The organism is Saprospiraceae bacterium, from assembly GCA_016709995.1.
Lineage (GTDB): Bacteria > Bacteroidota > Bacteroidia > Chitinophagales > Saprospiraceae > JADJLQ01.
Window position 1 is genome coordinate 115343 of sequence record JADJLQ010000003.1, and the last position, 57671, is coordinate 173013.

48 protein-coding genes (2 of these 48 running past the window's edge) are annotated in these 57671 nt (G+C 41.9%); 17 read left to right on the top strand and 31 right to left on the bottom strand.

Annotated features, from left to right (window positions below):
* On the top strand, positions 1–100 hold the final stretch of the coding sequence (locus IPJ09_19690; GenBank protein MBK7373613.1) for a gliding motility-associated C-terminal domain-containing protein. 2348 nt of this gene lie to the left of the window's left edge; only the last 100 of its 2448 coding nucleotides appear in the window; its start codon lies beyond the left edge, outside the window; the stop codon is at positions 98–100.
* A gap of 142 nt (positions 101–242) precedes the next feature.
* Complete coding sequence (gene asnS, locus IPJ09_19695) at positions 243–1697, top strand: asparagine--tRNA ligase (protein ID MBK7373614.1); 1455 nt, start codon at positions 243–245, stop codon at positions 1695–1697.
* 10 nt (positions 1698–1707) lie between these two features.
* Here the strand turns inward: asnS and IPJ09_19700 are convergent, their stop codons facing one another.
* The 19 genes from IPJ09_19700 to hscA form a co-directional block, all read right to left on the bottom strand.
* Positions 1708–3429 (bottom strand): protein BatD, encoded by a 1722-nt coding sequence (locus IPJ09_19700; protein MBK7373615.1) that lies wholly within the window; start codon positions 3427–3429, stop codon positions 1708–1710.
* On the bottom strand, positions 3426–3896 hold the full coding sequence (locus IPJ09_19705; GenBank protein ID MBK7373616.1) for a BatD family protein: 471 nt from the start codon (positions 3894–3896) through the stop codon (positions 3426–3428). Before IPJ09_19705 ends, IPJ09_19700 begins: the two co-directional genes overlap by 4 nt.
* Positions 3897–3924: 28 nt before the next feature.
* Positions 3925–4674: a tetratricopeptide repeat protein gene (locus IPJ09_19710; GenBank protein MBK7373617.1), complete on the bottom strand. Its 750-nt coding sequence runs from the start codon at positions 4672–4674 to the stop codon at positions 3925–3927.
* Positions 4674–5705 carry a VWA domain-containing protein gene (locus IPJ09_19715; protein ID MBK7373618.1) on the bottom strand — a complete coding sequence of 344 codons (1032 nt, stop codon included), beginning with the start codon at positions 5703–5705 and terminating at the stop codon, positions 4674–4676. The genes IPJ09_19710 and IPJ09_19715 overlap by 1 nt, the downstream gene beginning before the upstream one ends.
* Before the next feature lies 1 nt (position 5706).
* Positions 5707–6711: a VWA domain-containing protein gene (locus IPJ09_19720; GenBank protein ID MBK7373619.1), complete on the bottom strand. Its 1005-nt coding sequence runs from the start codon at positions 6709–6711 to the stop codon at positions 5707–5709.
* Positions 6711–7631, bottom strand: a complete 921-nt coding sequence (locus tag IPJ09_19725; protein MBK7373620.1) for a hypothetical protein — start codon at positions 7629–7631, stop codon at positions 6711–6713. The genes IPJ09_19720 and IPJ09_19725 overlap by 1 nt, the downstream gene beginning before the upstream one ends.
* Positions 7628–8503, bottom strand: coding sequence for a DUF58 domain-containing protein (locus IPJ09_19730; GenBank protein MBK7373621.1), 876 nt, complete (start codon positions 8501–8503; stop codon positions 7628–7630). Before IPJ09_19730 ends, IPJ09_19725 begins: the two co-directional genes overlap by 4 nt.
* Positions 8504–8512: 9 nt before the next feature.
* Positions 8513–9802, bottom strand: coding sequence for a hypothetical protein (locus tag IPJ09_19735; GenBank protein MBK7373622.1), 1290 nt, complete (start codon positions 9800–9802; stop codon positions 8513–8515).
* Positions 9802–10800 carry an AAA family ATPase gene (locus IPJ09_19740; GenBank protein ID MBK7373623.1) on the bottom strand — a complete coding sequence of 333 codons (999 nt, stop codon included), beginning with the start codon at positions 10798–10800 and terminating at the stop codon, positions 9802–9804. Before IPJ09_19740 ends, IPJ09_19735 begins: the two co-directional genes overlap by 1 nt.
* Before the next feature lie 457 nt (positions 10801–11257).
* The gene (locus tag IPJ09_19745) at positions 11258–12406 is read right to left on the bottom strand and encodes a DJ-1/PfpI family protein (protein MBK7373624.1); all 1149 of its coding nucleotides are present in this window, start codon (positions 12404–12406) and stop codon (positions 11258–11260) included.
* A gap of 12 nt (positions 12407–12418) precedes the next feature.
* Positions 12419–12814 (bottom strand): hypothetical protein, encoded by a 396-nt coding sequence (locus tag IPJ09_19750; GenBank protein MBK7373625.1) that lies wholly within the window; start codon positions 12812–12814, stop codon positions 12419–12421.
* A gap of 61 nt (positions 12815–12875) precedes the next feature.
* On the bottom strand, positions 12876–13892 hold the full coding sequence (locus IPJ09_19755) for a cytochrome-c peroxidase (protein MBK7373626.1): 1017 nt from the start codon (positions 13890–13892) through the stop codon (positions 12876–12878).
* Between the two features lie 55 nt (positions 13893–13947).
* Positions 13948–14802, bottom strand: coding sequence for a hypothetical protein (locus IPJ09_19760; protein MBK7373627.1), 855 nt, complete (start codon positions 14800–14802; stop codon positions 13948–13950).
* Between the two features lie 16 nt (positions 14803–14818).
* Entirely contained in the window at positions 14819–15718 is a 900-nt protein-coding gene (locus IPJ09_19765) for a hypothetical protein (GenBank protein MBK7373628.1), read from the bottom strand.
* 215 nt (positions 15719–15933) lie between these two features.
* A complete protein-coding gene (locus tag IPJ09_19770) occupies positions 15934–16329 on the bottom strand; it encodes a hypothetical protein (GenBank protein MBK7373629.1) in 396 nt (131 codons plus the stop codon).
* Positions 16330–16752: 423 nt separating this feature from the next.
* Positions 16753–17028 (bottom strand): hypothetical protein, encoded by a 276-nt coding sequence (locus IPJ09_19775; GenBank protein ID MBK7373630.1) that lies wholly within the window; start codon positions 17026–17028, stop codon positions 16753–16755.
* Between the two features lie 214 nt (positions 17029–17242).
* Positions 17243–17599, bottom strand: a complete 357-nt coding sequence (locus IPJ09_19780) for a translation initiation factor (protein ID MBK7373631.1) — start codon at positions 17597–17599, stop codon at positions 17243–17245.
* Positions 17600–17828: 229 nt separating this feature from the next.
* Positions 17829–18887, bottom strand: a complete 1059-nt coding sequence (locus IPJ09_19785) for a beta-lactamase family protein (protein ID MBK7373632.1) — start codon at positions 18885–18887, stop codon at positions 17829–17831.
* Complete coding sequence (gene hscA / locus IPJ09_19790; protein MBK7373633.1) at positions 18884–20743, bottom strand: Fe-S protein assembly chaperone HscA; 1860 nt, start codon at positions 20741–20743, stop codon at positions 18884–18886. Before hscA ends, IPJ09_19785 begins: the two co-directional genes overlap by 4 nt.
* A 240-nt stretch (positions 20744–20983) precedes the next feature.
* Between hscA and IPJ09_19795 the strand changes: the two genes are divergently transcribed.
* Positions 20984–21922 carry an amidinotransferase gene (locus IPJ09_19795; protein MBK7373634.1) on the top strand — a complete coding sequence of 313 codons (939 nt, stop codon included), beginning with the start codon at positions 20984–20986 and terminating at the stop codon, positions 21920–21922.
* Positions 21923–21925: 3 nt separating this feature from the next.
* Here the strand turns inward: IPJ09_19795 and IPJ09_19800 are convergent, their stop codons facing one another.
* From IPJ09_19800 to IPJ09_19815, 4 genes are all read right to left on the bottom strand, one after another.
* On the bottom strand, positions 21926–22675 hold the full coding sequence (locus IPJ09_19800) for a hypothetical protein (protein MBK7373635.1): 750 nt from the start codon (positions 22673–22675) through the stop codon (positions 21926–21928).
* A gap of 98 nt (positions 22676–22773) precedes the next feature.
* Positions 22774–23898 carry a 3,4-dihydroxy-2-butanone-4-phosphate synthase gene (ribB, locus tag IPJ09_19805; GenBank protein ID MBK7373636.1) on the bottom strand — a complete coding sequence of 375 codons (1125 nt, stop codon included), beginning with the start codon at positions 23896–23898 and terminating at the stop codon, positions 22774–22776.
* Positions 23899–24075: 177 nt separating this feature from the next.
* The gene (locus IPJ09_19810) at positions 24076–25248 is read right to left on the bottom strand and encodes a glycosyltransferase (GenBank protein ID MBK7373637.1); all 1173 of its coding nucleotides are present in this window, start codon (positions 25246–25248) and stop codon (positions 24076–24078) included.
* Positions 25249–25251: 3 nt separating this feature from the next.
* Positions 25252–26478 (bottom strand): glycosyltransferase, encoded by a 1227-nt coding sequence (locus tag IPJ09_19815; protein MBK7373638.1) that lies wholly within the window; start codon positions 26476–26478, stop codon positions 25252–25254.
* A 247-nt stretch (positions 26479–26725) separates the two neighbouring features.
* On the opposite strand from IPJ09_19815, the gene IPJ09_19820 reads away from it, so the two are divergent.
* Positions 26726–27385, top strand: a complete 660-nt coding sequence (locus IPJ09_19820) for an ABC transporter ATP-binding protein (GenBank protein MBK7373639.1) — start codon at positions 26726–26728, stop codon at positions 27383–27385.
* A 13-nt stretch (positions 27386–27398) separates the two neighbouring features.
* Here the strand turns inward: IPJ09_19820 and IPJ09_19825 are convergent, their stop codons facing one another.
* Entirely contained in the window at positions 27399–28373 is a 975-nt protein-coding gene (locus tag IPJ09_19825) for an Omp28-related outer membrane protein (protein MBK7373640.1), read from the bottom strand.
* A gap of 303 nt (positions 28374–28676) precedes the next feature.
* Here IPJ09_19825 and IPJ09_19830 point away from each other — a divergent pair, with 303 nt between their 5' ends.
* The 13 genes from IPJ09_19830 (at position 28677) to IPJ09_19890 (ending at position 48328) form a co-directional block, all read left to right on the top strand.
* Positions 28677–29510, top strand: coding sequence for a TerC family protein (locus IPJ09_19830; protein MBK7373641.1), 834 nt, complete (start codon positions 28677–28679; stop codon positions 29508–29510).
* Between the two features lie 123 nt (positions 29511–29633).
* Positions 29634–30626: an FAD:protein FMN transferase gene (locus IPJ09_19835; GenBank protein ID MBK7373642.1), complete on the top strand. Its 993-nt coding sequence runs from the start codon at positions 29634–29636 to the stop codon at positions 30624–30626.
* Positions 30627–30671: 45 nt separating this feature from the next.
* On the top strand, positions 30672–31490 hold the full coding sequence (locus IPJ09_19840) for a 3'-5' exonuclease (GenBank protein ID MBK7373643.1): 819 nt from the start codon (positions 30672–30674) through the stop codon (positions 31488–31490).
* A 122-nt stretch (positions 31491–31612) separates the two neighbouring features.
* A complete protein-coding gene (locus IPJ09_19845; GenBank protein MBK7373644.1) occupies positions 31613–32383 on the top strand; it encodes a hypothetical protein in 771 nt (256 codons plus the stop codon).
* Between the two features lie 167 nt (positions 32384–32550).
* Entirely contained in the window at positions 32551–33504 is a 954-nt protein-coding gene (locus tag IPJ09_19850) for a cytochrome C peroxidase (GenBank protein ID MBK7373645.1), read from the top strand.
* Between the two features lie 142 nt (positions 33505–33646).
* Complete coding sequence (locus IPJ09_19855) at positions 33647–37552, top strand: hypothetical protein (protein ID MBK7373646.1); 3906 nt, start codon at positions 33647–33649, stop codon at positions 37550–37552.
* Positions 37553–38301: 749 nt separating this feature from the next.
* The gene (locus tag IPJ09_19860) at positions 38302–39381 is read left to right on the top strand and encodes an alpha/beta hydrolase (GenBank protein ID MBK7373647.1); all 1080 of its coding nucleotides are present in this window, start codon (positions 38302–38304) and stop codon (positions 39379–39381) included.
* A gap of 14 nt (positions 39382–39395) precedes the next feature.
* Positions 39396–40871 (top strand): leucyl aminopeptidase, encoded by a 1476-nt coding sequence (locus tag IPJ09_19865; GenBank protein MBK7373648.1) that lies wholly within the window; start codon positions 39396–39398, stop codon positions 40869–40871.
* An 8-nt stretch (positions 40872–40879) separates the two neighbouring features.
* Complete coding sequence (locus IPJ09_19870) at positions 40880–42097, top strand: ATPase (GenBank protein MBK7373649.1); 1218 nt, start codon at positions 40880–40882, stop codon at positions 42095–42097.
* A gap of 59 nt (positions 42098–42156) precedes the next feature.
* Positions 42157–42558 carry a hypothetical protein gene (locus tag IPJ09_19875; GenBank protein MBK7373650.1) on the top strand — a complete coding sequence of 134 codons (402 nt, stop codon included), beginning with the start codon at positions 42157–42159 and terminating at the stop codon, positions 42556–42558.
* 89 nt (positions 42559–42647) lie between these two features.
* Positions 42648–43061, top strand: a complete 414-nt coding sequence (locus IPJ09_19880) for a hypothetical protein (GenBank protein ID MBK7373651.1) — start codon at positions 42648–42650, stop codon at positions 43059–43061.
* 42 nt (positions 43062–43103) lie between these two features.
* Complete coding sequence (locus IPJ09_19885) at positions 43104–45494, top strand: glycoside hydrolase family 31 protein (protein MBK7373652.1); 2391 nt, start codon at positions 43104–43106, stop codon at positions 45492–45494.
* A 281-nt stretch (positions 45495–45775) separates the two neighbouring features.
* On the top strand, positions 45776–48328 hold the full coding sequence (locus IPJ09_19890; protein MBK7373653.1) for a T9SS type A sorting domain-containing protein: 2553 nt from the start codon (positions 45776–45778) through the stop codon (positions 48326–48328).
* 201 nt (positions 48329–48529) lie between these two features.
* Here IPJ09_19890 and IPJ09_19895 read toward each other — a convergent pair whose 3' ends face one another.
* The 7 genes from IPJ09_19895 to IPJ09_19925 form a co-directional block, all read right to left on the bottom strand.
* Positions 48530–49147 carry a MarC family protein gene (locus IPJ09_19895; protein ID MBK7373654.1) on the bottom strand — a complete coding sequence of 206 codons (618 nt, stop codon included), beginning with the start codon at positions 49145–49147 and terminating at the stop codon, positions 48530–48532.
* Between the two features lie 35 nt (positions 49148–49182).
* Positions 49183–49833, bottom strand: coding sequence for a hypothetical protein (locus IPJ09_19900; protein ID MBK7373655.1), 651 nt, complete (start codon positions 49831–49833; stop codon positions 49183–49185).
* A 177-nt stretch (positions 49834–50010) separates the two neighbouring features.
* The gene (locus tag IPJ09_19905) at positions 50011–52167 is read right to left on the bottom strand and encodes a xanthine dehydrogenase family protein molybdopterin-binding subunit (protein MBK7373656.1); all 2157 of its coding nucleotides are present in this window, start codon (positions 52165–52167) and stop codon (positions 50011–50013) included.
* A gap of 47 nt (positions 52168–52214) precedes the next feature.
* Positions 52215–52703 carry a (2Fe-2S)-binding protein gene (locus tag IPJ09_19910; protein ID MBK7373657.1) on the bottom strand — a complete coding sequence of 163 codons (489 nt, stop codon included), beginning with the start codon at positions 52701–52703 and terminating at the stop codon, positions 52215–52217.
* A 67-nt stretch (positions 52704–52770) separates the two neighbouring features.
* On the bottom strand, positions 52771–54813 hold the full coding sequence (locus tag IPJ09_19915; protein MBK7373658.1) for a M13 family metallopeptidase: 2043 nt from the start codon (positions 54811–54813) through the stop codon (positions 52771–52773).
* An 88-nt stretch (positions 54814–54901) separates the two neighbouring features.
* Positions 54902–57028, bottom strand: coding sequence for a carboxy terminal-processing peptidase (locus tag IPJ09_19920; GenBank protein ID MBK7373659.1), 2127 nt, complete (start codon positions 57026–57028; stop codon positions 54902–54904).
* A gap of 309 nt (positions 57029–57337) precedes the next feature.
* Positions 57338–57671, bottom strand: partial view of a response regulator transcription factor gene (locus IPJ09_19925; protein ID MBK7373660.1) — the 3' portion only. Its footprint extends 287 nt past the window's final position; 334 of the gene's 621 nt are visible here — the last part of the coding sequence; the start codon falls outside the window, past its right edge; the stop codon is at positions 57338–57340.

Sequence of the window (57671 nt, forward strand, 5' to 3'; positions counted from 1 at the left end):
TGCTGATGCTGCTCCGGGAGTCTATATCTATGTGGCAGAGGTCAGTTTTGCAGATAGGAGTGTGCGGGTGGTCAAAGGTGATATAACCCTGGTAAGGTAAGTTGTGTATCACTAATCTATTCTATGGCGTACCCTTTTCTTTAGGGATGATAATCCTCTGCCACCACAAGGACTTGAATGTTTTCTCACTATCTTTGCCCGCTCAAAATGGTCTATTAGAGCTATAATTATTTAAAGTTATCATGTACAATACCAGGACAAAAATAAAAACCCTTCTATCATCTGATCAGGCGCATTTTACCACCACCCTGATGGGCTGGGTGAGATCGTTTAGGAACAATCAGTTTATCGCCCTCAATGATGGAAGTACCAATAATAATCTTCAGGTGGTAGTAGAACTGGGGATGCTGGACGAAACCACACAAAAAAGAATATCTGTAGGAGCGTGTATCAAAGCGACGGGTGAGGTCATCCCTTCTATGGGTAAAGGCCAAAAATTAGAGCTCAAAGCTACTTCAATTGAAATACTTGGAGATTGTGATCCGGAGATCTTCCCCATCCAGCCTAAAAAGCACAGCCTGGAGTTTTTGAGGGAGAATGCTCATCTAAGATTCAGGACAAATACTTTTGGAGCTGTATTCAGGGTGCGGCATGCGTTGGCTTTTGCTGTACACCAGTTTTTTAACGAAAAGGGATTTGTGTACATGCATACACCGGTGATCACTGCCAGTGATGCTGAAGGTGCCGGAGAAATGTTTAAAGTCACGACCTTGCCTATGGACGGCACTGCTCCCCGCAATGAAGATGGCAGCATCAATTATAAAGAAGATTTTTTTGGACGAGGCACCAATCTTACTGTCAGTGGTCAACTCGAAGGCGAATTGGCGGCGATGGCTTTCAGCGAAATTTATACATTTGGTCCGACTTTCAGAGCTGAAAACAGCAATACTACGCGGCACCTGGCTGAGTTTTGGATGATCGAACCGGAAATGGCCTTCTATGACCTCGAAGACAATGCTAACCTGGCAGAAGAATTTATCAAATATGTCATCCAATATGTGACAGTGCACAATGCCGAGGACCTCGCTTTTCTTGCAGCTCGCCTGGAAGAGGAAGAAAAGTCTTTACCTCAAGATAAGCGGAGTCCGATGAGCTTGATGGACAAACTCCAATTTGTGATCAATAATGATTTTGAACGAGTCACTTATACTCAAGCGATCGATATTCTTAGAGAAAGCAACCATAACAAAAAGAAAAAATTCCAATACCCGATAGATCAATGGGGGGTGGATCTCCAGAGTGAGCACGAACGATACCTGGTTGAGAAACATTTTCAAAAACCGGTCATCCTCACCAATTACCCCGCAGCCATCAAAGCTTTTTATATGAGACAGGATGATGATTGTGCCCCAGATCGGCAGACTGTTTCAGCGATGGATATACTAGCACCCGGGATCGGTGAGATTGTAGGTGGTAGCCAACGCGAAGAGCGATATGACAAACTCACCCAACGCATGAAAGAAATGCATATTCCAGAGGAAGATCTTTGGTGGTATCTCGATACAAGAAGATTTGGAGCCTGTGTGCACGCAGGGTTTGGTTTGGGATTTGAGCGATTGGTTCAGTTTGTAACCGGTATGGCCAATATCAGAGATGTGATCGCTTTCCCGAGGTATCCCGGCAGTGCTGAGTTTTAATAAGCTTACATTATACAGATTCAATTACCGCCTTGGCTTTCTTTATTAACTCGAGGATTTGAGCCTTTGGCATCTGACCTGCGAAAACTGCCATCTCCACCTCTTTGAATATGAGTTTGATATCGGATTTGATGGTATCGCTGACCAATGATTGATCGATATACTTTTCCCAGTCATGTTTGTCAAGAGCTTCTTTTTGGATATTCCACTTTGTTTTAAGAAAGGATTGTAAAATTTGGTTGAGTTGATCGAGCACTGCTTTCGAATCAGAAGTGGAGGAAGAGGTTGGCAAAGTATCTAATTCAGTCAGCGCAGTGTTTTTGACTTCTTCCAGATATTTTTGCACACCATATTTTATGTCAGATTTGGAGCGCAAATAGCGGCGGGTAGCCACACCGAGCCATAGCAAATAAGGAAGTGCCAATACACCCCAATATCCTGAAGTACCGATCCAGCCCGAACCACCAGGCTTGGGATCCTTGATCAAAGGGAGGATGTCATCACCGGCTGTACCGGACGATGCAACTCCTGACCGGTTGCCGGTAGCTGTCCCTGACACGTTCACATGATAAACATCGGAGGCGATCGTCACATACTGCTGACTGTCAGTATCAAAATAAATAAAGGAAGGAATGATTGTATGAGCGCCAGGTTGAGTAGCCACCAATGGATATATCAATTCTCTCATCCCTATAAATCCGCCATTTTTATAATCTACATTTTCTTTGGTGATCTTGGGTTCATACAATTGAAAGGCTGTGGAGTCGATCTGAAGAAACGGTTTTCCGACCCGATTGAGATCACCATCACCGTCAACATACAAGGTGAGTGACACGGCATCATTGACTTTGACAGCCAGTTGATCTATCGCGGTAGCCATTCTAAACTTGCCCACTGCCCCTGAAAAATTAGAAGGTGTTGGTTGCGGTAAAGACTGAACTTGAAGCGAAACAGGATTGCTGATCAAAGTGATTCCTTCTGTCGTGGGCAGCAGGAAAAAAGAATTAGAGTTTGCCTCATCCGTGATCACACTGGCTCGCACATGCAGCGGTTCTATCTCAAAGGTGCCATTTTGTATAGGGTAGATCGATGCTGCATAAATCACCTTGGTTACATAAGTACGACCATTGATGGATTCCCTATTATCATAACTTAGCCTGGGTATATTATTCACGTGAAATCCTTTAAACTCTGGCGCATGGGATATATTGTAGTTCTCCACATTGATCGCAGTATATAGTTTGTATTCCACCAATATTTGTTGACCTACGTAGGCATGCTCAGGGGTAGCTTTAGCCATGAGGAAGATATCCTTTTTGCTGATGGCGACTTCGTCCTTGCCCTTTGTGATAGCTGGTTTTGATTTTACAGCTTTTATAGTCAGAGGGGTGGATGACAGGGTCTTGCCATTAGCCTGGATACTGGCTTTGCCAATGTGGAGATCCCCTGCTTTTTTAGGAGAGAGTGTGTAAATATAAGAAATGGCAGAGCTACGGAGCCCATTGACTATGCTGACCTGAGTAGAGGTACTTGGGCCACTGATCACCGTCCATTCTGCGAAATCAGGAGGCGTAAATCCTTTACCTTGAGCATTTTCGAGGATGAATTCTACCTGGACATATTCGTCTAAAGCTACTTCAGACCGATCTACACTTGCTCTGAAAGATTCACTTTGAGCGAATATAAAATTTTGAGAAGAAAATATTAAAAACAGGATGAACCCTATCCTCATAGTCGTTTAGATTTTCTACCACTTGCTTTGCCTTCTAGTATATTTTTGAACTGCCACGAACGATCGTCTTCGGGATCTTCTTCTATACGGTTTGGATTTTGCTTGACATAGATTTCTACTGCAGGTACATCCAGATCTCCTCCTGACCTATCCCCTGATTTAATCATGGTGGACGGTATGGTAAAAAGTCCCGCAGATAATGGCTGGATGAGGTATTTTTGTTTGTGCACGGCTTTTATTTCCCCATTGATCAAGGAGGTGTTACTCACAAAATTCTGACCGATGATTTCAGCATCTTTGAGATCAGGGGCGATGAATACTCCATCTTTGGAGTCGAAGGTATATTGAACATAAAATTGGTTGCCCAGCAATACAGTATCCCTGCTGACAGCTATGCTGACGGTCGCAGATTGACTTTGGAGCACTAAGGCGCCAAAGCTAAAAATCAGAATTAATATTTTTTTCATACTGGTCTAGGTTGTCTACAAAATTAAATCACCAATCTTTCTTTGGGGGATTATTTTTTTTGCTTTTGTTCGTCAATTTTTGCTGGACTCTTTGATCTTCGCGCTCTGTATACTGCAAGAGCTGCTCGGCTTCTTCTTTTGTCATTCCTTCGGGTTTGGGTTGTGCTTCACCGGATTGTGGCTGTTGATCTTGTTTTTGATCCTGAGGTTTGCCTGATTGTGGATCCTGGTTAGGCTGTTGTTGGTCATCTTTCTGATCTTGCTTCTTATCTTGGTTTTGCTGCTGCTGTTGTTGCTGCTGCTGTTGTTTGATCAGCTGCCTGGTGGCCAGTGTCAGGTTTTTTTTAGTATCCATATCAGCAGGCTCTAATTTTAAGGATTGTTTGAAGGCATTTACACTTTTTTCAAAATCCTTTTTTTGGTAGTAGGCATTGCCAAGGTTATACAAGGACTTAGCGTTAAGATTATTGATTTCACTTTTTTTAGCAGCTTCTTCGTAATAATTGATCGCTTCATCAGGTCTGTTTTGTTCCATGATTGCATTGCCCAGGTTATAAGTCGTCGTTTGATTTTTCTTAAGCTCAAGGGCTTTGCGATAATCTTCTTCAGCTTTATTAAAATCCTGCTTGATATATGATTGGTCCGCTTTTTTTAAAAGTCGATGATCATCCTGTGCATAGGAGCTAAAAGGGAGAACCACAAAAGCAATAATGGTCAGAGTGATTGTCGTTGTAAAAAATAATTTATAATACATCCTATTTATGTAAACCGTTTTCATCAGCCCAAAGTTTGAGGGTTACGATTAAAATATTTTTCCATCCATTTTATAGAAATCAAATATTCCAATACCAATAAGATAATGGCAGGAAATAAAAAATAGGGAAAATAGCTTTCATAATCAGAGTAGGCTCTTTCAGCGACTCTTTGTTTGGTCATATTGGCTACATCTGCCTTTATGGATTCGATGATGGCATCGCCCTGGGTTATCGAATAGTATTTGCCTTGAGTAGATTCTGCCAGTTGTGTAAGGAAGGTTGGATTGAGTTTGGTTTGAATAGGTTTGCCGGATTCATCTCTTTTGTAGTCTTCCATACCCTGGGCTCTGACAGGTATCAATCCCCCTTCGGCGGTGCCGACTCCAATGGTGTAGATCGCGATGTTTTGTTGTTTTGCCTTATTGGCAGCTTCCATCGCCTGATCATCATGGTCTTCACCATCTGTCAACAACAGGATCACTTTTTGTGCTTCTTCATTTTTGGGAAAGTTGTCCATACAGGTAGTGATGGCGTCACTGATATTGGTGCCTTGAGTTGTAATCAATGTTGGATCAGCACTACGCGCAAACATCGTGGAGGAGCCATAATCTGTCGTAAGTGGTGATTGGAGAAATGCATGACCCGCAAAAAATACCATGCCCACGCGATCGTCAGCCAGGGATCTCAGAAATGATTCGGTCCATAGTTTAGCTCGCTCCAGCCTGTTTGGTTTGATATCGGTGCAAGCCATACTGTTAGAGATATCCAGGGCGACATAAATATCTGTTGATTTGATTTCAATTTTTTCTTTTCGTATTCCCCACTGGGGGTTACTCAAAGCGATGACTATCAGCGCGAGTGCAGACAACCAAAGGATGATCCGCCGTTTATTTAATTTGTCATCAAGAGAAGGGATCAAAGATGACCATAAACCGGAGGAAGCAAATTGATTCAAAACAGAATTCCGCTGTCTCCTGAGTACATAATACAGTCCAGCCAGGCCCAGGATGATGACCAAGCCAAATAGGAAATGGGCATGTTCGAATCTAAACATATCAATCGATCACTTGCTTGATGATAAAATACTTGATGATAAAATGTAATATCAATAACAGGGCCGCCACACCGACAAAATAATGAAAGGTCTCGGTGTACTTGGTAAATTTTGTTACTTCTACTTCGGTTTTCTCCAATTTGTCTATCTCGTCATAGATTTTCTGCAATGCCTCTTCGTCTGTAGCTCTATAATATTTCCCTCCAGTCATCTCACTGACCTGGGTCATCAATTTTTCATCTATCTCCACTCTTGCCATGGCAAACACATATTGCCCATCCCCTCTTCGGGTCACCGGGGTAAGGGCTTCTCCCATGCTGCCTACTCCGATAGCATAGATCTTAATATTAAATTCTTTGGCGATCTGTGCAGCAGTCAGGGGATCTATATAACCTGTATTGTTGACACCATCAGTCAATAGGATAATGATCTTACTTTTGGAAGTACTGTTCTTTAGACGATTGATGGCAGCTGAAAGTCCCATGCCGATCGCTGTGCCATCGTCCAATTTACCGACATTGATCTCGGCCAGGAAATTTTTGAACACTTCATGATCAGTGGTCAGAGGACACCGGGTATAACTTTCTCCGGCAAAGACTGCTAAGCCCAGTCGATCATATATCCTTTTATTGACAAAGTTCTGAGCTACTTGTTTACTCACACTCAGGCGATCCGGCTGAAAATCCTGGGCCAACATTGAGCTGGACAGATCTACGGCCAAAAATATATCTATGGCATTGGCCTTGATTTTTTCTTCTTTCCAAATATGTTGAGGCCGGCTGAGTCCGATACAAAGGAGGATAAAAGATGCAGCTTGCAACCAGGGCAAAAAATAATGCAGCACATTTTTCCAGGTCGATTTAATATTAGAAGGTGTATGTCCGAAATACACAGCATTTATCGGAGTTTTGCGGTTTCTACGGTAGGCTAGGATTAAAAAGGGTAATAAAGCCAACAAAGCCAAAGCCCAGGGATATACCAATCGATATTGAGCAAATGAATCCATTAATCAGCAGTATTGGTTTCTGTGGTGAGTAATGGTTTGGTCGATTCTACCAGGTCGATAGTCCGGTCCAGAGCCAGCGCATTGACATTTTCTTCAGGGATACCTTTGGCGAATTTTACCCAATCTGCAATATTCAGGATTTCATCTATGGTACTGACATGTTCTTTCAATGACAAGGATCGGATATCTCTGAGGATCTCGTGGCTGGTGGATTCCAAAGCAGGTATACCATATCTATGTTCCAGATATTCCCGGAGGATAAAGGTCAGCTGTACATGGTATTCTTTTACCTCGCCTTTTTCCCAGAGTTTACTTTCTTTGAGTGCATATAATTTTTGCAGGGCAATTTCATGAGGTGGTATGACGACAGGTACTTCAATGACTGCTTCGATCATTTTTGATTTCTTCTTATATTGTAGGTATCGATATAGGCCATATGCAACCAGGAGGCTTAGCACTCCGATGATCCAGGCCAGGTAGTCCGTCCATTTGCTTTTTTCCTGAATGATGCCTTTGATGGGGAGCAGGCCGGTACTATCGGGTTCGATGCCTTGTATGATCAAGGGGATAGGGTACGTATATAAGGTGTCAGATCCCAGGATAGCATATAAAGAGGGGATAGTATAATCGCCTGCTTCGAATATGGAGAACCTGAGTCTTTTTTCGAGTGTACTCTGATTGTTGAGTTCTGATTTTAACCAGGGTGTCTGGGAGATAATGTCGAGGAAGGAGCAAGTATCGAGGTATTCAGTATGTAGCTCAGCCTTGTCCTGACTTGATGGGGAGACAAAAGTGAGGGTGAGATTTTGCTGATCACCGATGAGCATGGAAGTACTGTCTACCCGGGCATTAAAATTGACTTGTCCACTCACGTAGTGGGTCATCGAGAGAAAAAATATAAGAGTGCAAAAATTTCTCATATTGCCTTTGCACGTTTTTTAAAAAAAGCCATCAGCGCTTCGATATAGGATTGATCAGTACGCACCTGGATCAGGTCAGAAGCGGACTTATTAAATATTTCTTTGGTCTTCATCATATGCGATTCAAACCTTTGATGATAATCTTGCCTGATCGATTGACTGGAAGTATCGACCCAGGCTAAATCACCAGTCTCTGTATTGTACATTTGGATGAATCCCAGGTCTGGCAGATATTCTTCCTTTGGGTCGTAAAGATGGATGCCTATCAAATCATGTTTGTTGCCCAATATGCGCAAAGGAAGGTCGTACTGTTCATCCCAAAAGTCTGATAAGATAAATCCTATGCTTCGTTTTTTAATGACATTATTAAAAAATTGAAGCGAATCACCCAACCGCGTTTTTTTACCTTTTGGAGCGGCATTGATCAATTCTCTCAGGATACGAAGTATATGTTGCCTTCCTTTTTTTGGTGGAATAAAGAGCTCGATCTGATCTGAAAAAAGGATGAGACCTACTTTATCATTGTTAGAGCTGGCAGAAAAAGCAAGTACAGCACAGATCTCTGTAGCCCATTCTCTTTTTTGTTGCTGATATGTGCCAAAGTAAGATGAAGGGCTGATATCAACCATGAGCATCAGCGTGAGCTCCCGTTCTTCTTCAAAGATTTTGATAAAAGCTTCGTTGGTACGGGCCGTTACATTCCAATCGATGTTGCGCACATCATCTCCGTACTGGTAGGGTCTGACCTCACTAAAAGACATACCCCTTCCTTTGAATGTGCTATGATATTCACCAGTAAATAAATGTTTGCTGATACTACGTGTCTTGATCTCGATTTTTCTGACTTTCTTCAATAACTCGGCGGTATCCATATCGATCGCTTATAATGGAAAGTATTTGGGTGAAAGGTGGTCCTTTAGTTCTGAATAAGGTATAATAATTTGCCTGAACCCATAGATCAAATCATAGGGAGCAGAGATAGAGAGGCCTTCTTTTTTAAGAGTCAATATGCTAAAATCTGCTACAGTCAATGATTTGTAATCCAGGGAGGATCCTGTCTTTAATTTGTTCAATTCTTTATTTACCCAGGCATCTTTGAATTTGCGAAAACCACTTACATTAGTCATTAGCGTCGATTCACCAAGCAGGTCTCCTGATTTGATATCGAAAGTAAAAGGCATAGATTGGATGGATTCTTCCCAGGAGTTTTTTATATGCATAATACCGGAGACAAAATGGTCGTCGAGAAAATCAAACTGTGGCCAGATGCTCATGCGATAGACCATCCGGTCACTTTGGTCAGCCGGTTTTTCAGACAGTAAGATCCTTTTTTTCTCCTGGATGACCACTAAAAATGAATCTATCAGGTTTTTAAACCAGATCGAAGTACCTGACTTGTCTATTTTGGGATAGGTGATGTCGACGGCCATCCAATGATCTGCAAAAGATTCCTGGGATATGGCTACCTGGTTGACAAGATCTAAAGATTTGGTGTATTCGATCGTGCCCAGCTTATAATTAATATCGATTCGTTTGTCATTGACTTTCCAGGTACTTAGTTTTCCAGCGTTATGTTGTAGATAATCTACCATATTGGATTCCTGGTGAAAGCTTTCATCATCCTTAATTTCTGATGTACCGTACAGGGTCTTGTTGAGCATTTTATAATAAAACTTCTCAGCGATTTGGTCTGAAAAATCTTTGTGTATCAAGACCATACATTCATCCGGGTCTGATTTGGAGGCATAGGATCTTACCCAAAAAGTAGTGGCGGGTGCAGGACTACCTTCTTTGAGCGAGATGCTGGCATTATAGGTTCGATCCGCATTGTACCAGGTGCCTCGTACAGATTGGTCATCCATCTCCAAAGCAAACTTGCCGGTCAGGGTCGAGTTTAGATCTTGCTCATCCAATTTTAGCTTGTTGTTTTGGATGGTGCCGGAAAGTACATACTTGGTTTTATTGTCTCCAAAATAAAAATAACCTTTACAGTTTTCGCCATCAGATACCAGGTCCAGTTGAACAGGAATGGTTTCATCCCAAAATCCGGAATAGGTCTTTTCCCAGGCTACAGTTTTGTTTTTGAAAAACTGATCGGCCAGGCCGGTCTCCAGGGACTGAGTCTGACTGATGAATGGAAATAAAAAATAATACAGGAATAATATTCTCATTAGGGTACTTCTACTTTGGCTAAAATCTCTGAAATAATGTGGTCTGAGTTTTTGTTTTCTGCTTCTGCTTCATAGGTCAGTCCTATACGGTGTCGCATCACATCTTTGGCAATGTAACGCACATCGTCCGGGATGACAAATCCTCTTTTGTTAATAAAAGCTACGGCTTTTGATGCGAGGGCAAGATTGATGCTGGCGCGGGGAGAAGCACCGTATTGGATAAAATTCTGTAGTTCGTCCAATTTGTATTCAGCAGGCTGCCTGGAGGCAAATACGATATCGATAATGTATCGTTCTATTTTTTCATCCATATAAATAGTGTTCAAAACCTCTCTGGCTTTGAGGATATTTTCAGTCTGCACCACCGGAGTGATCGCCCTCAGTTTTTCGTCACCAATATTCATGCGGATGATCTGGCGCTCCTCTTCTTTGGTGGGATATCCTATAAGTACTTTGAGCATAAATCGGTCTACCTGAGCTTCAGGCAGGGGATAAGTGCCTTCCTGTTCTATGGGGTTTTGCGTAGCAAGGACCAGGAAAGGCTCTTCCAGGCGATAAGTTTCCTTGCCGATGGTGACCTGCTTCTCCTGCATGGCTTCGAGCAATGCACTTTGCACTTTGGCAGGAGCACGATTGATCTCGTCAGCGAGGATAAAATTTGCAAAAATAGGGCCTTTGCGAACCTGGAAGTCATTGATCCCCTGATTATAAATGAGTGTACCTATGATATCAGCTGGCAATAAATCTGGAGTAAACTGGATCCTTTGGAAAGATGCATTGACTGCCCCTGCAAGGCTTTTGATGGCTAAGGTTTTTGCCAGGCCTGGAAGACCCTCCAGCAGAATATGACCTTTGCAGAGCAATCCGATGAGCAAGCGCTCGATCATGATTTCCTGGCCGATGATGGTATGCTGGAGTTGTAATTTGATCTGGTCTATAAATCCGGATTCCTGCTCGATGCGGGCTGTGATCCCCTGGAGATCGATATAACTGTTCATAATCGTTTTTATATTGAGAAACGGTGCAAAAATCGTCATTTTTTGCAGTAATGGAACAATAGATTGAGATATAAAGGAGGGTTTAACCTCTTATTAAGAATTGAGCTAATTTGATGATATAGGCCATGGATCCCCAATGACCTTTGTTTTATGAGGACGAATCCTGACGCAGGTACAAGCGTTGAAGTAAGAACTCCTGCGTCATGATGCCAAATTGATAAGCTGTGTTGCTTGCATTTATCAACCAAGCAGCAGTTATTAAACGTTATTGGTTATTGCCCCGATGGTTGTATCCGATCATAAGTCAAAATTCTATTGATTAGCAGAGCGTATGTGCACCCTGGCTATCTCAGCTTTTTACAGTTCAAATTTATGTATAGGAGGTTGCTTGATTAAGGGTTATCCGATTATTTGCCTCATGGCTATCTCTATTGACTCTTCCTTATTGATGGGCCAGTCAATTTTTATCCAAGCATCTTTCTACAACTTCATGAAATCTATCATGTAAGGCGTAAATCGAATTTTTAAGCAAGACATCGGACTTCTTTGAATTCACTTGTTTCAAAATGGAAATGGATTCTTTCTCCAATAAATTGAGAGTTTCTGACATTGCAGGTTTTTGAAACTCCGTAGGTACATTTGCTTTTCTTAAAATGGTAGCAAGGTTGGCGAGTTCAGAGGCATATTTTTTAAGCGGACTCAGATCGCCTGATTCTGCAGGATGAAAAGTAGCTGACATTATTTTGTGATATGCATCCAAATCAGGCCAAGCTTCCCAGATCGTGGGTTTTGGAAGCCTTAATTTTTTTTCCGATTCAATCATCGGAAGGAGACCAGAGTCATACATCGTACGCATCATTTCTATTACCAGATCATCTGTATTGGTCACTGAACCGGCTTCTATCGGCGGCTCAGGATCATATTCCAGATCCAACATGACACCTTGTGTATACTTGTCCCCCATCAGTTCCTGCACAATACCCAGGGCCATATCCATTCCTGCAGTGACTCCTGCTGAAGTCCAGTATTTGCCATCTTTAACGTACCGCTTTTGGATAAACTTTGCTCCGTACATTTTCATGATTTCATCTGCTCGATACCAGTTGCAGGTGACCTCTTTATCTTTTAACAGGCCTGTCGCTCCGAGTATCCATCCGCCTGTGCATACACTTGTAGTAAATACTGAATTTTGATCGATCATTTTGATCCAATTGAGAAGTGCCGTGTCTTTTGTTTGTAAAAATGTTTCACTGGCTCCTCCAGGAATAACTAAAATATCCAATTTATTGACCACATCGATTGATTTATCCACTTGTATTTTTACACCACGCTGATTTTGTACAAATCCTTTTTGTTTTGCAACAAAAAATACATCTGCACCCATAAGTTCTCCCAATACATGATATGGTCCGAAAGCATCCAGCGTATTGAATCCATCGTATACATAGATACCAATGGTTTTGACCGGATATTTAGGTTGAGTCATCATAATAGCCATCATTTCATTGTGTCTTTGGGCAAGACTATCAGTTTTGGATTGAGCCGAAAAAATTCCCGGAATGATCATCCAAAGACATACCAGGCAGATTTTACATTCCCTAATCATACTTCAATTGGTTTAAGGGTTTATGGTAAAATCCACTGTCTTAATGGTAAGGTGATCATCGTGATCTTCTGCGCTGATGGTCAGTGTCACTGGTGTAGTGCTTGAAATTCCGACAGGATTCCATTTTTCATCTATATTATAAGAGGTCAGATCATGGACCTCCGGTGGGTTGGTGGGCGTGAAGAGTATACTGCCATCAGACTTTCTCGTCACGGAGATTAATAGTTCATGCAGACTTTCGTCGGTGACGCTCCCCGTGATCGAAATAGTTTGCCCGACACCAAATGATGAGCCAGCCGTAGGCGAGGTAATTGTCAGTGCAGGAGGGTTATCATCGCTTTCAGATTTGTGACACGAAAATAAAACAAAACCTATAAATAAAATGTTGAATAAAAATGATTTTTTCATATTAAAAAAATTAAGTAATTAAAAAGAATTATGGTGGTATTTACAGAACTTATTGACATAATTATAAATCCGGATTATAAATAAAATCATGATCCGTCAGAGTATTTAAAAAGTGTAATAAAGATTGTTTTTCATTGGCAGAGAGAAAAATACCGAGGTGACCAGCTTCTTTGAGTAAGGGATCCAGTGTGGGTGAGTCATGTACACCATGCTCATAATGTTCCAATACCTCCTCCAGGCTTTTAAACCTTCCGTCGTGCATATAAGGAGCGGTCACAGCGCAATTCCTCAGGGAGGGGATTCTAAACTTGCCCAGATCCTTTACTGATTCGGTGATTCTGGCCCGGCCTAAGTCCGCAAACTCCGTATCGAGTCCATTGTTGCTAAATCCCATATTAGTAAATAATTGTCCTGCATGGCACTGGGAGCATTTATTCGAAAATAATTCAAATCCAATTTTTTCATCTTCACTAAATACCTCCTTTCCCAAGATCACCTGATCATATCGAGAAGTGGCGGATATCAAGTGGAGCTGGTACTGTGAAAGTGATTTTAATAAATAGGCAGAAGTGATCGTGTCCATATCCGGAAAAGCCTGGCGAAATAATTCCGGATATTCTGCATGTCTGTTAAGTTTATTCATTACATGACTTAATGATTCGTTCATTTCTAATGGATTTTCAATGGCGTTGGGCGGTACGAAATCGAGGTGAATGATTCCCCCATCCCAAACAAATTCACTGAAAAAAGCCATGTTGGCGATAGAGGGAGCATTTCGAATACCGGCTCGCTCATCTACCCCCAGGCTCAGCCGATGTTGTGGATCAGTGAACGCTGCTTGTTTTACATGGCAATTGCTGCAGGCTACAGATCCATCGGAAGAAAGTATTGGATCATTAAAAAGTTTTCTGCCCAGTTTAAACCCTTCCTGCGTCAGTGGATTTGATTCCAGGTTGTACAGGATCGGAGGAAAATGTTCTGGTTTGGCAATTGGAAAAGGTGTAGTACTACTTTCTTCCGTAGTGCATGATACTATCCAGATGAATAGTATCATGCTTACACCGGAAATGAGCTTCATAATATTTTATTTGTTAAAAACTAGATTGATTATCGATGATTGTTTTTATGGATTCTTACTGATGGATATGATCGAAGATGAATGCAGATTCGATATTGTCAGCTATGCTCACACCATCTGAAGGTTTATGCACATTGTGATTTCCGGAAAAATCGATTTTGTTTACACCACTAAATAATTTGGATACATCAAAAAGCATGTGTACCTGAGGTGTGTTGGCATCATCTACTTTTGCATCAGTATCGAATGTCAGGTTGATTTTTTTATTATTATATACGAATGCGGAGCCTGCAATATTTTTCCATCCCCCTACATGAAAGGCCATACCGTTTTTGTTGTCGGCTGTGATGGTTTCTGCACCGGTTACGCCTCCATTGGACGCATCAGACTGACCTTCAAATTTTACGGCTATATAACCAGAATTCCAATTCCAAAACATTTTACTTGTGGCGATATCCAAAGCCCCACCTACTGCTCCATCGCTCACCCCTGCTGAATCTACACCAACAGTAAAGATCACTTTATTGTATTTTCCTGCCGGAACATTCTTCAAGGTAACTACCTGGGATGCAGGATCTTGCTCATTGATGAGATAATAACCTTTGGTGCCTGATGCAGAAACAGATACTTCATCTTTAAACGATTCTCCATTTGGTCCCTGGAGTTCAATAGCAGATACAAAATATTTAAGTAAACTGATGTTGTACTTCTGGTTCATTCCATTGGTATAGGCGTATTCTGTACTGCCGGCTGGAACCATGCTTAATTGTTTGACTACATTATTTAAGGTGGCTATGTTGTCAAATTCCAGCTCTACAGCTCCAGCATTTGCAGTGATTTCATCTTTCTTGCAAGAGAAGATAGATGTAAAAAGTAATAATCCTAAGATACTTAATTGAATAGTTTTCATTTATATTATATTTTTTTTAATTGAATAAATAACTTATTTGAAATTGAATTTTATTGGCAGCCTGCAGATCATCATTTGAATACTGCTGCACTAAAGGAATGCTTGCATAGGTGTTGAAATTGAATCTTCCTGACTGAATGCTTATTCCGAATGAAGTGTACAATCCAGCTCCTCCAGTCGTAGAATAATGGGCCAAGGATTTATGGTCTTTCTGTATAAATTCTCCTAAGAAACCTGCATAAGGGGTTAGCGAAAATGCTCCCATTTTTTTCAATTTATTCCCCAAAACGAGCTGGGCCGATGACTGATCACCAAAATGATAATCTTCTTTTGTATTGAAAAAATGCATGTATTGTGTACTCATAAAAGCCAACCATCGGTCATTCGAGACTCCTATATTAGTTGCTGAAAAAATACCCCAGCTTCCATTGCCTACATTAAAATTTTCAGGCAAATTCTGTTGTATGTGAATATATGGATCATATTTTCCGGTTGCGCCTTTTATGCCCATACCTCCATCAATGTAAAAATGAAGATTGCTGGCGCTTTTTGACTGTTTGCTGAGAATATAATGTACAGAGATTTTGCTATCACCTATTCCTTGCACAGTACCATTGCCATCCGGATGCTTCCTGGTATTGTATATGTAAGGCTGATCTATGAGCACATACCATTTATATTTTATACCAACCCGCAATGAAAAATCAAGTGTTCTAAACTTGTCTTTTGAGCCTTTGGAGTCCGGCAGATTAGAGGTGAAAGTGCCAGTATAATACTGCATGCCAAAATAGTTTTTTTGCAATACAGATATCATATCCACCCCTATGCCATGCATACTGCAGCCACAAGCATCACAGGCTTTCGTCAATGACCACTGACCTATGATCACTGAAACGATCAGAATTATTTTTTTCATGCGAACGATAAAAAGGTTAATACGCAAATCTCATGCGTACCGTTAAATCAACTTGGTTTCTGAAAAATTCGATAAAATTTCAATCCGTTTTCCAAACATGTATTTGAATTTAGTTCAGATACATGAGTAAGGAGAGAAATCCCATTTGTTCCATTGGCTGACTCTGATACAAAGAATGTCTTGTACTCAGCTGTCAAACAAATGGAGATATAGAATTAAATGGTAGGAGGGTGGAAAATGGAACGATGTATGCCAGTAGGAATACATGCGGTGTAATCAAATAGCGCTGTATTTAGATTGCTTTCATTGAAGGACCATGATTCGCATGAGCCTTGAGTGAATACATCAATAGATTCGAATATTTTTTGAAAAAAATTGAGATAATTATCTGAACTTCTATGATGTTCAGTCTCTATTTGCATAGAAATCTTTTGCATTAATACACATTTTCCATGGCAGGCTAATTCAGGTCGGTTTTTATTTACACAAAGTACCTCTGCATAATATTGCCTGTTCAACTCGAATGAGACCAATGCAGAAACCATACTGAAAGTCTTCAATACGACTACAAGTATAAGGGTATATGCACTGATCTGCCTGGCGGTATCCATTTCTTATTTTGCAAAAGTATCTAAAATAACAATAGTATGATAAAGAAACTGCCTGATATTGATCAGTCTATAGGGCTTTAACAAATGTTCGTAGTCAACATTAAACTTTAAAGATCTGGGTCAATGAGTTGTCTCTACGAATTCCTCCTGGCTAATCAATTTCGTTATTCATTTTGATGCTCTGGATTGGAACGGAGAAATAATGATCATGTGTCATTAAGGATTGACTTAATAGATTAGAAGAGAAAGGATTTGAGTAGGTTCTAATGGATCTGTGCACAATGGTTAAAAATACTTCGTATTCTATTCCTTGGAGGTCAGCAGGGCAAGATGATTTTATTACCTGGCAGGGAGGCAGCCTAAAATGAATGATGGATTCTTAAACATGAAAAAACGACTATTTACTTGCTCTGCATAGGGAAGTTACTTCACTATCGTCACCAGTTGATTCTTTCCAAACCGATGCTGCTCTCTTCCATTGAGCACCAATCGATCCAATACGGTGAGGTTCTTTTTCTGACCAAATGTGGCATCTATGGTATCCGGCTCGAATCCTTTGACCTGAAGTATGGTCCTGCAAAAGCCATTTTTTGAGGGATCGGTATTAAGAGCTGTTCGGAGGATTTTAACATAAACAGTATTAGTCGTCACCATGGTACCAGGTGGACTATACACCCGTGTAAATCGGTTATCTTGCATATAATAGATGGTAACATCCTTTTCAGTACTGAGTGCTTCATTTTCGAAAATGGAGTGACCCTGCTGATTAAGGTATTTAAGATCAATTTCGATTTCAAATTCAGGACATGGTCCTCATTTACAGGAGATAATGATTAGTGCTAAGAGAGTCCAAATGGATTTATAAAGAGCATGCATAAGCCAATTTTTAAAAACAGGGTAGTTCTGCCACACCTTATTGGATCACCTTAATCTTCTTAAAACCCATTTTTTGCAACACTGCAGGTAATTTCTTTCTTTGATCCCCTTGGAGTAAGACCAAGCCCTCGACGACAGATCCGCCTACACCGCATGATGTTTTGAGCATTTTAGCCATGGCTTCCAGTCCTGATTCGTTTAATTCGAATCCTTCCAGCAAAGTGACTTCTTTGCCTCCGCGATGCTTTTTGTCGCGGGAGATCCGGATAGATTGTTTGGCATATGGAGTCAGGTCATCCTGTGTCGGTTCTTCCTCTTGTGGTGGGACCGATGATGGGTCCGTTGAAAATACCATTCTGAGCTCTGATAGATCATCGAGTGTTTTCTTTTTCATAGGATTCAAAATTAAGGAATTATTGAGGTATAAGCCAAGAGCTGTCAGGGATGGTTTACGCGAGCTGGCGCGCAACCCCTGACCCTGAATAGAGTCTTCCGCACCAGCCAGTTCGCAAACTTCGCAGGTTATTTACCCTTTACCCCGAGACTTCGGGATGTCTATTTGCCGATTGCCTATTGTCTATTGCTTATTTTGCCTATTGTCTCCCGAAGCCTCGGGATGCCTATTACCCCCCTTTCCTTTTCCAATTCTTATTCATCATACGAAGGACACTAAGGCCTAATAATTCAGTACCGCTAGCCGAATTGGCGAGTACGACGACTGCAGTATGTGTATCCGGTAATAAACCTACGAAAGCATGATGCCCTTCGGTGCGACCAGTATGTACGTATAAAAATCGTTCACCAGGGATAGTTACTACCTGCCAGCCTGGAGCGACCCATCCTTTTTCTCCTCTGATGCTAGTCTGTTGTGGATGTATCAATGCCAGATAAGCTGGCGTTGGGGGATAAAGAAAAAGGTAAGTTAAATTCAGAAGCGTATGCAGAGAGGCTTTGCCTCCCAGTGCGGCTCCGAAGGTCTGAGAAGTCCATGGTTTGACTGGTCGGGTTTGGCGATCATAACCTGCTATGGTCGTAGATGAATCCAAAGAAATGACAAGATCCGCGGGTAGGTTTTCTTTGAAAAGCTGAATATATGTTTTATCAAAGACGGATTGTAAGATCCATTCGATCATCACGTAGTTGAGGTGACTATAGAGATAGGTGGAAGATGATGGATCTTGTAATGAATAGGATCGGTAGAATGACTCAAGGTCCTTTTGGCTGAAAGCCGCATAAGGATTGCGACTATCATCTTCGATCAGGCCCCAACCCGGGGGCAGCTTGGGAAGACCACTGGTATGAGTCAATAAATTAAAGAGTGTGCAGTGGTCAAAGGAAGGATTGGCGAAGGGCAGAAATTCATTGATGGGCTTCGATAGATCAAGTAGACCCTTATCGGCTAAAGTCTCTACCAACAAGGCTGTAAATACTTTGGTAACTCCTCCGATTTCAAACTGATCGTCTTTGGTGATCGGGCCAGGGTCATCCACTGCTCTTTGTCCAAAGGAGTATACAAAAGAAGTGTCTTCGTCGATCATGCCTATGATAAATCCTGGCGTCGATTTGAAATCAATATCCGTTTCGTATTTGATCAGCCGATTGAGTTCTTTGCGAATAGGGTCTTTTTGCGCAAGCCCCGTATTAAGACCACCTATTAATATGAATAAAATAAATATCCTCATTCGATAGCTCTGGTGCCTTGCAAAGCTTTGCTGATGTTGATGTCCATCATCCGGTGAGCTAATGGGCCACTGTATTGATTCAGTTTTTCTATGGTATCGTAGATCAGATCTTTGTCCTGAGCATCGATGGCTGCCTGGATATTATCTCTCATCGCGCTCATATCCGTTTTTTCAATTGGGAGAAGATGGGCGTCGTTTTGTTTTAGAAATCTATCTGTGGCCAGGATCAGGCTTTTGCCTTCATTGATGGCTTCCTGCATGGCTTTTATGATCATATCCTGCTGAGCATACTTTACAGATTCTGTAAGCATACGGGCCATTTCTGACTCCTCTAGTCCGTATTGTGGTTTGACTTCTATTTCGGTCTGTACTCCTGATCTAAGTTCTTTTGCTTTGACCGTGAGGATACCATCCGCATTGATGAGAAACTGGATTTCGATTTTTGGCAATCCTGCAGGCATAGGAGGGATACCACTAAGTATAAATTCCCCCAGTTTCCTATTGTGCATGACCAGGTCTCTTTCACCCTGATATATGGTGATCTTTAATTTTACCTGGCCATCGACCGAAGTCGTGTACTGCCTCGCTACCTTGGAGGGTATCTTAGAGTTACGAGGCAAGATCACATCCATCAGCCCACCCATCGTCTCTATCCCTAAGGACAGCGGGGTCACATCTATCAGGAGAAATCGCTGATCTTTGCCGGATAGTATATTGGCTTGCACCGCCGCTCCCAAAGCGACTACTTCGTCTGGGTTTAATTCGTTATAGAGTTTGTCCCCAAAAAATGATTTGACTGCATGTTGCACACCGGGTACTCTGGTCGACCCTCCCACCATGATGACTTTGAGTATATTATCAGTTCCCAACTGCGCATCCTTCAATGCTTGTCGGCAACATTCCAGGGTTTTATTGATGATGGGTGCTGATAGTTGATCAAATTTAGCAGCGGTGATAGTCAACGGATGGTCGTACCATTGAGTGGAATATTCGGTTGCTGAGGACAGTACTTTTTTAGCGATTTCTGCAGTCAACCTTAGGGATTGTGTTTTGCTTTTGTCTGCAAACAAGGCGACCTTGTCCATACCGGACGCTGTGATCCAATATTCCATAATGGCATGATCGAAGTCGTCACCACCCAGATAGGTATCACCGTTGGTAGACAATACTTCAAATACGCCATCCTGGATATGTAATATCGAGATGTCAAAAGTGCCTCCCCCCAAATCGTAGACGGCAATCATCTCATTGATACCTTCTTTCATGCCCAATCCATAAGCCATACTGGCAGCGGTAGGTTCGTTGATGATACGCAGCACATCGAGTCCGGCGAGCTTGCCGGCATCCCTGGTGGCCTGTCTCTGGGCATCATTAAAATAAGCTGGGACGGTGATGACCGCCTGGGTGACATTTTTTTTGAGATGGTCTTCTGCCATCAGTTTGAGCTGCTTTAAGATCTGGGCACTGAGTTCGATCGGGGTATAATATTGTTCTCCTATTTTGATTCTCACCAATGCATCCGGATCATCCAGTTTGAGATCATAGCTCAGAAAAGACTTTTGTAGGGTCACATCATTGAGGCTTTTGCCCATCAATCGTTTGACAGAATAGACTGTTTCAGAGGGATTGGTGACTAACCTGGCCTTGGCTTCTTCACCCACCAGGACTTTACTGTCAATTATGCTGAGTATAGATGGTACCAGAGCAGATCGTTGATCAGAAGTTTTAATAGTGACAGCCTGTCCATTTTCCATATAAGCTACGAGGCTGTTGGTAGTACCCAGGTCTATACCGATGATAATGTCCTCATCATGCACTACACTACCTTGCTTCATATTAATTTGGATCTTTCCCATTCGTTTTTGTCTATTTTTTACTGCAAAGATGCGGAAAGATATTTTGTCGGGATTTTTTGAACCTATATTAGACGGCAACTTTCGTATCTGTATGCCAGCTGTGACAGTCGAATACCTTCAAATGGGCTTCTCTGCTCATAGTTTCGCTGATTTTGACCATATTCGTCAATTCAAATTATCTTTAACCATAGGCGACAAATCGCTTTCAATTAAATTATGAAAACAGATTGGTATAAATCGATGAACGATCCTCAGACTACTTCACACATCCTCATGGTTAGGCCGTCCTCCTTTGGATTTAATACTGATACAGCGATGTCTAATGTATTCCAGGCTGCCCCTATCCATCAGCAAGCAGCTCAAATTTCCCTCGAGGCTACCAAAGAATTTGATGAGCTCGTGCATACGCTCGTGCGCGCGGGCATCCAGGTCATGGTGGTTGAAGACACCCCGCAGCCGGTAAAGCCGGATGCTGTTTTTCCAAATAATTGGTTTACAACACATTCTGACGGCACCTTCATTACCTATCCGATGCAGGCGCCTAACAGAAGAGCAGAACGCAGAGAAGACATCGTGACCCTGTTAGAAGCATCCTATCAAATAAAAAACCGATACTCTTTTGAACACGATGAGCAAGATGGCAAAATCCTGGAAGGCACCGGTAGTATGATCCTGGACAGAAAAAACAAACTGGTCTATGCCTGTTTGAGTCCACGCACAAACCCTGAACTTTTAGAACGGTTTGCATTGATCCGACAATATGAAAAAATAGTATTTAATGCATTTGATCCTCAGGGGATTCCGGTATATCATACTAATGTCATCATGGCTTTGGGTGAAGATATAGCCGTCGTATGTATGTCAGCTATTCGGGATGAAAACGAAAAAAAAATGCTCCTGGAGGCTATTGGGAGGACAGAGAAGAAATTGGTAGACCTCTCCTGGGAGCAGGTCTTGAATTTTGCGGGAAATATGATTCAATTGAGAGATAAAGAGAACCATTTAATCTGGGTAATGTCAGAATCCGCCAGGTCCTCCCTGACTCCGGAGCAATTACTGATGCTCAGAGCATCGGGTGATATTCTTTCCAGCCCGATACCTACTATAGAAAAATATGGGGGAGGCAGTGTGCGGTGCATGATAGCCGAGATATTTTTGCCGGTTAAAAAGCCCAAATAAACATTAAGCCTGTATCGTATCCACCCTTTTAATTGCGAGAAGGATACCTACTGTCAGTACAGAGCCCACCAGTACAATGCCAACAAATGGAATTTTGGAAAACAATAATCCAACGGCACCAAATAACACAGCCACACCGGGGTAGTGGTCAAAAGAATGTTTGATGCCTTTGTTGATCGACCATCCGCGCATCTCATGCAAGCCATCGATGATGATAGCTCCAAATAAAAAACTTTGGATTAAAAACTTTGCTAACCACTTTAACCAAGCACCACCCATGATACTTAAGGCTGCCGAGCTCAGACCAGTCAACACTTGCTCCAAAATAAAACAGATAAAGACTGCTATGACAGTTCTGATTTGTGATTTGACAAAAAACCTGAAGGTGGGTCTATAAGGGATGCCGTACAAAATCTCCAGGGCCCTACCTCCAAAATGAAACACAAATGACATCACCAGAAATAAGAATACGTAATTGTAAAAACCGGAATTGGTAAAATTCCAATCTGATAAAAATGCCCCGCCAGTCAGCCCCAGATGCACCTGGTCAAAATCACCGGTGACGATATGACCTAGATTAGAGATGCCATCAGCTATTAGCCCGAGCATTTTAAAACCCAGTGCAATAGCGAGCACGGCAAAGGTGGTATAGATCCAACGCATGGATTGCCACTTGTCCCACAGTCTGTATTTGATTATAAAATCTTTGCTGATGCGCAGCGCCCCGATAGAAATAACGATTTGTCTAAGCATGGAAGAGATCGATTTTGATATATAAACCTTCTATTCAATACTTTAAATTCCTTTCTCAAGGTCATATTCGATCAAATCAGGAATTTTTCGGACCAAACCTATATAGTATCTGGATCCAGATGATCCACTATCTCCAGGCCAAAGGCTTTAAGCCCTACCCGTTTTCGTGGTTGTGAGGTGATCAAATTAATCTTACAGATACCCAGATCCCGCAGGATTTGCGCACCTATACCAAAATCACGTTGCTCTTTTGTAGCATCCGGATGTTGCCCTGTCTGGTTGTTGTGATCTTTGAGCGCTTCGAGAATAGATACTTTTTTCTCCTCATGGAATAGGTTGAGGAATACCCCTTTGCCTGTGGATTGCATATAATCCATGGTCTTTTCTACCTGGCTGGCATATCCATTGAATAGTATACTATAGATGTCGCCTGATTCGGATGAGGAGTGGACCCGTACCGGGACTACTTCGTCCGGTAGAAAGCTGCCTTTTACAATAGCAAGATGTTCGTCGCCATTATTTTGTTTGAATACGATGGCTTTAAAGGATCCGTGTTTTGTGTCTATATCCCGCTCGTAGGATCGCTCTACGATTCTTTCTTTTTTGAGTCTGTGCGTCACCAGGTCCTGAATAGAGATTATTTTCAAATTATGGATAGCTGCCAGCTCTATCAGCTCAGGCAGGCGGGCCATAGAACCATCTTGATTAAGGATCTCGACGAGGACTCCCGCCGGGTATAAACCTGCCAGTTTAGCCAGGTCAACAGAAGCTTCGGTATGGCCATTGCGTCGGAGCACCCCTCCTGTCTTTGCTCTGAGTGGAAAGATATGTCCGGGTTTTGCGAAATCGGTGGCCTTGGTTTCTGGCATGGTCAGTGCTTTGATGCACTTGGATCTATCATGAGCGGATATTCCGGTAGTACAGCCTTGCCCTATGAGGTCTACAGATACGGTAAAAGCCGTTTCATGAAAAGCTGTATTGGAGGATACCATTAGAGGAAGATCGAGCTCGTCAGCCCGGTTTTCGTCTAAAGGGGCGCAGATGAGGCCTCGGCCATGAGTTGCCATAAAATTGATGATCTCTGGGGTGATTTTTTCGGCAGCACAAATAAAATCGCCTTCATTTTCACGATCTTCATTGTCTACTACGATGAGCACTTTGCCTGCCTGTATATCTTGGATGGCTTCTTCTATGGTGTGTAGATTGCCTGTATTTTGATTCATTTGCCTGCAAATGTAAGGATTAAAAATGCTGGCCACACTGATGGAGATTACTCCTCCGTATTTTTAAGGGATATTTCCAAATAGGCTTCGTTGACTCCTACCATAAATTTATTATAATAAATTAAAAATCAACAAATTATACATTCTTGGCCGCATAAAAAACGGTCTTGCATCCGACTACCCTTTTTCGATGATGGATAAAAGTTTTTTAGTATGGTGCTCCCAGGAGAAAAGTTGTCGTACCGCCTCGCGGGCCCGCATTCGATTGGACCAGTTGAGGTCAAAATTTTGGTTTGCATCGATAATATATTGGGCATATTCAGCGGGACCTTCAGCTACAAATAAATAAGGTGCCAGTGTATCAAGCCCTGATCTTACCTCCTTACTGCAGATGACCGTACACCCACAGGCCATGGCCTCCAATACTTTGTTTTGCTGCCCGGTACCCAAGGTGATCGGGGCTGCGAATACTTTTGCCCTCAGATAGACAGCGGCCGATGACTCAGGGTTAGCGATTAAGTCTATAGGGTATTGACTATTCGCAATCCATTTTGCTAGTGCCTGGTCGGGATCGGCCCCTGCAATGACTATCTTGAGCTTGCGGTCTGATTGAGCGATTTGGGGGATAACTTCTTTAATCAAATACTTGACAGCCTGGATATTGGAGTAATATTGAAGATTGCCTAAAAATAAGAGATCGATATCCCTCGTACCGGTCACTGTAAGTTTGAAAAATTGAGGCGCCAAACCATTAGAGACTGGAGTAAGAATTTGGGTGCTTTTAAGCGAGAAGTTCGTAGCGTCTTGCTGGGAGATCACTGTATGGGCATCAAAACGAGGATAGATCGAAGATTCATAATTTGATAGCCTTTTGGCTTCGAGATTCCAAAACCATCGCGTCCACAGACTGCAATACTGAGATCTTTTAGCTGCGCCGTGACTAAAACAATCCATGTAGTCCAGGGTCTTGTGACCTGGTTGGGACTTGACATATTCTGCCACTCTGATCAATTGACAATATATTCGATCGGGGTGGGTGACTTCGATTAAAGTATCCACTTTTCTCCGGATGTTTGAATTAAAAAAATAGGCAATTTGCAGTGGAAGTCCTTTTAAAAAACCTGATAACAAGTTGAGTATAATCCCTGGCCATTTGATTCTGAAGATATGGATCTCCTGGCAATAGGGTCGAAGCTGATCCATAGACGCTTCAGATACTTCTTGATCACTGATGCAGGCAAGGGTGATCTCAAAACGTGTGGCTAATTGCTGGATTTGATAATAAAGTCGGAGTTTGTCCCCTTTTTCTAAAGGATAAGGAAATCGTGAACTAATGATGAATAGCTTCAAATCTTAAGACACCGCATGATTGTGATATCCTGATTCGATCAGGGAGTGATATTTGTGAATCAGTCCAGTCGCTATTTTATAAGTATCGTAACGGTCTGAGACAAAATTTACAGCGTTATGACCTAAGCGGGTGATTTCATCAGGATTAAAATGGATGTACTCCAGGCATTCGAGAAACTGCTCAGGCGTATCAGCTATAAGGATGTTTTCTTTATGGGTAGCCGGTATGCCTTCCAAACCAAGTGAAGTAGTAATAATCACTTTCCCCAAAGCCATACCCTCCAGGATCTTCACTCGCATACCACTGCCAGACAAAAGTGGAACTACCATTACAGGATGGCTGCTGATAAATCGATTGGAGTCTTCGACTTCTCCATGAATGATCACTTTAGGGATCTTAAGATTTTTGATATGATCAGGACAATTGCGTCCGGCTACATGCAACTCAAACTCCGGATGATGGGCATTGACCATTTTCCATACCTTGGTCAAAAACCAGTTTAAAGCTTCAGAATTGGGCATCCAGTCCAAAGCTCCAATAAAAGTAATGCTGAGTGATGTATTAGGCTGCAGGTGAGGCTGATATTGTTTTAACTCAATGCCGATGGGCGAAGTGATAGCCCCATTATGATATCCAAGTTTTCTGAATTTGCCAAGGTCCCGGTCAGTGAAAGCGATCAGGAGGTCATATTTTTCAAATTGCTCCACCTCATACTTTTTCAGTTGTTTGGTGAGGTGTTTGAGATACCATTTTCGCCAATTATTGGGATGGTGTTCGATGATTCGCTCCCAGATCTCATGCTCTATATTGTGTGCGCGCAGAGAGATAATGGCAGTAGAATATTTTTGAATGGTTTCAATATAAGGAGCCAGGTACAGGGTCTCCAATTGAATGACATCAAATTTTTCTTTGGTGAGGATCTCAATCAGTTTATCATTAAAATCTTCTGAAATAAACCGGGCTACATGGTAAGATTGGCCTTTGACGAGGTTGATGAATGCATCCCAGCCATTGATAGAAGTATCGACATTGACAGAATGAATCTCAGTGAAATAAGAATAATCGCTGGGTAAATTAGCTATGTCGTAATGATGCTTATGCGTATTCATCGACAGCAATGTCAGATCACAACCCATTTGGTGAAGCGCTTTACTCAGATGGGTCACCGCTATAGATTCACCGTCTTTTAAAGGAAAAGGAAATTTTTTACAGAGCTGAAGTATGCGCATAATTTCTACTGAAGCGACTCGCAAATATGGTTAAAAAATTCGAATTGACTATCATCAGTGAGATTTATGTGTGAGGAAAACTGAATGATACCTTTAGGAAAGACTTAAGATAAATTGTTTGAGGCATTACCTATTTAACGAAAGAATTGGCTTTTTGGTGGGTCTTTGCTTTAAAATATCATCAATTGCCTGAATTATTTTTCTATATGCCAAAAATTAGGAGATTTGTGCCCTATTAATGGAATATATTATATCGGCAAGACAGCTTTGCAAGTCCTATGGAGATGTAACAGTGCTAAAAGATCTTGATCTTGATGTAGGCCAGGGCGAGATCATAGCTATTATGGGTAAGTCTGGTTCTGGTAAAAGTACTTTACTGCATATTTTGGGTACACTAGATCGGCCAGATGCTGGGACAGTCACTATCGCCGGACAGACTCCTTTCTCGCTGAGTCCGGATAAATTGTCAGAATTTAGAAATAAAGAGATCGGATTTGTATTTCAGTTTCATCATTTGCTTCCGGAGTTTGATCTAAAAGAGAATATATCTATGCCTGGATACATTGGGGGCTGGAGTAAAAAAGATATGGATGACAGAGCCAATACTTTGATACAATACTTTGGATTACAGGCTAATATTAATAAAAAGCCCTCTCAGCTGTCAGGGGGAGAACAACAAAGAGCTGCTATATGCCGAGCTTTGTTTTCTCATCCAAGCGTAATCCTGGCAGATGAACCTACCGGCAACCTGGATCAATCCAATGCCGAAGAATTTCATAGATTGATCCGCCAGCTCAGTACAGATTTTAATCAGACTTTTGTCATCGTAACTCATCAGCCTGACCTGGCTGACCAATGTGATAAGATCCTTACTCTTGAAAATGGATCTCTTCATCTAAGATCCTGATAATTAAGCCTCTTTATCTTTTAATAAACCTGGCTGTATATGGGGTAGACTCGCTATTCAGTTTTAGCCAATACAGTCCGTGAGGCAAGGCTCCGATATAAATGGAGTGTATCTTTTGCCCGGAGGTGACACCTTTTAACATAATTTGCCCTTGAGCATTGATGATGTCCCAACCTGCAGGGGTGTGGGTAGGAAGGTCCATGTATACCAGATCACTTGCTATGGAAGGATATATTTTGAGGGATTGGGTGGGGATAGCTGCCTTTAAGGGAGTAGTCAAAGCATCAAATCGGGTACCCGAATTGATCACCTCATGGGTGCTGGCATTTTGTACAAAAGCCAGGGCATACATTTCCTCTGGTTTCCACCCGTTTTGATCCGTATAGGTAAAAGTAAATTTTTGTTCTTTGGCGTCAGGTATAGTGATTTCCTGGCCGGTCACCGGTGTCAAAAACTTTCGCATGACATCATGATGGTCTAACTCTCCATTGGAAGCTGTAAATCTTAAGTTGCGTTCGGCCAATAATACCATCAGCCTGAGACTACCATTTATCGATCCATTAGGCTTCAGGGTGACAGTCACCACTTTATTAGATTCAGTTACTACCACAGCCAGGGGGCTGGTCTTTTGTATTTCTTTTTTAAGTATTTCTTCTGACACCAGTGGAGTGCCACCTAACGTATTTCCGCCATTGAGCACTACAGAAGGAGATCCAAATATATTGTAGTAATTTGCCCTATCCTGATTTTCCGTTTTATTGAATTGATACAAGGGACAGCCACTATAGGGATAGGGTGGGTGTATGGACACCCTGTGTACATTTTGAGCGTATTTTTCCATGAGATCGTTGAGGGCAGGATTGCGACTGGCACAGATAGGACACCAGGTATTGGTAAAATGCTCTACCAGGACATATCTTGGTACGGTCTGACCAAAGGCCAGGGCTGTAAAACCAATAAAGCCAACCAGAACCAAAAAATTTTTCATAAAAAGTGTTTGATGTAAAGATATTACTACAACGACGGATAATCCACTTTGGTTGAAAGATCCAAAATTTTAAGAGAGTATAGATTCTATATCCTGATGAATTACTTCAATAAGAGTTTTAGACTTTTTGTTAGAATCTTACACACGCTTTGAATGCAGTCCTCAATTATAAATAATTAATATATAGTTAATAATAAATTAAATAATAATATAATATTTAATATTTGGAAGGAGCCATGTAGTTAAGTTAATGTCATTTGATGGTTAATATTTAACTTTAGCCCGCAAACCCAAATTTTTTTAATGACTTTCCCTGATTTTACTTCTGGCGATGTATGGATAAGCCTGCTGACCCTCACTTTTTTAGAGATTGTACTCGGTATAGATAATATCATATTTATCACCATTATTTCATCCAGATTGGATATTAAGGACCAACGACCAGCCAGAAACTGGGGATTGTCCATAGCCATGCTGTTTAGGGTCCTCTTATTATTTGGTATATCTGCCTTTATGGCGATGACTAAGCCGATCATTTCTTTTGATTGGGGCTTTGCTTCTGCAGGCTTTTCGATACAAAGTCTGATCCTGATAGCAGGAGGGTTGTTTTTATTATACAAATCCGTCTCGGAGATATTCGAGAAATTAGAGGGCGAAGACATGCCCAAATCTCATATCAAGTCAAAGGCCCCTTCGTTGATAAGTGCTATCTGGCAAATCTCTATCATCAACCTGGTATTTTCTTTCGACTCTATACTGACCGCTATCGGGATGACTAAAGTGTTGATTATCATGATATTGGCAGTTATTTTTTCTATATTAATCATGATGTGGTTTAGCGGTCCGGTTGGTAATTTTGTCAATCAGCATCCCAGTATTCAGATGCTGGGGCTGTCTTTTTTGATTTTGATCGGCTTTATGTTGATCACAGAAGGGTCGCATGAAGCCAATTTACATGTATTTGGCAATCATCTTGGTACGATTCCACGAGGGTATCTGTACTTTGCTATTGCATTTTCTCTTTTCGTAGAATTTTTGAATATCAGGACCCGTAAAAGGAAAAAGCCTGTCCAGTTGCATGGTGCAGGACAGGAAGCTATATCCGAAGGATTAATGGACAAAATGAAAGAAGGTTAGGAATTGCTGGATCTTCATATTGAAAAAATAAACATCTTGCACTTATCCGCGTTAAAAATTATTTGCTTTTTAAGCTCCTTAGCTTTCTTTTTCGGCTGCCAGGAAAATGCGAAATACCCAGAGATGCATTTCGAAGGCAAGAGCATGGGGACTTCATATCATATCACTATCTACGATCCATCCTCTGATGCCAACAAAGAACAATCGCTAAAAATCTCTGTCGACTCCTTATTATACTGGATTAATCTGGGAATCTCCACTTATGAAAAAAACTCTTTGGTAACCTTTTTTAATCAGAGTCGGAGCCATCAGATCGTTTTTCCGGTAAATGATACTACCCCAGGTGCTTTAGATCACTTTTTCACCAATTTATCCGTAGCTCATCAAACATTTAAGACCAGTCATGGTTTTTTTGATCCTACAGTGATGAAACTGGTTAATTATTGGGGGTTTGGTTATTCCGGAAGGGTCAAAGTTCAAAATCCGGATACCGCTATTCTAATGACCATTCTAAAAAGTACCGGGATGGACAAAGTCAATTACCAATACGATAAAGTCAGTCACCAATATGAATTGTATAAATCAGACAGCCTGATCGAACTTGATTTTGGAGGTATAGGTCAAGGGTATGGCGCAGATATGATCGCTCAGTTTTTAGACCATCGTGGATATAATAGTTTTCTCGCCGAAGTAGGCGGTGAAATGGTAGCCAGAGGAACAAAACCCGATGGTAAAAAATGGACTGTTGGGTTAAACACACCCCTGGAGTCAGCTGCTACAGACGATATTTTTTCCAAAGTGGCCCTTCAGGATGAGGCCATTACAACCTCAGGCAATTATCGAAACTTTTATACTTCAGGAGCTGAAACCTATTCTCATACGATGAATCCCAAGACAGGTTTTCCACAGCGGTCGACGCTCCTGAGTGTGACATTGATCGGATCGGATTGTACGAGTATCGATGCTATGGCGACTGCATGCATGACAGTGGGTATGGACTCCTGTACTGCTATCGTATTGAGGCAAAGCATAGAGGCCTATTATATCTACAGGGCCGGAGACAGTCTGCAAGTGGATATGACCCCGGGCTTCAAACAGTACCTTGTGCCTGAATAAGGCAAAGCGCTTATTTTTCAATCTTAGTTTACTCAAAGTATAAGCATGGACATAGACTTTATCACAAATGATTTAATATTCATAGACATTGAGGCCACCGGGCCTAATTTTTTAAAAGATCGGATCATACAGCTGGCCATGATCAAATACACTCCAGGAGGTGAGCGATTGGTATGGAATGAGCTCATCAATCCTGGTATCCCGATCTCTGAAGAGGCATATGCAATACACAATATTGATGCAGGCCAGCTAGCCCGTAAACCTGGTTTTGGTCTGCTAGCTGACAAAATAAAGGCATTCATAGGAGCTGCGGACTTAGTGACTTACAATGCATATAAATTGGATATTCCAATATTGATGGAAGAATTTGCCAGAGTTGGCATTGATTGGCATATAACGGGCAGAAAAATAGTAGATGCACAGAGGATCTTTCATAAGATGGAGCCCCGTACCCTACGTGCAGCTTTAAAATTTTATAATAATCAAGATCTGATCTCAGCCCATGATGCGCTGGCCGACGCTGATGCGGTCGTGAATATATTCAAAGGACAAATAGAAAGATATCAGAATGCCACGATGACCGACGAAGATGGTAATGAGTTCATCAGTCCGATCAAAGCAGACATCCAGGCCTTACATGATTTTTCCAATGATCCTCAAATGGTCGATGTCACCAATCGCCTTAAACTAAACAATGAAGGAGTGATGGTATTTAATTTTGGAAAATATATAGGACAATCTGTCATAGATGTGTTTAAAAGAGACCGTAATTTTTACCATTGGATTCAGAATAAAGACTTTTCTGTCCAAGTCAAAACCATACTGAAAAAAGTATACAAAGAACATATTGACCCCAAAGTTTAGTTTGCTGTAGCCTGGCAATTTGAGATGAGTTATTGCTACGTTAATAACTTAAATGATTAAAATAAACGAAGCATAATGCCCGTAACTTTGAGGGATATTATATTATTTTAAAGATCAGCGCAATGATAAACACTACGATTTTAAAGAAGGGATTGCAATTATTAGGAGTTTTGGTTTTGCTATCGATGATAGGGCTTACAGCTTGCCATAAAACTGACGATGACCAATCCGGAGATTTGAAAATCAGTTTTTCTCCAAAGTACGGCAGCGAAGATTTTGTGACCTTAAAGTCATTTCCCTATGCCGGGACCCGGGCGATCAAATGGAGCAAGTTTGATTTTTATGTGACCGGGATCAGGCTCGTTTCTGCTAGCGGTAGTCTTGATGTTTCAGATGTTGGAATGATCGATTTTACCTCAACAGATGTCAATAACAGACTGATCAATCTGCGGGATATTCCGGCAGGCGATTATACAGGCATTGAATTCAATGTCGGGGTCGGTACCGATCTTAATAAAAAGCAACCCAAAGATTATAGCAGCTCCAATCCACTCTCTTCTACCAGTCATTATTGGGAAGCCTGGAACTCCTATATCTTCTCAAAGATGGAAGGGGTCTTCGATTCATTGGGGACGGGCACTTTTGATTTAGGGTTTGCTATTCATACCGGTACAGATGAATGTTTGCAACGGGTGTCTATCGCAAAGAATATTAAAATCTCAAATGGTGCTTCCTCAGAAATGGGCCTGGACCTTGATATCAAAAACGTATATGCCCCCGGAGGAAGTTTTTTTGATCTGAAAAGCAGCCCGCTTAATCACAATCCGACCAATATTGAGGTGTTGAAATTGTTCAGCACCAGACTGGCAGCAGCCATTCAATTAAAAAATTGATCTTTTAAATTTTAATGGGGCCAATAAGGATTATAGGTTTATTTTCAATGCTGGTGATGATCGCTGGTTGCGATTATGATCCAAGTCTGGATACCAAGGAAGACCTTTTGCTCATCCCTTATCAACCGGTATCCCTGGCTACACCATCACTCCCTACTTATCCTGCTATGGAGATTCCTTCCGACAATCCATTGACTCAAGCGGGTGTGGCTTTAGGCAGAAAATTATTTTATGATCCGATCTTGTCAGGAGATTCTACTCAGTCTTGTTCGAGTTGTCATCATTTAAACCAAAGTTTTACGGATGGGTTGGCCACCAGTAAAGGCATAGATGGTTTGTCAGGCAGACGCAGTGCTATGAGCCTGATTGATGCCGGCTTTCAGAGAGCGGGTTTGTTTTGGGACGGGAGAGTATCCACCCTCGAGGCTCAAGCCCTTTTGCCTGTAGAAGATGTGTTGGAAATGCATTTTAATTGGCCTGATGCGATACAAAGATTGCAGCGACATAAAGACTATCCTACGGATTTCAGGAAAGCGTTTGGTATTACGACCATCGATTCTATTACTAAATATCTGGCTGCCAGGGCCATTTCTCAATTTGAACGGACTATGGTCAGTAGTGGTAAGTCCAAGTATGATCTTGCCTTGACTCCCGGCTCAGGAGTATTTTTTACTGAAAGTGAGCTCAGGGGATTTGATATGTATTTTGATAAATCTGGTGGTCGATTGCCAGATGCCGAGTGTTTTCATTGTCACAATGCGCCTTTGATGGCATCTACAGATTTTTTTAATAACGGTATACAACAAGTCAGTTCATTGGATGATTTTAAAGATAAGGGAAGGGGTGCCATTTCAGGCGCAACTGCCGAAAATGGTATGTTTAGAGCTCCGTCCCTGAGAAATATCGTGCTGACTGCACCCTATATGCACGATGGCAGATTCAAGACATTGGAGGAGGTTATCGATCACTATGATTCAGGAGGTTTTCTCGCAGAAAATAAAAATCCTTTCATCCGAAAACTGAAGTTGACCCCTGGCCAAAAACAAGATATCATCGCTTTTCTGCACACATTGACAGACAGCAGTTTTGTGCAAAATCCAGATTTGAGATCTCCATTTTAATCTGCCAAAAATTAAAATATCACTTAAATCAAGTAAGGATATTTCTGAGTCGGTCGTAGTTTGCTCTATTTAGTAGTATTATTCATACATTAAGGGGACAATAAGAAGTTTAAAGACACTTCTTGTAATAAAAACAAACCTCATGTATGATCGACTTTTCAGCATTTTAATCATCCCAGTTTGGATATTGTTGGCTGCCACCAACCTAATTGCTCAACCCACTACCATCAAAGATGTAAGCCCCACAGCAACGACATTTCCAATCGCTTCCAGTGTAAATCACTCTGCCAGCGGCAAAGTATTTAATGTCGCAGGCTCTGCAGACGGCACGAGGTTATATGCAGGATCTCAGGCCGGCATATGGCGCTCTGATGATGCAGGTGAAAACTGGTATCAGATGACCCGACCACAGCCGCCAACAGGCCAAAATGTGGTGCCTGGAGCATTGCCGGCTAGTTTTATCAATGATATAGTCGTATCCCCGGTCGATCCGGATCATGTATATGTATTGGCCTACGAAACTGCAAGAACGATTTCCACCAGTGGAGCTTACCAGTCCCGTGATGGTGGACAGACCTGGAGCCTCATTCAACTGATCGGCAATGGTCTAGGTCAGATAGTCATAGCACCGGATGACCCCAATCTGGTGTTTATAGCCGCTGGAAGTGTGATCCATACCAGCAGGGATGCAGGGGTGAGTTGGACTACAACCAATATGCCCCTGGCAGTCTGGCACATCGCCATTGCCGAGTTGCTAGGTGCTAACAGGAGAGTTTATGCCTTAGGGCGAGGGGTGGTGTTTGTGTCATTTAATGGAGGTGGCACCTGGCACAGGGACCTCAGTGCGCAAATACCAACGATGATTGGTGGCCCTGTGGATGATCACGGTGGCAATAGTGCACAGATCATGGTAGTTATACCAGGTACGACCAATCAAATCATGGTATCGAGCCCGTCCTGGGCCAATGGTCCCAGTTATTGGAGAAACAATAATTTGTTGGATGGAGATGGCGCGATATGCAATACCCATATCATCTACGATGTCAATGATAATAATGGGTATGACGATAGCGATATTATCATCTACGGATTGAAGCTCAGTTCTCTTCCGTCCCTGATCGATATCCCTAAGCTAAAATACATCGATGCTGACTCAAACAATAGGTGGAATGCCAATGAAAGAATCATCTTCGATGCTGATGATAATTCACTCTATCAATCCAGTACAGACATTAAGTACCAATCCTCTCCCGATATTGCAGAAAACACTCCTTTAAAAGATGACCCTAAAATAAAAGCGGTCAATACGGGTAAGCCATTTGGTATACCTTGTACAGACGGTAGTATCTGGTGGGGGATCTATACATTTTTCGATACGAGTGCTGTAAATACTCAAAAATCGTCGTGGCTGCCGGTTGCAGGACCTGCGGTGTACAGAATGACTAACAGTGGCAACGCTTACCTGAATGTCAACAAAACAGCAGATGGCTATCTATTGTTTTTTTCGGATAAAAATCATGTGCATGTCTGTAAAGGATTTCCCTCTCTTTCATTGAACTGGCATAGTTTTAACTCCCGGGACGCTTCTGCTACCAAGCTTGCCGGACAGACCTCGACAGAGAACTATGTACATGTGGACCCTCACGGATTATATGTGTCCAAAGATTTTAATATTAAACTTAAAGCACCCACAGGGGTAGATCCACCCTATAACCAAAACAGGGTGCTGGACCAATTTATATCAGGCAAAGCGTTTGTGGCTAATGATGGCGGAGTATACAGATCCTTAGATGGGGGAGCTACCTGGCAATTGGGCAAAGGCCTGTCCGTGCTTGGTCCTATTAATGTTGGACTCACAGCCCTGGCAGGTAAAAAACCAGGACTCTATATGGGTGTCGGAGACGATGATGATTTTTATTCTTTGGATGGGGGTGCTACCTGGCGAGATCCTTTGTCAGGTTGTGGAGATTGCGATATGTGGTATACTGATATAGCGATGCCCCATAAAGTATTGGCTTTTACGCCCCGGGGGGCAGGCATCGATGTCTATTCTGATCCTAATGGATTGCCAGACGCAGGCAGCACGCTCCAGAGAAAGCAAATCAATATCTTAAAAGGCAATACCAACCTGGTCAGTCATTATGCCGTCAAAGGTTATAGACCCTTGATCTTAACCTTGCAGAATGAAAGCGTACCGGATGACTTTGACTTTGTCATGATCCGCTTCAATCCTCAAAAAAAACGAGTGCTGCTGCGTACTCAAAGATTGACTAATCTGAACAATGATGAAGACTGGTTTGATCCTGCCTTCGCCACCGAAGTCGGTCCACTGTTGCCTTTTGCATTTTATACAGAGCCCAATAAAAGTGATTTGTTCAATGCCATCGTACAAACTGCAGGAGGACATAAAGATCCTACCTATTTCGTGACACTCAATGAGAAAAAAGATACTTTATGGAAATGGAAAAGTGGCCGAAGAGTGTGGTCGCCAATATATCCTAACAATGATTCGACGGCTTTAAAATTGTTGAGGTTTTATGTAAATCCATATAACCCGAATATGATCTATGTGATCGATATGAATGGCATCAAAAGATCTGATGACGGGGGCACTACCTGGATGTTAGATACTTTGCTCGATGGATTAGTGACGGAGGGACATCAATATAGTTATGATGGCAATGTCACCCTGATACATGATATGACTTTTTCAAGGGAAGATCCTTCGCTTCGTTTTGTCATCGCCAATTCGGGTGTATATATGGCTACTCAACACAATGACTGGCGAAGATTATTAAATGCTACCGCTTTGCCTAACAATCCTTTTGCAGCCTCATTCGATCCAATCTCCGATCCATGTGATCGATCCTTGTATGTGGCTACCAATGGGAGAGGGCTATTGAAAATTGGAAATATCCCGGAAGTCGTTAAAAAGGTCAATATAAGTACCATCACCGGATTAAAAATTCAAAAAAATACGACTGGCTGGCAAACTAAGAATGGTCAGTTTAATGTCGAACATGTCGCAGGAATTACACCAGGTGGCGATCTCATCACTTTTATATGGTCTCCGCAGCATGATTGGACATCGGTCAATGTCTCTCAGAAAACCCGAATAAAACTATCCCCTGATTCCAGGCTGACCAGTTGGCAGACGAAAAACGGTCCATTCAATGTTGAACACATGGCGGGATTTGATGTACAAGGTAATTTAATCAGCTTTTGGTGGTCACCTCAACATGATTGGCAAGCCGTCAATGTCTCCAGAAAGGCTAAAATCCAATGTCACCCGGCATCTGGAATCACCAGTTGGCAATCAAAAAATGGAGTTTTCAATGTCGAGCACCTGGCAGGAGAGACTAAGGCAGGCGATCTCATCACTTTTATATGGTCCCCACAGCATGATTGGCAGGGTATCAATGTTTCCCAAAAATCGGGTATCAAGCTCACTTCATACAGCGCATTGACCAGCTGGCAATCAAAAAATGGAGCATTTAATGTTGAGCACCTGGCAGGCATCAACACAGTAGGAGATTTAATCACTTTTTGGTGGTCACCTCAGCATGATTGGCAAGGGCTCAGTGTGTCGCAGCGATCAAATCAAAAAGTCAATAGTTATTCCGGTATCGCCTGTTGGCAATCACCCAATGGACCATTTAATGTCGAGCATCTGGCGGCTGTATCCAACAGTGGGGAGGTTTTTACCTTCTGGTGGTCTCCCCAACATGATTGGCAAAAAATAAATGTGTCACAAATCTCCGGTGAAAAAATAGAACCTACCTCTACTTTAGCCTGGCAGACCAGTTCTTGTGTACGAATAGATCATCTGGCAGGAGTCAACGGAGCTGGTCAACTTATTGGATATTGGTGGACTCCGGCCTCAGATTGGAAGGCGGGCAATCTTGGTCTGGCAGCAGCTCAAACCATAACCCAGATAGGTACAATTTGGCAAACCACCAACGGTGTCTATAATATTGAACACCTGGCGGGAGTAGACAGTGCTCATAATCTACTGGTGATTTATTCCAGGAATACAGCATTTGATTGAATGCTGATACTGACTCTGAACAAACGGATGCTTTTGATTGATGGTTAATCGGCCACATGCAGCCTGGAATGCCGGAAAAATCAGAGGGTTGGGTTCGATACGAGGTTTTTTTAAGATAATTTTCGGCAGAATCTGTTAAATTTTTTAACAAAAGACGAATATTTTCTTGCATTTTTGGATCATAATTATCATATTATAAATATTTAATATTTGTAAATGATTTAAAAGTACATATTTATAGATATTTAGTATTATATTATAAAAAAATATATATAACAACGGCCTAAAAATGTCCTTGAAATCCCTTCATAATCTCTCGATCATTGTATCATGATTTTAAATGAAAGTTTAGAATCAAGCTAAATCGAAAAAATTTGGCGATCCTTTTTAAGTAAAGGATATGTTCATGGGATTATAATTTGTCTATAGAGAGTTATACAAAAGTGTATAACTCTCTATTTTGAAAAACAAAAGATTCCATCAAAAATTTGAAGTTCTAGGTTCATTAAATATATACCAAAACGGATTCTACCCCTGTAGAATTTTTGGATATGTTCATGGGATTATAATTGTCGGATAGTCAGCCCTTGCAAACGTGTAGGAGCTGACTATTTTTGTTTTAGGCAATTTTTCTTTGCTTTTGAATAGATCTAGTGGCATCTGGGAGCAAGAATCCAGTGCTTCCAACAGCTTATTGCTGAGACCTACCATGATTTCTGATTTTTTACAATCACTATCTTTACGTTCTAATGAATCTGTCTCATCAAAGATTGACCTTTCATCTATCTACTCCTGACCAGGTAGGAGAGCCGATCTGTGTAGCAGGGAATTTCAATGATTGGAATGAAAATGGATATCAACTCCAGAAGACGGAGTCAGGGGCATATGAAGGCGCTTTTGACTTAGAATACGATCTGTCCAAGCCGATTGAATATAAGTTTTTGAGGAGCCGCTGGGCCAATGTCGAATTGGATGAATATGGTGGGGGAGTACCGAATAGAATAGTTGTGGACCCACAAGAGACCATACGCGCATGGGTGCCCAGGTGGCGACACGAAGGCCGAAGCCACCTGGCTGATTTGCTTCCTTTGATACGCTACCATTATGATCTTACTTTACCTCGTTCCCGTAAAAAACGTAGAATTTCAGTCTTGCTGCCATATGACTATGATCAACAGCAAAAATCCTACCCGGTGTTGTATATGATGGATGGACAAAATCTGTTTGAGGATGGAGCTCCATTCGGATCCTGGGAGATCCATAAGCGCCTGGCAGTTCTGGCTGAAAAAAAAATGCACGAAGTGATCATCGTATGTATTGATCATGCAGGTACCAAAAGGGTAGAAGAATACAATTATATCCGGCATTATTTAGGTGAGAAGGGCAGGGGGCATGAATTTGTAGATTGGATTGTAGACAAACTCATTCCTTTTATCAACAGTCATTACAGGACAAAGGCAGAACAATTCTATACCGGGATCGGCGGCAGTTCAATGGGAGGCTTGATATCCCTGATGGCTGGTACTACTCATCCCAATGTCTTTGGCAAGTTGATGATCTTTAGTCCTTCACTGTGGAAGATCGTCGATATAATGTATGACCGATTTATGTATTTGCCGTTAGTGAGTTTCAACCAGGATATTTATCTCTATGCAGGTGGTAGAGAAGCCTCTAATATGAAGGGGTTTGTACAAGACTTTTACGACCGCCTCACACAAGCTGATCCTGCCAATGACAGAGTACATTATGCTTACAATGAACCTGGCAGACACAGTGAAAACTATTGGGGCAGCGAATTTCCATTTGCGTTGAAGTATTTATTTTATTGATCTTTACATTTATTATGACTATACCTATTATAGATTTTTCTCAGCTTGGTGTGCAGGATATACTTATCATACCTTGTGTCAAATCGGAACGAAAAAAAACACTAAAATTTATTGACAAAATATCTAAAAACAGTCCTTCGGATTGGTATTCGGCCATATCAGGTTTATTGGAAGTTCATACGCTGGATCATGGTAAACACCTCCTCCATTGGACAGGAAAAACCCGGTGGATTCTTTTAGGAATTGAAGAATCCAAAGATTTTCAAAAAATATCTACTGCGATCCGGTCAGTAGTGTATAAAGCACTCAAAGAGGATGAAAAAAATCATGCGGTGTGTCTGCTACCCGCTTTCTTAAAGAATCGGACCAGGGCCGCCCTAAGTAATGGTTTGAGCATGGCTTTTATGAAGACCGATTATTTTAAGACGGACAAAAAGGAGGTGGAGGGCAGTTTTAACTATTTTCTTGAAGATCAGAATGATTCTGCTTCAGAAGAGGTAGCCGAAGGCCTTACGCTGGCGGATACCCAAAAAGAGATCTGTAAGTTGGTCAATCTCCCACCGAATGAAAAAACGCCTGCATATATTGTTGATTGGGCCAGGCAGCGGTTTGACAGAAAGCATTACTCGATCAAAATTTATGATCGGGAAATGTTGGTAGCAGCGGGACTGGATGCGTTGTACCAGGTAGGCAAAGGCAGTCAGCATTCACCCTTTCTATTGTTAATAAAATATAAACACAGTAAAGCAAAATCAAAAAATAAACATATTAGCCTGGTTGGTAAAGGAGTGACTTTCGACACCGGGGGAATCAGCCTCAAAGATCCACTCAATATGTACCTCATGAAAAGTGATATGGGTGGTGCCGCAGCGGTTTTGGGCGCTATGGATATCCTTGGAGCTCTGAATATGCCTGTTCACGTGACAGCAGTGATCCCACTCGCTGAGAATGCCATAGGTCCGGATGCGTACAGGCCGGGGGATGTGATTTCATCTTATAGTGGTAAAAGTATAGAAGTGATCGATACGGATGCAGAAGGCAGGTTGATCCTGGCAGATGCTATAGCCTATTCTATCAAAAACTTTAAACCGGATGTCCTGGTGGATCTGGCGACATTAACCGGATCTATTATTGCAACACTAGGTTATAAAGCTGCAGGTCTTTTTTCAAATGATGATGATCTGGCAAAGTCTATCACCCGGGTTGCAGAAGCCTGTGGCGAAAGAGTATGGAGATTACCTGTATGGGATGATTACCAGGAGGAAATGAATTCGGACATAGCAGATATCAAGAACCTGGCTACCAAACCCCTGGCTGGGGCAATCACCGCTGCCAAATTTTTGCAGGCCTTTACGGATGATCATCCTTCCTGGGCGCATCTGGATATCGCCGGTGTGGCTATGACTGATAATGAATTTGGCAAACAACGCAATGCGACTGCCTTTGGGGTACTTTTATTGAAAGATTGGATTCACCATTATACCAAATAGGACATCATATGAATAGACCTCTAACCTTTCTCTGTATAGCTTCATATTATAAAGGAAATCGGTTTATGCAAGGCCTCAAAGCTTGTGGTGCCCGAGTGATCTTATTGACTTCAAAGCGACATGAGGATAAGGCCTGGCCGCACGAAAGTATCGACAGGATCTATTATATGGATAGCGATGAACGAAATCACTGGGTCATGCCGGATGTGATCAAAGGTTTGGCATGGACCATGCGATCCGAACACATCGACAGGATCGTCTCTCTGGATGATTTTGATGTGGAGAAAGGTGCTTTGCTGCGGGAAGAATTCAGGATAGCGGGTATGGGTCAAACTACTGCCCGTTATTTCAGAGACAAATTGGCAATGAGGCTGAAAGCAAAAGCTGCTGGAGTACCCGTACCTGCTTTCACGGCAGTTTTTAATGATGAGATGGTCAATGAATTTGTGCAATCGACCCCTACACCATGGATGCTAAAACCTCGGGGCGAAGCCTCTGCCACAGGAATCAGTAAAATTAGTGATGCTGCTACTTTATGGCAAAAACTTCATGAGCTGGGCGATGAAAGACATAACTATTTGTTAGAGCAGTTCATTCCGGGACAAGTTTTTCACATGGACAGTATTGTACAAAACGGTATGGTAGCATTTGTCCGATGTAGTCAATACCTTTCTACACCTTTTGAAGTAGCCCATGGTGGTGGGATCTTCAGATCGGTGACTATGGATCACAATTCTAAAGACAATCTGGCCCTTGAAGCTTTAAATGAAAAGGTGGTCAGTTCGTTCAATCTGCAGTATAGTGCCACGCATACAGAAGCCCTTAAAAGCAATGAAGATGGCCAATTTTATTTTTTGGAAACTTCTGCAAGGGTGGGAGGCGCTCATATTGCAGAGATGGTAGAATATGCAACTGGAATCAACCTTTGGGAGGAATGGGCTAAGGTTGAATACACCAATGCAAATGGATCTTCCTACATAACGCCTTCGGCGGCTCGTGATCATACCGGTATCTTAATCTCGCTTGCGCAGCAACAAACACCTGATTATTCAAAATTTTCAGCTCCTGAATTGGTCTGGACCATGCATGACCTTGAACATCATATAGGATGTATCGTAAAATCCTTTGATCGCCATCGAATCCTGCAACTGATGGATGAATATGCTACCATAGTACATAATGAGTTTCACGCTTCTGCACCTGCACCGGATAAACCAATACATTAGGCAATTTTAGTATTTTATATCGGCTCCGATGCTAGCACCATAAATTGTAGCTTTGTAAGATGGAAATAGAAATCTTTACGCTCTGCGATTATGCTCAGGATATGAAAGGTAAGTTTGTCATCGTAGGCACATTCGATACTATTTTTCCAAAACAATATCCGTGCAACCATCCATCGTGTTGTATAGCATTGAGGCTCAGATTTTCTGAAGATGAGCAGGGAGAGCATAAACTCAAGCTCAGGCTCATCGATCAAAAAGGCATAGAAATCGTCAAACCAGTCGAAGGGAAAATCCAGGTAAAGACACCAATCAAAGGACATCACTCTACGGTCAATTTTTCATTGCAGTTTAACCAATTGAAGTTCGAGACCCCGGGTAAGTATGCTTTTGAACTCTATATTGACGATGATTGGAGGTCTGGCCTTCCGTTATTGTTGACGGAAAACATGCCAGCTATATAATGTACGAGGTATTGATTAAAATACCTTTACTATTATTTTAAGACTTATCAGACATCCGCAGTTCTGAAAACTGCGTTTATACGACATAGATGAGATATGCTCAATTTTTTCGGGTAGGGTTTTGGATATATTGTATCGCCATGGTGACATCCTGCAGTAATAAACTTTCGATGGACCAGGAGATTTATATCAGATACTATCTGGATCAAGCAAAAAAAGCATCTATGGTCAATCTCTCAGACGACTATAGGCTAAAGTCTTTTGAATTGATGGAAGATCGTGATCAGTATAAAATTCAATTTAAGCTGGAATATCCTGGTCAAAGTATAAAAGCTATGGCAGCCCAATTTAAAAAAATCAGGAGAGCATCCAATGGACCTGGTTGGGGTAAAAACCCTATTGGATGGGAATTTTACAAAGAAAATACCCTCGATGAACAGTATCGTTTCATTATCGATACTTTGTCAAATAGTCTTGATTTTAGTTATGTGCTATCGTATTGATTAGTTTTTCTTCATTTTTGCATTCATAAAATAACAAACAGAATGCAAAATCAAAGATGTAGATCTCTTAGAATTAGATTATTGAGTCTGTCTGTGGGCATCTTTACATTGTCTTCAGCGCAAGTATCACAGACTTTGATGAATGAACCACTGGATCTAAGCAACGATTTTAAAGATTATCGCAATACTTATTTTTTAGCAGACAGTTTAAAAAGTTTTGATCCGCTGACAGCTACAGGAGAGGTTATCTGGAGGCGATCTGAGTTTTTTCCGGCTCATGCCTTTGATTTTACTCAGAATGGCATTCGTCGAACCGAGCAAAACGAATTTCCTGCGCACGAATATGCGCGTGATCCATCCTGGCCGTTTAGTCTTGAGTTTGTATCTGCACGTACGGTGAGATTGCAAATGTCCACAGGAGTTACCTTAAAGCGATATACAGATACCTTGATGATACCGGGTGGGAATATTAAAAAATCTACCAGTTGGATTTATTCTAAGTTGGCAAATGGTCATCAGTACAAGAGCCAATATGGCATGGTGAGGGTGTATGAAAATCCGTGGGGAGTAGAATTTTTTGATCAGAATGGTAAATCACTAACTAAAACAACACACAGTAGTGATAACAAAGGATTTTGTGCCAACCTGCCCTTTTGTTATGTACGCAGAGCGTCTGACTATTCGAGAAGTGTGGGAGCGGTATTTTCACTATCACCTGATGAAAAAATATTTGGCTGTGGCGAGTCTTTCACCAAACTCAATAAATATGGTCAAAAAGTAAATCTGTATACCTGTGACCCTAATGGCGTAGAGACTGCCTCTATGTACAAGCCTATTCCATTTTACATGAGTAGCAGAGGATACGGAGTATTTATGCACACCTCTACCCCAATCACTTGTGATTTTGGCAATACGTATGGTGCATCTAATGCGATGTGGATTGGTGATGAAGCATTGGATCTTTTTGTGTTTTTGGGAGAGCCCAAAGACATCCTAGATCAATATACAGACCTTACCGGTAAAGCATCCATGCCCCCATTATGGTCTTTCGGATTATGGATGAGCCGTATTACATATTTCTCAGAGCAGGATGGCAGACAAGTGGCTGCCAAACTCAGAGCCAATGCTATACCTACAGATGTACTTCATTTTGATACAGGTTGGTTTGAGACTGATTGGCGGTGTGATTATGAATTTTCACCTACCAGATTTCCTAATGCTGAGGGAATGATCAAAGATCTTTCTAGCCATGGGTTTAAAACCTGTCTTTGGCAATTACCTTATTTCGTACCGAAAAATAAATTATTTCCTGAAATAATAAGTCAGGGATTACATGTAAAAAATGATCAGGGGGACATTCCTTTTGAAGACGCCGTGCTCGATTTTACCAATCCCAGAACTATCGATTGGTATCGCAATAAGATCGGACCTCTGCTGGAGATGGGGGTGTCGGCGATCAAAGTGGATTTCGGAGAAGCTGCGCCATTCAAGGGCTTATATGCCAATGGAAGAACTGGCTATTACGAGCATAATCTGTATCCATTACGATATAATAAAATCGTGTCAGACCTTACTAATGATCTGCACGATGAACGCATCATCTGGGCTCGCAGTGCTTGGGCAGGGAGTCAGCGATATCCTCTACATTGGGGTGGAGATGCGGAGACTTCAGACATGGGTATGGAATCAGAATTGCGGGGCGGCCTCTCACTGGGCCTGAGTGGTTTTTCATTTTGGAGCCATGATATCGGAGGATTTACAAAGCGCACACCTGAAAATCTATATCGAAGATGGCTGCCATTTGGAGCCCTGTCCTCTCATACCAGGTGCCATGGTCAGCCACCTAAAGAGCCTTGGGATTATGGTCAGGACTTTCAAGACTATTTTAGAAATACGATTGAGTTAAAATATAAACTTATGCCTTATATCTATACTCAAGCAAAACTTTCCAGCGAAGCTGGTTTGCCCATGACGAGGGCTTTGTTTGTTGAATATCCCAACGATCGGGGGGCCTGGGACATTGAAAATGAATATATGTTTGGTTCAGACATGCTGGTTGCTCCTTTATTTGAAGAAGGCAATGGCTCACGATCTGTGTACTTGCCAGGTGGAAAATGGATCGACCTTCAGTCAGGACACAAGTATGCTCCTGGATGGCACGATATCAAAGCGGGTGATATTGAAGCAATCATCATGGTGAGAGATGGAGCGATCCTGCCTCAGATTAATCTTGCTCAGTATACAGGACAAATGGATTGGAGTCATATCGAGCTGGTACCTTTTACAAGTGGGTTAGAAGCTACATGCAAACTTTATTGCCCCGGTGACACCTCGGTCGCAGACATCAAAATCTTGAAAAACAAAAAAGGATTTGCTTTTGATAAAGCAGTATCCAAAGAAGCCAGAACTTTTACCATCAAGCCAATGAAGTAAACTTTCAATATTTACTTTGGCCTCTGTCATAGGAAGAAATGAGTGGATAAAAAATTCATTAAAGTAATATCCATCAGTGAATTAGAAGATTATCCAATATTTGGGCATTCATGGCAACCTGATTAAAATATTAAGCGTTTAAATAATGAAGGGTGTTTCATTTCAGCCGATAAAGTTGGGTTATCATGACTATACAAAACATTGTTTTATAGCCAGGTGCCACATATCCTATTCAAAATGTTGCAGAAAGAATTATATTTAGAAATGAAATGATGGCTTCTATGAAAAAAATATCTTCTTTTCTGGTCTTGATGATATTTAGATTTTACGGAAATAGTACCACGTGGACCATAAATAATATTGGTAATACCTTCAGTCCTTCTACGATCACTATTGCTCCTGGAGATGATGTAAATTTTGTTTTGTCAAGTATCCATGATGCAGTCGAAGTCAGCGAAACTACATGGAATCAAAATGGCACCACCCCTTTGAATGAGGGATTTTTACTTCCTTTAGGCGGAGGATCGGTGGCAACCACCAAACTGACTGCAGGGACACATTATTTTGTGTGCACTCCGCATGCTAATGAGGGTATGAAGGGAAGAATCATTGTTCAATCCTGTACTGTCCTGCCACAGCCAGGAGTGATCAAAGGAGAGAATATGGTATGCCCTAATACCGCAATCCGTTATATCATATCTCCTGTGGCAGGAGCTAATTCATATACCTGGACATTACCATCAGGATGGTCCGGCAGTTCCACTTCAGATACCATATTAGTTACCACTTCCACCTCAGGAGGGATAGTGTCCGTAGCAGCCAATAACGATTGTGGTAAATCGGTTGAAAGGACTTTGGGCGTATTTGTTTCAGGTCCTCCTGCACAGCCCTCTGCCATAGCAGGAGAGATCAATATATGTCCCGGTGGAAGTGCTACTTATACTGTAGGTTCGATACCTGGCGTAAGTACCTTCGCGTGGACGCTACCAGAAGGCTGGTCCGGCAGTTCGACTTCAAATTCCATCCTGGCCATGAGTGACTCATCGGGCGGTACGGTCTCAGTCGTTGCCGTAAATTTCTGTGGATCATCTTTGCCTAGCAATCTGAATGTTTCCATCCGGAGTGTGCCTTCCAGGCCCTCGGCAATAAATGGACCTGACACAGTATGTGCCAACAGTAGCAATGTATATATTGTGACTGCCCGTAATGACGCTACTTCCTATAAATGGTTCTTGCCAGATGGATGGTCAGGGTCTTCTACAACGAATACAATTACGGCAATGGCAGGACAAGGGATTGGAGTAGTAGGCGTGGTGGCTCTCAATCAATGCGGATCATCGGACACTTCTTCCCTTAATATTTCTCCCGCTGGGAGGCCTTTATCACCTTTGGGGATCTCAGGACGGGATTCTGTGTGTGTAAACAGCCTGACGGTTTATAAGATAGATAAAGTACCGGGGGCGAGCTCTTATACCTGGACACTTCCTCCTGGATGGACCGGGGCCTCGAGTCTTGATACCATATCCGCCATGGCCGGCTCCAATAGTGGCACAATATCAGTAGTTGCAAACAATGTCTGTGGTGCCTCAGCTCCCAGTACCATGACAGTCCATACTACCAATCTGCCTGGACAGCCTTCCATCATCTCCGGGCCGGATACTTTATGTCCTAATAGCCTGGGATTGTTTAGTGTTGTATCTGCCAACGATTTATCCGCCTATAGCTGGATCTTACCCAATGGGTGGAATGGTAGCTCTCAAACCAATACTATTACAGCCAGAGCTGGCAATAACGGAGGAATCTTAACGGTAATAGCCAGCAATGTCTGTGGATTTTCACCGATCAGAACATTGACCACAACCGTGTCTATTAAGGTCTTGCCAGGGGTGATAGAAAAGATTACCGGACTGGATACCTTATGTGTTAATAGCAATGCCATATTTACAGCCAAACCATCGATAGGGGCTACTTCCTATACCTGGACATTACCAGATGGGTGGTCTGGGACTTCTTCTACCAATTCAATCACCGCAATAGCCGGCTCCTCTGGTAATATCTCAGTCATAGCCAATAATCAATGTGGTTCTACTCAGCCAAAGACATTTGCGGTGACCACCAAGTCTCCTCCACCAGGTATCAGTTTTATTATCGGAAAATCCACCGTGTGTAAAGCGAGTACTAATTTATTCAATGCGAGTGCGGTGCAGGGCGCCAGTTCTTATACCTGGTCCCTGCCTCCAGGGTGGTCTGGAATGTCCACAACCAATTTTCTCAATGCAATATCTGGAAATACCAGTGGAGATATCTCAGTCACAGCCAATAATGCTTGTGGATCATCGTCCCCATTTATATTTCCGGTAGCTACAGAGCAAATCAATACTTCTATTTCGATCACAGGCATTACATTGGTTTCGAATAGTATTGGGGCTACTTATCAGTGGCTGGATTGTTTTGACAATTCTAAAATCATGGGGCAGACCAGCCAGGTATATACGCCTGCCCAAGGTGGCACCTATGCGGTTATCATTTCAAGAAATGGTTGTGTGGATACTTCTGCTTGTATTATGCTTTCTACAGTAAGTACTACTACCTCGTTAAATGAATTAGGAATCAAAATTTTCCCTAACCCTGCCCGATCTTTCTTTAGCGTCGAAATGCAACAAAACCACCCGGCTACTATAGAAATCATCGATGCACTTGGCAGAAAGGTTATGACCAGGGACTTGAAATTTCCTTTGCTTAGGTTTGATGTGACTTCCCTTCCTAAAGGCATTTACTTTGCTAATTTCAAAGTAGGCAACCAGCAGGTTACGCAAAAATTGTTGATCCTGTAGCAATTTTACTAAAACTGATTTTATTTGAATATACTTTGTATTCAACCTCTATCCACAGCAGTTAGTCATTTTTCATGCTCCATATTAAGCTGGACGCTGTCAAGCACAAAGCCAATTATTTAACAGCGATTTTTTTTGACCATCAAGGGTAAAGTGGTGGCTATCTTGCTTATGTCGTCCTGATCAGTGAATACTGCCATTTCACTGAGTTGTAACGAAGAAATTTTTTAATCCAACCAGGATACTTTGTACTGCATAAGAAGCCAGGATAAGCCCCATAATCTTGCTGATGACGGAAATCCCATATTCGCCAATTCTTTTTTGAATAATATTGGCAGCCAATAATATGAACATAGTGATTATAATAACCAACGCGACCAACAAGGTAGTTACTGACTGTTGGGTAAAAGTATAAAGGTGATTATCTGTAAGGAGTACTACTGCCATTATAGCACCAGGTGATGCAATAGAGGGTATTGCAACCGGAAAAATGGTGACATGCTTATAATCCCGGATAAGGTGTTTTTCTGACTCAGGTTTGCCTTCTCCAAATATCATAGTGAGGGCAAATAAAAATAAAATAACGCCCCCTGATATTTGAAAAGCATCCAGGGTGACATCCATGCCTTCCAGGATCAGCTGACCTACTACAATAAAAAACAAAAGAATTAAGAATGCGACGATAGATGCTCTGATGGCTACTTTTCTTTTTTCGTGTGGATTAAAATGTTTGGTTGCTTCCAGATATACAGGAACAGATCCTAAAGGGTCGATGACCGCTATGAGGAAAAATATTTTGGTAATAATGTCAGTAGTCATATCAGGATTAATGTTAATTTAAAATTTTGTCTAAATTAGGAGACCATTGCTTTTTGTGTGATGTATTGCATTATTTGTGTAGCGCACGTTAATGCCTGTGCAGCCATGGGGTCGTTAAATAGTACCTGTATGGGACCTTCACCAAAGTATAATCCATCTGAAACAATAAATGAAATCCTGACTTTGCCGGTTGGAGGGCAGGGCAATCTGGGTTTGTCCCATGGTCCTATTTTGTTTACAATTTTTTCACCTTCAGAAAAGAAATCAGCTATGAGTTGATCTGAGGTCGTATCTCTTGCGTCCCAGATCAATATTTTACCTGTGTGATTGATATATCGGGCAGATCCATCCCGGTATGCTGCCAGCACATCGAGTCCACTATCAAGACCGATTTCAACGATAATGGCCAGTAATTCTTTATAAGCTAATTTTATGTTTGAACTGCTTAGCCTGTTTTGAGCAAGGTTCTTAATCCTGGTTTCTACATTGGTGTCTTCAAGGACGGATCTAATCTCTGTTTCAGTAGAATGATCATCAAAAATTACATTCCATGGACATTGACCTGCGTCGTCTACACCTGCTTGATAAAGGTCCGGATTATCACAGAATAATAATTGATAAAGATTATTGGTGGAATGTTCCAGGTAAGGACCATCGGATTTATGGGAAGAATTAAAATTTTCCAAAATAAATATTTTTGATATTATTAGAAGGCAGGCAAGTTAAGCAACAAGCATCTTTTGCATAAGACTTTAGCTTAATAATTAATCAAATTTTACCCCCCTGAAACTGATGTAGGGCATGTTTGTTGGATGAACGGCCAACACTTTAACCTCTAGCGTACCCTGTGAATGGCTATATAATCACACAGTGCTTAAATCTATCGGCAGTTTATACCATCGCTTCTTAGTAAGATTAAATATAGCATTTCCAAGAGCCGGTGCAATCGGAGGGAGTCCTGGTTCGCCTACACCGCCTGGTTTTTCAAGATTTTCAATTATATGGATCTCAACCTGGGGCATTTCGGAGATACGCATGACCTGGTATTGATGATAATTGGTCTGATCACATTTGCCTTGCGTAAAGGTGATGCCCCCTTTGACGGCGGCTGATAATCCCATGGCAATGTTGCCCTCGGTCTGGGCTTTGACATTGTCAGGATTGACATATTGTCCACAATCGAGGACTGAGTATACTTTGACGATCTTTATGACATCATTTGTTTTGGTGATTTCGACCAAGGCTGCACCCATCGTCTCAAAGGATCGGAACATTGCCATTCCTCTGGCATGACCTGTGGGCAGGGGATTGGCTTTGTTTAGTTCAGCAATTTTTTCGAGGACTTTGAGATCGCGGGGAGATCTGCTCAATAGTTGCCTTCGGGCTTCTATGGGATCGATGCCTGCTTTTTGGGCCATCTCGTCGATGAAACATTCCTGGCCCCAGGCAAAATTGGAGGCATACACAGACCTCCACCATAAGATAGGTATCGGGGTCTTGATCCTGCTGTAAGAAAGATGATGTACCCTAAAGCCATATTTATGATTTTCTTTACTGAGTTCGCCTGACAACCAATTGTCTGCCTGGTAGGGCATGATGGAATTCCAGTGTTGTCCCTGGATAGATTCGCCTATGGCATGATGGCTTAGAGCAGCCAATCGATTATTTTCTCCAATGACGCCACGCATTTTGCTGAGCATAGCCGGTCTGAACGGCCCCTGGGTCATATCTTCTTCCCGGGACCAGATGAGTTTGACAGGAGCTTTAACCTGGCGGGAAATATCGATTGCTTCCTTCATAAAATCCATATAGGCTTTGCGACCAAATGAGCCTCCAAGTAGCTCGGAGTGCATAATGACTTTGTCAGAAGCAATATTTAAAAACTTCGCAGTTTCTTCCACAGCACCATCGGGGCCTTGGATAGGGGCCCATACCTCTACACTGCCATCTTCTTTGACATGTGCAGTCGTATTGACAGGTTCTATGGCAGCATGGGCAAGGAAAGGAGTCTCATAGGTAGACTCGAGTTTTTTGTCTGAGGCAGCATAAAACGCATTGAAGTCTCCATCTTCTTCAGCACGTATCCCTTCTTTTTCTGCTGCATTGTAAGCTTCTTTGAAGTAAAAATTGGTGTCTAAGGTAGTAGTCAGATCCCCTTCTTCCCAGTGGCAGGTGATTAATTTGCTGGCTTTGAGCGCTGACCAATAATTGCTGGCTACTATGGCTAATGCATCGGTCGTTCCACCCGGATATTCGTGTTTAGTTTTAATTATATTTTTTACTCCGGGTACCATTTTGGCAGCGGCGTCATCAAAACTAATCAACTTGCCTTGCACGGAAGGGGCATGTAGCGTGGTGGCATAAAGCATGCCGGGTACTACCACATCAATTCCATAAACTGCAGACCCCAATACTTTAGAAGGGATGTCCAGTCGTTTATGATATTTGCCTAATATTTTAAATTCCTTAGGGTCTTTGAGTTTTGGATTTTTTGGTATCTCCAGTTTGGCAGCCTCTGCGGCAAGTGCACCATAAGTCATTTTTTTGTCTGTACCGGTAAGATATACGATACCATCATCGGCATGGCATCGGTCCGGCGTGGTGTTCCATTTATTTGCAGCTGCCTGCATCAACATTTCTTTAGCAGCAGCACCTGCTTGTCGAAGGTTGGTCCAAAGTCCTCTGACTGTACTGCTTCCTCCGGATGACTGGTCGCCGTATTTGGCTCTCCCATCAGAAGAGATGACCTGGATCTGATCTAATCTCACCTCGAGTTCTTCTGCAATTAATGAAGACACGGCCTGGTGAGACCCCTGGCCCATATCAGGTCTGCTATTGACCAAAGTGATTTTACCCATAGCATCTATGAGGACGAAAGGATTGATCTCTGTCATAAGATCCTCAGCAAAAATTTTGACTAATTCATTGCCCGCACCGGCAGTTTTAACTCCGATGATCAGTCCCGCTGTCCCCAGCAAACTTTGTTTTAAAAACTGCCTTCTTTGAGTAGATACTGACATGACATTTTTTATTTTAAATAGATGATTGGATAAAAATTATTTCAAAATCAATGGGTGCCCATTGGTTTTGCTTCCGTCCTATCGGATGCACGATGTATGGCTTTTCTAATGCGGTCATAAGTACCACATCGACAGATATTGCCACTCATGTAGGTGTCTATATCCTGGTCACTGGGCCTGGGATTATCAGCTAATAATGCAACTGCAGACATGATCTGACCACTTTGACAATATCCACACTGAGGCACTTGCTCTTCCACCCAGGCTTCCTGCACTGCATGCATCAATTCCGGGGTTCCAATGCCCTCGATGGTAGTAATCTTTTGTTTTTTCTTGAGTGCTGAGATGGGCAATTGACAGCTGCGCATCGGCGTTCCATCAATATGAATAGTACAGGCGCCGCATTGAGCCAGGCCACACCCATATTTAGTCCCTTTGAGACCAATGAGATCACGGATCACCCACAATAAGGGCATATCCTCTTCAGCATCAACTTTATGTCGCTGACCATTGACGGTGAGATTGTAAGTAGCCATAATATTTATTTGAGAGTATAAAAATAACGGAATATGTTGAGATTGGAGGCGGCAAGTGGGTGGGGTTCTACCAGATTTTTATTCTTTCTTTTTCGCTCTTCCACATTTGATTTTGCTCAATCACTCCATAAGCATTATAGAAAGGGGTAAAATTGGTGAGGGGGCCTACAACCCGATATTCAGCGGGAGAATGTACATCAGTCAGTACTATCTGTCGCATCATTTCATCTTTCATCTTCAGACGCCAGATGGAAGCAAAGGACATAAAAAACCTTTGATCTGGGGTAAGACCATCTATTTTCTGATCAGCCTTGCCTTGGGGTGTCATCTTAAAGGCGTCGTGCGCGATCGCGAGACCTCCAATGTCTGCGATGTTTTCACCTAAGGTAAGGGCACCATTGAGATGTAATGAATCGATCGGGATATACTTGCTGTATTGATCCACTACCTTGTCTGCGATGGCTTTAAATTTGTCTGCATCTTCTTTGGTCCACCAATCTTTAAGATTTCCATCTTTGTCGTATTGACGACCCTGATCATCAAATCCATGGGTGAGTTCGTGGCCGATCACCATGCCTACAGCACCATAATTGATGGCATCGTCCGCACTCGGGTCGAAGAACGGGGGTTGTAATATGCCTGCAGGAAAAATAATTTCGTTGGTGGTTGGATTATAGCCGGCATTAACGGTGGGTGGTGAGAAGGGCCATTCGCTTTTATCTACTGGTTTGTCCACTTTAGCCAGGTCTCTAAAATATTCGTATCTGCTGGTAGCTATACGGTTGCCAAAATAATCGTCTTTTTTGATGACCAATGAATCGTACTTAAGCCATTTGTCAGGATAACCTATTTTGCGGGTGATCGCTGCCAATTTTTCCAGTGCTTTGGTTTTGGTCTCAGGGCTCATCCACTCCAACTCTCTGATATGTGTCTCGTAAGCTTTTTGCAGATTGTCGATCATGTCCATCATGCGGTCTTTGGCCTTGGCATCAAAATTGTTTTTGACATATAGCTGACCTGCAAGATCACCGATACGGCCGTCGACTACATTGACTGCATACTTCCATCTTGGCTCCGGCTCTTGTCTTCCTGATAAAGTCTTTTGAAAAAACTCAAACCCAGCTGAGGCAAATGCTTTTGAAAGTGAATTGTAAGAATTGCTGATGGTTGCTGCTTTGAGATATGGCTTCCATTGATCTATAGGTATAGTTTTGATGAGTTTGTCCAGGGAGGTGAAAAATGCCGGTTGGCCTATCAAAATAGAGTCTGATTTCAATCCCATATCTTTTTTGACTTTATTCCAATCTACAGAAGGGGACATTTTTAGTAATTGCCCCATGCCATATTTGTTATAGTTTTTCTGTGGATCACGGAGTTCTACGTTGGTAAAATGTCCCTGGGCGATTTTTTTCTCCAGATTAAAAATGGCCGAAGCTTCGGCTGCGGCTTTGATAGAATCCTGTCCAATGAGCATCCCTATTTTTTTCAAATAAGCCTGGTATTCCTTCTGAATCGCTAAGGTAGGCGGGTCGGTTCTAAAATAATAGTCCCTGTCAGGCAAGCCTATGCCTCCCTGAAAAAACTGCGCGATATTCATAGAGGCATTCTTATCATCAGCCCCTACACCAAAACCAAACAAAAGGCCATTGCCATTGATGCGCTGGGCATTGACGAAGGAGATCAATTCCTGGCTATTTGAAAGTCTATCGATCTGATCAAATACTTGCTGAAGAGGGCTATATCCTTTAGCTTCAATGGTATTGGTATCCATGATCGATGCAAAGAGATCTCCAACTTGTTGCTCCAGACTCCCGGCAGGAGCTTGAGAGAGGGCCGCAGCATTTTTACATACTTCCAATAATGCTTCTTCGCTTTTTGTTTGAAGGTCAAAGAAGGATCCGGTACCAATCTCAGAAGGGGGTATCGAGGCATTTTTATTCCAAATACCATTGACATGTTGGAAAAAATTATCTCCTGGTGCGATGGTGGTGTCGAGGTGGTTGATATCGAGATAAGCTTTCGAAGCTGTTGGGATAGGCGCTTCGTTTTTGCAACCAATTAATATTATACTAAAAATGTAAAAAAAGCTCTTGAATAAATGCTTTGTCATAATAAATGAAAATAGAAGTTTATAAAAAATGGAAAGAAAATACAGGTATACAATCAATTTAAAGTAGCATGCTACAGAAGCAAAATATTTAGTTGTTAGCAGAGGTTACAGCAGGTTTAGAAACCAACCATTTATTCATCAGATCTGCAGTGATCTGAAGATAGCGGTCACGCTTATAAAAATTAGTTATTCGATTATTGCGGTCTATTTTTATTTTATCGACCCCGTTGGCTGAGGTAGAATCTGAAGTAGCAGGGCTATCAAAAATGCCGTACACATCAAGGTCATCTGTCAGTCTCATCAGGTTTCTGTTAAAAGCAGATTTCTCCCGGATCGATTTGAGTTGATCTCTGTAAGCAGATTCAGAGATCACTTTTGGTTGATCGCCATTGGCAGCAAGCCATTTTCCATTTTCATCAAAAGTTGCAAAAGCATTGGCCGTATCAATCTGGCTTTTAAAATAATCTTGTAAGGCAGGTACATCGGCTATTTGCGGCCAGCTGGTATATTGTAACCCGGCGAGTCCATCCCAGGGTAGAGCACTCTCCTGATCTTTTTCTTTTACTTTGTAACTTTCATAATATCCATTGAGCCGGATGTCAGGAACTACTCCTTTAAGTTGAACAGAGGATCCATTGATTCGATAATATTTTTGCATAGTAATATGGACATTGCCCAGATCTATGTCACTGTTAGGTCTGCTTAAAGCGTAAGGACGCTGTACGGTACCCTTGCCATAGGTGCCAGAACCGATGATCATCCCTCGTCTATAATCCTGGATCGCAGCAGCAAATATCTCTGAAGCAGACGCGCTAAATTCATTAACCATAACAGTCAGGGGACCATCATATACTACTCCTGGATCACGATCAAAATATACTCCTGGTCGCCCATTCTTGCCCTTGACCTGAACTACCGGACCAGCAGGTATAAATAAGCCGACCATATCTACGACTTCCTGGAGGCTGCCGCCACCGTTATTGCGAAGATCCATTATAACCCCGTCGACTTCATGGGCTTTAAGCTTTTCTAATTCTTTGGCGACATCATCTGCACATTTCCGGCCTGAGTCATCGCCAAAATTGGTGTAGAATTTGGGCAGATTGATCACTCCATATTTTTTATCCTTATAGTTGAGGATATTACTTCTTGCGAAGGTCTCTTCTATTCGCAATTCTTCCCGTACCAGTTTGACGATTTTGACCGTACCGTCGGTTTTCTTCATTGTGAGAGAGACTATTGTCTTATTTCCTCCACGGATCAATTGTACACCCTCTGGTATACTGAAGCCGGCTATGTCAACAGGTTTTTCATCTCCTTGCCCGACCTTGAGAATAAGGTCTCCTTCTTCGATTTCACCTGATCTCCAGGCCGGCCCACCGACACTCACTGCTGCGATACGAAGGTATCCGTTTTGTTCACCGATCTGAGCCCCTATACCATAGAATTTTCCTGAGAGTCTTTCATCCCAGGATCTTTTCGCTACAGGTAAAAAATAATCTGAATGCGGGTCCATCATATTGACAAAACTATTGACATAATTACTGAACAACTCTTCATCTGTATTTTTAGAGTACTGGTCAAATATTTTGTTGATGACCTTTTCTACCGAAACACGGGCTTCTGATTCAAGGATCATATCCGTTTTTTGTTTGATAGAATCAACTTTGGACTGCTCACGATTTTCTTTAAGGGCAACCAGGTTTTCAAGAACCATGTACTTGATTTTGTATAACCAATATTGGGTCCGATCAGTATTATTTTTAGGAAAATCAGGATTTTCGGGATAGTAGACTTCTTTAGACTGATCATTAAAACTGATTGGATGCTGGAGCCAGGTATGACTCTCTGCATGCAGTTCAGCTATTCTTGATTTATAGGTGGACAAGACTTCATAGAAAAACAGTACAGGTTCACCATTGAGTTCGTCGTCGATCATGTACTTATATTTATTGAAGGCAAGAATATCAGATTGTAAGAATATGCTTTTGTCATCATCCATTCTCTTCAAAAAGTCAGCATAGATCATAGCTGATAGCGAATCGTCATATTCTTTAGGAGAAAAATGATTCTGTTTAATAGCTTTTGCTACTTCATGCAGCGTCTGATCGAATTTGTCTCCAGGTTCGTTTTTATAAGTAAGTCCTAATAGCAGGAAGAGTACATTGCAACATAAGAAGACACCAAAAGTTTTTAACCAAATAACTTTATTCATTGTAATGATTTATAAGGATAATCAAGGCTATGCCTGCAAAAATACTGGAAAGATTATAGATCATTCTCCCCTTTTTTGGGTGGCGATTATATAAAGAGAAGCCCGAAGGCAGATTTGAAGGAAAGTTATTAATAAAAAATGGGATGATCAAACCGATCACCCCATATCATAAGCACTCTACTGATTATTTAAACATTGTATGATTAGCGGAGTCTTTGTAGTAGTTAATTAATTTAACAGAGGCAAACATACTTTAAATGAATGTCAATTAAGTCACCCGTTTTGGGGGAATTTTTGTTTTCCGGGTGTTCAAATCAATTTATCCTGGCGAGCTATTCTGATTGCAGCTTCTTTTGAATTGACATCAAGTTTGTTGTAAATATTTTTGATATGTGATTTGACAGTCTCTTTGTCAATAAATAACTCTAAAGCAATTTTAGTTCGACTTTTACCTTCGGCGACACCTTCCAATATCTGTGTCTCTCTTTTGGTCAGTGGCGAATCCTGGCTTTTTCTAAATGATTGTATCACCATCTTTGCGATTCCAGCACTTAGTGGGCCGCCACCGTGCATTACTTCTTTGATAGAATCTATGATCTTAGACGAAGGGGTGTTTTTGGTAAGGTATCCGGAAGCACCTGAA

Excerpts from the sequence above, each read along its gene's own strand:
- asnS (MBK7373614.1), top strand. The coding sequence starts at position 243 with ATGTACAATACCAGGACAAAAATAAAAACCCTTCTATCATCTGATCAG.
- IPJ09_19700 (MBK7373615.1), bottom strand. The coding sequence starts at position 3,429 with ATGAGGATAGGGTTCATCCTGTTTTTAATATTTTCTTCTCAAAATTTT.
- IPJ09_19705 (MBK7373616.1), bottom strand. The coding sequence starts at position 3,896 with ATGAAAAAAATATTAATTCTGATTTTTAGCTTTGGCGCCTTAGTGCTC.
- IPJ09_19710 (MBK7373617.1), bottom strand. The coding sequence starts at position 4,674 with ATGAAAACGGTTTACATAAATAGGATGTATTATAAATTATTTTTTACA.
- IPJ09_19715 (MBK7373618.1), bottom strand. The coding sequence starts at position 5,705 with ATGTTTAGATTCGAACATGCCCATTTCCTATTTGGCTTGGTCATCATC.
- IPJ09_19720 (MBK7373619.1), bottom strand. The coding sequence starts at position 6,711 with ATGGATTCATTTGCTCAATATCGATTGGTATATCCCTGGGCTTTGGCT.
- IPJ09_19725 (MBK7373620.1), bottom strand. The coding sequence starts at position 7,631 with ATGAGAAATTTTTGCACTCTTATATTTTTTCTCTCGATGACCCACTAC.
- IPJ09_19730 (MBK7373621.1), bottom strand. The coding sequence starts at position 8,503 with ATGGATACCGCCGAGTTATTGAAGAAAGTCAGAAAAATCGAGATCAAG.
- IPJ09_19735 (MBK7373622.1), bottom strand. The coding sequence starts at position 9,802 with ATGAGAATATTATTCCTGTATTATTTTTTATTTCCATTCATCAGTCAG.
- IPJ09_19740 (MBK7373623.1), bottom strand. The coding sequence starts at position 10,800 with ATGAACAGTTATATCGATCTCCAGGGGATCACAGCCCGCATCGAGCAG.
- IPJ09_19745 (MBK7373624.1), bottom strand. The coding sequence starts at position 12,406 with ATGATTAGGGAATGTAAAATCTGCCTGGTATGTCTTTGGATGATCATT.
- IPJ09_19750 (MBK7373625.1), bottom strand. The coding sequence starts at position 12,814 with ATGAAAAAATCATTTTTATTCAACATTTTATTTATAGGTTTTGTTTTA.
- IPJ09_19755 (MBK7373626.1), bottom strand. The coding sequence starts at position 13,892 with ATGAAGCTCATTTCCGGTGTAAGCATGATACTATTCATCTGGATAGTA.
- IPJ09_19760 (MBK7373627.1), bottom strand. The coding sequence starts at position 14,802 with ATGAAAACTATTCAATTAAGTATCTTAGGATTATTACTTTTTACATCT.
- IPJ09_19765 (MBK7373628.1), bottom strand. The coding sequence starts at position 15,718 with ATGAAAAAAATAATTCTGATCGTTTCAGTGATCATAGGTCAGTGGTCA.
- IPJ09_19770 (MBK7373629.1), bottom strand. The coding sequence starts at position 16,329 with ATGGATACCGCCAGGCAGATCAGTGCATATACCCTTATACTTGTAGTC.
- IPJ09_19775 (MBK7373630.1), bottom strand. The coding sequence starts at position 17,028 with ATGCAAGATAACCGATTTACACGGGTGTATAGTCCACCTGGTACCATG.
- IPJ09_19780 (MBK7373631.1), bottom strand. The coding sequence starts at position 17,599 with ATGAAAAAGAAAACACTCGATGATCTATCAGAGCTCAGAATGGTATTT.
- IPJ09_19785 (MBK7373632.1), bottom strand. The coding sequence starts at position 18,887 with ATGAGGATATTTATTTTATTCATATTAATAGGTGGTCTTAATACGGGG.
- hscA (MBK7373633.1), bottom strand. The coding sequence starts at position 20,743 with ATGGGAAAGATCCAAATTAATATGAAGCAAGGTAGTGTAGTGCATGAT.
- IPJ09_19795 (MBK7373634.1), top strand. The coding sequence starts at position 20,984 with ATGAACGATCCTCAGACTACTTCACACATCCTCATGGTTAGGCCGTCC.
- IPJ09_19800 (MBK7373635.1), bottom strand. The coding sequence starts at position 22,675 with ATGCTTAGACAAATCGTTATTTCTATCGGGGCGCTGCGCATCAGCAAA.
- ribB (MBK7373636.1), bottom strand. The coding sequence starts at position 23,898 with ATGAATCAAAATACAGGCAATCTACACACCATAGAAGAAGCCATCCAA.
- IPJ09_19815 (MBK7373638.1), bottom strand. The coding sequence starts at position 26,478 with ATGCGCATACTTCAGCTCTGTAAAAAATTTCCTTTTCCTTTAAAAGAC.
- IPJ09_19825 (MBK7373640.1), bottom strand. The coding sequence starts at position 28,373 with ATGAAAAATTTTTTGGTTCTGGTTGGCTTTATTGGTTTTACAGCCCTG.
- IPJ09_19830 (MBK7373641.1), top strand. The coding sequence starts at position 28,677 with ATGACTTTCCCTGATTTTACTTCTGGCGATGTATGGATAAGCCTGCTG.
- IPJ09_19835 (MBK7373642.1), top strand. The coding sequence starts at position 29,634 with ATGCATTTCGAAGGCAAGAGCATGGGGACTTCATATCATATCACTATC.
- IPJ09_19840 (MBK7373643.1), top strand. The coding sequence starts at position 30,672 with ATGGACATAGACTTTATCACAAATGATTTAATATTCATAGACATTGAG.
- IPJ09_19845 (MBK7373644.1), top strand. The coding sequence starts at position 31,613 with ATGATAAACACTACGATTTTAAAGAAGGGATTGCAATTATTAGGAGTT.
- IPJ09_19850 (MBK7373645.1), top strand. The coding sequence starts at position 32,551 with ATGGAGATTCCTTCCGACAATCCATTGACTCAAGCGGGTGTGGCTTTA.
- IPJ09_19855 (MBK7373646.1), top strand. The coding sequence starts at position 33,647 with ATGTATGATCGACTTTTCAGCATTTTAATCATCCCAGTTTGGATATTG.
- IPJ09_19860 (MBK7373647.1), top strand. The coding sequence starts at position 38,302 with ATGAATCTGTCTCATCAAAGATTGACCTTTCATCTATCTACTCCTGAC.
- IPJ09_19865 (MBK7373648.1), top strand. The coding sequence starts at position 39,396 with ATGACTATACCTATTATAGATTTTTCTCAGCTTGGTGTGCAGGATATA.
- IPJ09_19870 (MBK7373649.1), top strand. The coding sequence starts at position 40,880 with ATGAATAGACCTCTAACCTTTCTCTGTATAGCTTCATATTATAAAGGA.
- IPJ09_19875 (MBK7373650.1), top strand. The coding sequence starts at position 42,157 with ATGGAAATAGAAATCTTTACGCTCTGCGATTATGCTCAGGATATGAAA.
- IPJ09_19880 (MBK7373651.1), top strand. The coding sequence starts at position 42,648 with ATGAGATATGCTCAATTTTTTCGGGTAGGGTTTTGGATATATTGTATC.
- IPJ09_19885 (MBK7373652.1), top strand. The coding sequence starts at position 43,104 with ATGCAAAATCAAAGATGTAGATCTCTTAGAATTAGATTATTGAGTCTG.
- IPJ09_19890 (MBK7373653.1), top strand. The coding sequence starts at position 45,776 with ATGAAAAAAATATCTTCTTTTCTGGTCTTGATGATATTTAGATTTTAC.
- IPJ09_19895 (MBK7373654.1), bottom strand. The coding sequence starts at position 49,147 with ATGACTACTGACATTATTACCAAAATATTTTTCCTCATAGCGGTCATC.
- IPJ09_19905 (MBK7373656.1), bottom strand. The coding sequence starts at position 52,167 with ATGTCAGTATCTACTCAAAGAAGGCAGTTTTTAAAACAAAGTTTGCTG.
- IPJ09_19910 (MBK7373657.1), bottom strand. The coding sequence starts at position 52,703 with ATGGCTACTTACAATCTCACCGTCAATGGTCAGCGACATAAAGTTGAT.
- IPJ09_19915 (MBK7373658.1), bottom strand. The coding sequence starts at position 54,813 with ATGACAAAGCATTTATTCAAGAGCTTTTTTTACATTTTTAGTATAATA.
- IPJ09_19920 (MBK7373659.1), bottom strand. The coding sequence starts at position 57,028 with ATGAATAAAGTTATTTGGTTAAAAACTTTTGGTGTCTTCTTATGTTGC.